This window comes from Kitasatospora sp. NPDC051914 (assembly GCF_040680995.1).
Taxonomy (GTDB): Bacteria; Actinomycetota; Actinomycetes; order Streptomycetales; family Streptomycetaceae; genus Kitasatospora.
The window spans coordinates 1-55029 of sequence record NZ_JBFAXX010000035.1; the positions used below are offsets into that span (position 1 = coordinate 1).

The 55029-nt window shown below is 73.8% G+C and carries 55 protein-coding genes (1 of these 55 only partly in view); 32 read left to right on the forward strand and 23 right to left on the reverse strand.

The genetic code is table 11. The features are described from left to right. Positions 1–132 precede the first annotated feature (132 nt). Positions 133–1410 carry an MFS transporter gene (locus AB0M03_RS22820; protein WP_363493680.1) on the forward strand — a complete coding sequence of 426 codons (1278 nt, stop codon included), beginning with the start codon at positions 133–135 and terminating at the stop codon, positions 1408–1410. A 66-nt stretch (positions 1411–1476) separates the two neighbouring features. On the opposite strand, the gene AB0M03_RS22825 is transcribed toward AB0M03_RS22820, so the two are convergent. Then, a complete protein-coding gene (locus tag AB0M03_RS22825) occupies positions 1477–1749 on the reverse strand; it encodes a DUF1876 domain-containing protein (protein WP_363493681.1) in 273 nt (90 codons plus the stop codon). Between the two features lie 162 nt (positions 1750–1911). Here AB0M03_RS22825 and AB0M03_RS22830 point away from each other — a divergent pair, with 162 nt between their 5' ends. Next, positions 1912–2430 carry a DUF1990 domain-containing protein gene (locus AB0M03_RS22830; protein ID WP_363493682.1) on the forward strand — a complete coding sequence of 173 codons (519 nt, stop codon included), beginning with the start codon at positions 1912–1914 and terminating at the stop codon, positions 2428–2430. Between the two features lie 121 nt (positions 2431–2551). Continuing rightward, a complete protein-coding gene (locus tag AB0M03_RS22835) occupies positions 2552–4177 on the forward strand; it encodes an FAD-dependent monooxygenase (protein WP_363493684.1) in 1626 nt (541 codons plus the stop codon). Positions 4178–4267: 90 nt separating this feature from the next. Here the strand turns inward: AB0M03_RS22835 and AB0M03_RS22840 are convergent, their stop codons facing one another. The 3 genes from AB0M03_RS22840 to AB0M03_RS22850 form a co-directional block, all read right to left on the reverse strand. Beyond that, positions 4268–4945: a zf-HC2 domain-containing protein gene (locus tag AB0M03_RS22840; RefSeq protein ID WP_363493686.1), complete on the reverse strand. Its 678-nt coding sequence runs from the start codon at positions 4943–4945 to the stop codon at positions 4268–4270. Then, entirely contained in the window at positions 4942–5538 is a 597-nt protein-coding gene (locus AB0M03_RS22845; protein WP_363493688.1) for a sigma-70 family RNA polymerase sigma factor, read from the reverse strand. Before AB0M03_RS22845 ends, AB0M03_RS22840 begins: the two co-directional genes overlap by 4 nt. 201 nt (positions 5539–5739) lie before the next feature. Next, positions 5740–6321: a hypothetical protein gene (locus AB0M03_RS22850; RefSeq protein ID WP_363493690.1), complete on the reverse strand. Its 582-nt coding sequence runs from the start codon at positions 6319–6321 to the stop codon at positions 5740–5742. A gap of 174 nt (positions 6322–6495) precedes the next feature. Here AB0M03_RS22850 and trxA point away from each other — a divergent pair, with 174 nt between their 5' ends. Next, positions 6496–6891 (forward strand): thioredoxin, encoded by a 396-nt coding sequence (gene trxA, locus AB0M03_RS22855; RefSeq protein ID WP_363493692.1) that lies wholly within the window; start codon positions 6496–6498, stop codon positions 6889–6891. Positions 6892–7045: 154 nt separating this feature from the next. Here trxA and AB0M03_RS22860 read toward each other — a convergent pair whose 3' ends face one another. After that, positions 7046–7660: a TetR/AcrR family transcriptional regulator C-terminal domain-containing protein gene (locus AB0M03_RS22860; RefSeq protein WP_363493694.1), complete on the reverse strand. Its 615-nt coding sequence runs from the start codon at positions 7658–7660 to the stop codon at positions 7046–7048. A gap of 142 nt (positions 7661–7802) precedes the next feature. Between AB0M03_RS22860 and AB0M03_RS22865 the strand changes: the two genes are divergently transcribed. The 4 genes from AB0M03_RS22865 to AB0M03_RS22880 all read left to right on the forward strand — a co-directional run bounded on the left by AB0M03_RS22865 (position 7803) and on the right by AB0M03_RS22880 (position 12602). Next, complete coding sequence (locus tag AB0M03_RS22865) at positions 7803–9365, forward strand: APC family permease (RefSeq protein ID WP_363493696.1); 1563 nt, start codon at positions 7803–7805, stop codon at positions 9363–9365. Between the two features lie 99 nt (positions 9366–9464). Further along, the gene (locus tag AB0M03_RS22870; RefSeq protein ID WP_363493698.1) at positions 9465–10871 is read left to right on the forward strand and encodes an NAD(P)/FAD-dependent oxidoreductase; all 1407 of its coding nucleotides are present in this window, start codon (positions 9465–9467) and stop codon (positions 10869–10871) included. 168 nt (positions 10872–11039) lie between these two features. Then, positions 11040–12128, forward strand: coding sequence for a sialidase family protein (locus AB0M03_RS22875; protein WP_363493700.1), 1089 nt, complete (start codon positions 11040–11042; stop codon positions 12126–12128). Between the two features lie 51 nt (positions 12129–12179). Beyond that, positions 12180–12602, forward strand: coding sequence for a TOBE domain-containing protein (locus tag AB0M03_RS22880; protein ID WP_363493702.1), 423 nt, complete (start codon positions 12180–12182; stop codon positions 12600–12602). A gap of 21 nt (positions 12603–12623) precedes the next feature. Here the strand turns inward: AB0M03_RS22880 and AB0M03_RS22885 are convergent, their stop codons facing one another. Then, the gene (locus AB0M03_RS22885; RefSeq protein WP_363493704.1) at positions 12624–13100 is read right to left on the reverse strand and encodes a MarR family transcriptional regulator; all 477 of its coding nucleotides are present in this window, start codon (positions 13098–13100) and stop codon (positions 12624–12626) included. 106 nt (positions 13101–13206) lie between these two features. Between AB0M03_RS22885 and AB0M03_RS22890 the strand changes: the two genes are divergently transcribed. Next, positions 13207–13989 (forward strand): class III extradiol ring-cleavage dioxygenase, encoded by a 783-nt coding sequence (locus AB0M03_RS22890; RefSeq protein WP_363493706.1) that lies wholly within the window; start codon positions 13207–13209, stop codon positions 13987–13989. Positions 13990–14010: 21 nt separating this feature from the next. Here the strand turns inward: AB0M03_RS22890 and AB0M03_RS22895 are convergent, their stop codons facing one another. After that, positions 14011–14655 carry an NAD(P)H-binding protein gene (locus tag AB0M03_RS22895; protein WP_363493708.1) on the reverse strand — a complete coding sequence of 215 codons (645 nt, stop codon included), beginning with the start codon at positions 14653–14655 and terminating at the stop codon, positions 14011–14013. Between the two features lie 225 nt (positions 14656–14880). On the opposite strand from AB0M03_RS22895, the gene AB0M03_RS22900 reads away from it, so the two are divergent. Then, a complete protein-coding gene (locus AB0M03_RS22900) occupies positions 14881–16413 on the forward strand; it encodes an AMP-binding protein (RefSeq protein WP_363493710.1) in 1533 nt (510 codons plus the stop codon). Between the two features lie 9 nt (positions 16414–16422). Here AB0M03_RS22900 and AB0M03_RS22905 read toward each other — a convergent pair whose 3' ends face one another. Continuing rightward, on the reverse strand, positions 16423–17157 hold the full coding sequence (locus AB0M03_RS22905; protein WP_363493711.1) for a LuxR C-terminal-related transcriptional regulator: 735 nt from the start codon (positions 17155–17157) through the stop codon (positions 16423–16425). Between the two features lie 116 nt (positions 17158–17273). Here AB0M03_RS22905 and AB0M03_RS22910 point away from each other — a divergent pair, with 116 nt between their 5' ends. After that, on the forward strand, positions 17274–18062 hold the full coding sequence (locus AB0M03_RS22910; RefSeq protein ID WP_363493713.1) for a TIGR03084 family metal-binding protein: 789 nt from the start codon (positions 17274–17276) through the stop codon (positions 18060–18062). A 178-nt stretch (positions 18063–18240) separates the two neighbouring features. Beyond that, on the forward strand, positions 18241–19938 hold the full coding sequence (locus AB0M03_RS22915) for a hypothetical protein (RefSeq protein ID WP_363493715.1): 1698 nt from the start codon (positions 18241–18243) through the stop codon (positions 19936–19938). 4 nt (positions 19939–19942) lie between these two features. Here the strand turns inward: AB0M03_RS22915 and AB0M03_RS22920 are convergent, their stop codons facing one another. Beyond that, positions 19943–20524 (reverse strand): GNAT family N-acetyltransferase, encoded by a 582-nt coding sequence (locus tag AB0M03_RS22920; protein WP_363493717.1) that lies wholly within the window; start codon positions 20522–20524, stop codon positions 19943–19945. A 70-nt stretch (positions 20525–20594) separates the two neighbouring features. Between AB0M03_RS22920 and AB0M03_RS22925 the strand changes: the two genes are divergently transcribed. The 3 genes from AB0M03_RS22925 (at position 20595) to AB0M03_RS22935 (ending at position 22718) form a co-directional block, all read left to right on the forward strand. Continuing rightward, on the forward strand, positions 20595–21392 hold the full coding sequence (locus tag AB0M03_RS22925; protein WP_363493719.1) for a DUF1963 domain-containing protein: 798 nt from the start codon (positions 20595–20597) through the stop codon (positions 21390–21392). 69 nt (positions 21393–21461) lie between these two features. After that, positions 21462–22151, forward strand: coding sequence for an aspartate/glutamate racemase family protein (locus tag AB0M03_RS22930; RefSeq protein ID WP_363493721.1), 690 nt, complete (start codon positions 21462–21464; stop codon positions 22149–22151). Between the two features lie 162 nt (positions 22152–22313). Further along, the gene (locus AB0M03_RS22935) at positions 22314–22718 is read left to right on the forward strand and encodes a VOC family protein (RefSeq protein ID WP_363493723.1); all 405 of its coding nucleotides are present in this window, start codon (positions 22314–22316) and stop codon (positions 22716–22718) included. A 49-nt stretch (positions 22719–22767) separates the two neighbouring features. Here AB0M03_RS22935 and AB0M03_RS22940 read toward each other — a convergent pair whose 3' ends face one another. Then, positions 22768–22947: a hypothetical protein gene (locus tag AB0M03_RS22940; protein WP_363493725.1), complete on the reverse strand. Its 180-nt coding sequence runs from the start codon at positions 22945–22947 to the stop codon at positions 22768–22770. A gap of 172 nt (positions 22948–23119) precedes the next feature. On the opposite strand from AB0M03_RS22940, the gene AB0M03_RS22945 reads away from it, so the two are divergent. Beyond that, positions 23120–24007, forward strand: a complete 888-nt coding sequence (locus AB0M03_RS22945) for an oxygenase MpaB family protein (protein WP_363493827.1) — start codon at positions 23120–23122, stop codon at positions 24005–24007. Positions 24008–24054: 47 nt separating this feature from the next. After that, complete coding sequence (locus AB0M03_RS22950; protein WP_363493727.1) at positions 24055–24618, forward strand: DinB family protein; 564 nt, start codon at positions 24055–24057, stop codon at positions 24616–24618. A 37-nt stretch (positions 24619–24655) separates the two neighbouring features. Here AB0M03_RS22950 and AB0M03_RS22955 read toward each other — a convergent pair whose 3' ends face one another. After that, positions 24656–26926, reverse strand: a complete 2271-nt coding sequence (locus tag AB0M03_RS22955; RefSeq protein WP_363493729.1) for a transglycosylase domain-containing protein — start codon at positions 26924–26926, stop codon at positions 24656–24658. A 206-nt stretch (positions 26927–27132) separates the two neighbouring features. Between AB0M03_RS22955 and AB0M03_RS22960 the strand changes: the two genes are divergently transcribed. The 4 genes from AB0M03_RS22960 (at position 27133) to AB0M03_RS22975 (ending at position 31600) form a co-directional block, all read left to right on the forward strand. Continuing rightward, positions 27133–28728: an AMP-binding protein gene (locus tag AB0M03_RS22960; protein ID WP_363493731.1), complete on the forward strand. Its 1596-nt coding sequence runs from the start codon at positions 27133–27135 to the stop codon at positions 28726–28728. A gap of 279 nt (positions 28729–29007) precedes the next feature. Then, the gene (locus AB0M03_RS22965; protein WP_363493733.1) at positions 29008–30075 is read left to right on the forward strand and encodes a 2-oxoglutarate and iron-dependent oxygenase domain-containing protein; all 1068 of its coding nucleotides are present in this window, start codon (positions 29008–29010) and stop codon (positions 30073–30075) included. Positions 30076–30230: 155 nt separating this feature from the next. Beyond that, on the forward strand, positions 30231–31187 hold the full coding sequence (locus AB0M03_RS22970) for a hypothetical protein (protein ID WP_363493734.1): 957 nt from the start codon (positions 30231–30233) through the stop codon (positions 31185–31187). Next, entirely contained in the window at positions 31172–31600 is a 429-nt protein-coding gene (locus AB0M03_RS22975) for a GntR family transcriptional regulator (RefSeq protein ID WP_363493736.1), read from the forward strand. Before AB0M03_RS22970 ends, AB0M03_RS22975 begins: the two co-directional genes overlap by 16 nt. Here AB0M03_RS22975 and AB0M03_RS22980 read toward each other — a convergent pair. Beyond that, positions 31530–32003, reverse strand: coding sequence for a PPOX class F420-dependent oxidoreductase (locus AB0M03_RS22980; RefSeq protein WP_363493738.1), 474 nt, complete (start codon positions 32001–32003; stop codon positions 31530–31532). The two genes, AB0M03_RS22975 and AB0M03_RS22980, sit on opposite strands and share 71 nt — an antisense overlap. Before the next feature lie 189 nt (positions 32004–32192). Here AB0M03_RS22980 and AB0M03_RS22985 point away from each other — a divergent pair, with 189 nt between their 5' ends. The 3 genes from AB0M03_RS22985 (at position 32193) to AB0M03_RS22995 (ending at position 34085) form a co-directional block, all read left to right on the forward strand. Beyond that, the gene (locus AB0M03_RS22985; protein WP_363493740.1) at positions 32193–32909 is read left to right on the forward strand and encodes a MerR family transcriptional regulator; all 717 of its coding nucleotides are present in this window, start codon (positions 32193–32195) and stop codon (positions 32907–32909) included. 66 nt (positions 32910–32975) lie between these two features. After that, positions 32976–33518 (forward strand): GNAT family N-acetyltransferase, encoded by a 543-nt coding sequence (locus AB0M03_RS22990; protein WP_363493742.1) that lies wholly within the window; start codon positions 32976–32978, stop codon positions 33516–33518. Positions 33519–33878: 360 nt separating this feature from the next. After that, positions 33879–34085, forward strand: a complete 207-nt coding sequence (locus AB0M03_RS22995) for a hypothetical protein (RefSeq protein ID WP_363493744.1) — start codon at positions 33879–33881, stop codon at positions 34083–34085. Here the strand turns inward: AB0M03_RS22995 and AB0M03_RS23000 are convergent. The 9 genes from AB0M03_RS23000 to AB0M03_RS23040 all read right to left on the reverse strand — a co-directional run bounded on the left by AB0M03_RS23000 (position 34072) and on the right by AB0M03_RS23040 (position 44189). Continuing rightward, positions 34072–34620: a TetR/AcrR family transcriptional regulator gene (locus AB0M03_RS23000; protein ID WP_363493746.1), complete on the reverse strand. Its 549-nt coding sequence runs from the start codon at positions 34618–34620 to the stop codon at positions 34072–34074. The two genes, AB0M03_RS22995 and AB0M03_RS23000, sit on opposite strands and share 14 nt — an antisense overlap. A 25-nt stretch (positions 34621–34645) precedes the next feature. Beyond that, positions 34646–35119 carry a nuclear transport factor 2 family protein gene (locus AB0M03_RS23005; RefSeq protein WP_363493747.1) on the reverse strand — a complete coding sequence of 158 codons (474 nt, stop codon included), beginning with the start codon at positions 35117–35119 and terminating at the stop codon, positions 34646–34648. Between the two features lie 191 nt (positions 35120–35310). Then, positions 35311–36150 carry a transposase family protein gene (locus AB0M03_RS23010; RefSeq protein ID WP_363493749.1) on the reverse strand — a complete coding sequence of 280 codons (840 nt, stop codon included), beginning with the start codon at positions 36148–36150 and terminating at the stop codon, positions 35311–35313. Between the two features lie 52 nt (positions 36151–36202). After that, complete coding sequence (locus AB0M03_RS23015) at positions 36203–36658, reverse strand: hypothetical protein (protein WP_363493750.1); 456 nt, start codon at positions 36656–36658, stop codon at positions 36203–36205. Positions 36659–37074: 416 nt separating this feature from the next. Then, complete coding sequence (locus AB0M03_RS23020) at positions 37075–38214, reverse strand: ADP-ribosylglycohydrolase family protein (protein WP_363493752.1); 1140 nt, start codon at positions 38212–38214, stop codon at positions 37075–37077. Between the two features lie 158 nt (positions 38215–38372). Then, positions 38373–40538 carry a 3-hydroxyacyl-CoA dehydrogenase NAD-binding domain-containing protein gene (locus tag AB0M03_RS23025; RefSeq protein ID WP_363493753.1) on the reverse strand — a complete coding sequence of 722 codons (2166 nt, stop codon included), beginning with the start codon at positions 40536–40538 and terminating at the stop codon, positions 38373–38375. Positions 40539–40567: 29 nt separating this feature from the next. After that, the gene (locus AB0M03_RS23030; protein WP_363493755.1) at positions 40568–41782 is read right to left on the reverse strand and encodes an acetyl-CoA C-acetyltransferase; all 1215 of its coding nucleotides are present in this window, start codon (positions 41780–41782) and stop codon (positions 40568–40570) included. 60 nt (positions 41783–41842) lie between these two features. Beyond that, positions 41843–42985 carry an acyl-CoA dehydrogenase family protein gene (locus AB0M03_RS23035; RefSeq protein ID WP_363493757.1) on the reverse strand — a complete coding sequence of 381 codons (1143 nt, stop codon included), beginning with the start codon at positions 42983–42985 and terminating at the stop codon, positions 41843–41845. A gap of 58 nt (positions 42986–43043) precedes the next feature. Continuing rightward, positions 43044–44189: a CaiB/BaiF CoA-transferase family protein gene (locus tag AB0M03_RS23040; RefSeq protein ID WP_363493759.1), complete on the reverse strand. Its 1146-nt coding sequence runs from the start codon at positions 44187–44189 to the stop codon at positions 43044–43046. Positions 44190–44359: 170 nt separating this feature from the next. Here AB0M03_RS23040 and AB0M03_RS23045 point away from each other — a divergent pair, with 170 nt between their 5' ends. From AB0M03_RS23045 to AB0M03_RS23065, 5 genes are all read left to right on the forward strand, one after another. Further along, on the forward strand, positions 44360–44623 hold the full coding sequence (locus AB0M03_RS23045) for a DUF1876 domain-containing protein (protein ID WP_363493760.1): 264 nt from the start codon (positions 44360–44362) through the stop codon (positions 44621–44623). A gap of 223 nt (positions 44624–44846) precedes the next feature. Then, entirely contained in the window at positions 44847–46304 is a 1458-nt protein-coding gene (locus AB0M03_RS23050) for an endo-1,4-beta-xylanase (protein ID WP_363493762.1), read from the forward strand. Positions 46305–46413: 109 nt separating this feature from the next. Further along, the gene (locus tag AB0M03_RS23055) at positions 46414–47727 is read left to right on the forward strand and encodes a histidine kinase (protein WP_363493763.1); all 1314 of its coding nucleotides are present in this window, start codon (positions 46414–46416) and stop codon (positions 47725–47727) included. Then, positions 47724–48371 carry a response regulator transcription factor gene (locus AB0M03_RS23060; protein ID WP_363493765.1) on the forward strand — a complete coding sequence of 216 codons (648 nt, stop codon included), beginning with the start codon at positions 47724–47726 and terminating at the stop codon, positions 48369–48371. The genes AB0M03_RS23055 and AB0M03_RS23060 overlap by 4 nt, the downstream gene beginning before the upstream one ends. Positions 48372–48502: 131 nt before the next feature. Further along, entirely contained in the window at positions 48503–49201 is a 699-nt protein-coding gene (locus tag AB0M03_RS23065; protein ID WP_363493766.1) for a Pr6Pr family membrane protein, read from the forward strand. A 167-nt stretch (positions 49202–49368) separates the two neighbouring features. On the opposite strand, the gene AB0M03_RS23070 is transcribed toward AB0M03_RS23065, so the two are convergent. After that, positions 49369–50991 (reverse strand): ABC-F family ATP-binding cassette domain-containing protein, encoded by a 1623-nt coding sequence (locus tag AB0M03_RS23070; protein WP_363493768.1) that lies wholly within the window; start codon positions 50989–50991, stop codon positions 49369–49371. A gap of 518 nt (positions 50992–51509) precedes the next feature. On the opposite strand from AB0M03_RS23070, the gene AB0M03_RS23075 reads away from it, so the two are divergent. The 3 genes from AB0M03_RS23075 to AB0M03_RS23085 all read left to right on the forward strand — a co-directional run bounded on the left by AB0M03_RS23075 (position 51510) and on the right by AB0M03_RS23085 (position 54487). After that, the gene (locus AB0M03_RS23075) at positions 51510–52007 is read left to right on the forward strand and encodes a DUF4232 domain-containing protein (protein WP_363493770.1); all 498 of its coding nucleotides are present in this window, start codon (positions 51510–51512) and stop codon (positions 52005–52007) included. Between the two features lie 50 nt (positions 52008–52057). Beyond that, entirely contained in the window at positions 52058–53695 is a 1638-nt protein-coding gene (locus AB0M03_RS23080; protein WP_363493772.1) for an ABC-F family ATP-binding cassette domain-containing protein, read from the forward strand. 192 nt (positions 53696–53887) lie between these two features. Next, positions 53888–54487: a GNAT family N-acetyltransferase gene (locus tag AB0M03_RS23085; protein WP_363493774.1), complete on the forward strand. Its 600-nt coding sequence runs from the start codon at positions 53888–53890 to the stop codon at positions 54485–54487. A gap of 67 nt (positions 54488–54554) precedes the next feature. Here AB0M03_RS23085 and AB0M03_RS23090 read toward each other — a convergent pair whose 3' ends face one another. Next, positions 54555–55029, reverse strand: partial view of an aldo/keto reductase gene (locus AB0M03_RS23090; RefSeq protein ID WP_363493776.1) — the end only. It continues 482 nt past the right edge of the window; only the last 475 of its 957 coding nucleotides appear in the window; its start codon lies beyond the right edge, outside the window; its stop codon occupies positions 54555–54557.

A 55029-nucleotide genomic window follows, 5' to 3' on the forward strand; every position in this document is an offset into this window, starting at 1 on the left:
GTGCAGTCGCGAGGGTGTCTGTCTCGGTCGTCACAAACTGAGGTTGGACACCCTCGCGCTGTCCGCGCAGCTATCCCTTGGAATCAGTCGTCTAGGGTTCGGCCCGGAGACCGTCGCCGGGGAGGGAGCGCCATGCCGCACCGAGGACTGCTGCCGCCCCCGGGCCCGGCCCGCGGGCTGGCGGGCGCCCAGCTGACCAATGCGCTCGGCGACGGTGCGTACCTGGTCTGCTCGGCGCTGTACTTCACCCGGGTCGTCGGGCTGTCGGCGACCCAGATCGGCCTCGGGCTGACGCTCGGCTGGGCGGCCGGCGCCGTCGTGGGCGTGCCGCTCGGGCACCTCGCCGACCGACGCGGGCCGCGCGGCGTGGCGGTGCTGCTGGCCGTCGCCACCTCCGCGGCGGTGGGCGTCCTGCTGGCGGCCGGCTCGTTCGGGGTGTTCCTGGCGGGTGCGCTGCTGTACGGCTGCGCGCAGAGCGGCCTGTCCGCCGCCCGCCAGGCGCTGCTGGCCGGGCTGGTGGAGCCGGACCGGCGGACGGAGGTCCGCGCCTACCTGCAGTCGACGGTCAACGCGGGCCTCGCGGTGGGCGCGGCGATGGGCGGCGCGGCCCTGCACCTGGACACCCCGGCCGCGTACCGGGCGGTGCTGGCGGTGGACGCGCTGAGCTTCCTCGCCGCGGCGGTGCTGCTGTCGCGGCTGCCGTCGGTGGCACCGGCGGCCGTGGTGGCGGGCGAGCCTCGGCTGGCCGTGCTGCGCGACCGGCCGTACGCCCTGCTGGCGCTGCTGAACACCGTGATGCTGCTCTACATGCCGCTGCTGTCGCTGATCGTGCCGCTGTGGATCGTCGGGCGGACGGCGGCACCGGACTGGCTGACGGCCGCACTGCTGGTGCTGAACACGCTGACCGTGGTGGTCTGCCAGGTACGGGTGGCGCGCGGGGTGGACGGGCTCGCCTCGGCCGCCCGGTACGTCCGGTGGGCCGGGGTGCTGCTGCTGGCGTGCTGTGCCGCGTTCGCGGCGTCCTCGTCGGGCACCTCCCCGTGGACGGCGGCGGCCGTGCTGCTGCTGGCGGCGGCGCTGCAGGTGGCCGGGGAGATGATGCTGGCCGCCGGCTCCTGGGAGATCGGCTTCGGGCTGGCCCCGGCCGACCGGCAGGGCCAGTACCAGGGCTTCTACGGCACCGGGACGGCGGTGGCGCGGATGGTCGGGCCGGTGCTGCTCACCTCGCTGGTGCTGGGCGGCGGCACGGCGGGCTGGCTGGTCCTGGGCGGGCTGTTCGCCCTGGCGGGCGCGGCGACCGGGCCCGCGGTGCGGCTGGCGGAGCGTTCCCGGCCGTCCGCGGGTGCGGCGGCCGGGAACGAGGGTGCACCCGCGGCAGGACCCGGACCGGCGGTCGGCGCCGCCGGGTAGCACCGGGCAGCGCCGCGGCGGCCCGGCCGGGGTGCGGCGCCCCGGCCGGGCCGCGGGTGCCGGGGGCTACATCAGCGGGCGGTCGGAGGCTGCGGCGCCCTCCTTCAGTTCGCCGTGGGCTTTGGTGAGCAACTGCATGGCCAGGTCGTTGAGCGCCCGCGCGCCGGCGACCTCCTCGCCCACCCTGGGCTGCGGACTGTCGGCGTGGTGCCGGGTGCTGAAGCCGTGCGAGCGCACCTCGGTGCCGTCGGAGAGCCGGACGAGCGCGACCGCCTTCGTCCGGTCGCCCTCCTCCTGGAACTCCAACTCGATGTGCCATCCGACGAGTGTGTGCATCATGGCGGACACCTCCTGGGGTTTCCCCTCCAGCGTGCGCCGCGGCCCGGAACCCCGCCAACACGACCCGGGCGGCGCGGCCTCCCTCCCCTCCGGTGTGCGCCCGGCCGGGCCGGGCACCGGCTATCTTGAACGCGTTCAGTTCGACTTCAGGAGGCCCCGCGCATGAGCTTCACCTACCCGGAGGTCGGGGCAACCGCAGGCACCGGCCAGCTCCCGGCCGGCTACCACTACCTGCACCACCGCACCACGGTCGGCCGCGGGCCGGAAGACTTCGCGGTGGCGGGGCAGGCGGTCACCACCTGGCTGATGCACCGGGCGGCCGGGGTCCGGATCACCGCCGATGCGCCGAAGGCTGCCGCCGGTGTCCGAGTGACCTGCACGATCGGGGTCGGCTCGGTGCGGGTCACCGCGCCCTGCGAGGTCGTCTGGGCCGTCGACGAGCCCCGCCGCGCGGGCTTCGCCTACGGCACCCTGGCCGGCCACCCGGAGTGCGGCGAGGAGTCGTTCGTCGTCGAGCTCGCCGCGGACGGCACCGTCCGGTTCACCGTCACCGCCTTCAGCCGGCCCGGCACCCTCCTCACCCGCCTCGCCGGCCCGCTGGTCCCGCTCCTCCAGCGGCTCTACGCCCGGCACTGCGGCCGCACCCTGCGCAGGATCACGGCCCGCAGCCCCGCACCCTGAACGAGCCGAGTGCCGTTCGAAGGCAGCTCCTGTGCACACCCGCCCGCCGCGAGTGGCAGCGGACGCCGCGGGATGCGCACGCTGGGAGGCGGAGCACGCCCGCGGCAGAGGGAGTCGGGCCATGGTGGACACGGACGTACTGGTGGTCGGGGCCGGGCCGGTCGGGCTCACGGCCGCCGCGGAGCTGCGGCGGCACGGCGCCGACTGCCGGATCGTCGACCGGCTGGCCTTACCGCACCGCTACGCCAAGGCCGTCGGCGTCCAGCCCCGCACCCTGGAGATCTGGGACACCATGGGCCTGGCCCGGCAGGCGCTCGCCGCCGCCGTACCGCTGCGCGGCCAGCTGAGCTGGATCGACGGCCTGGAGCAGCCGCGGATCGAGCTACGGCTGCCGCCCGACGTGCCGTACGGCTTCGCCGCGCTGCCGCAGTACACCACCGAGGACCTGCTCACCGGGCACCTGGAGGGGTACGGCACCCGGGTGGAGCGCGGCTGCGAGCTGCTCTCCTTCGAGCAGGACGCCGACGGGGTCGACGCCGTGCTGCAGACGCCGGCCGGGACGGAACGCGTCCGCTGCCGCTACCTGGTGGGCTGCGACGGCGCCCACAGCCGGGTGCGCAAGGGCCTCGGGCTGGGCTTCGGGGGCGGCGCCTTCACCGAGTCGTACATGCTCGGCGACGTGGAGCTCGACTGGGACGTGCCCGAGGGGTACGCGGTGCGGGCGGTGCGGCACCTCCCGGACGGCGCGCCCGACGACGCGCTGGTGGCGATCCCGCTGCCCGGACGGGGCCGCTACCGGGTGACGGCGGTCGCCGCCCCCGAGCTGGTGCGGGACGCGAGCGGCCCGGACGGGATCGCGCACGGCCTCGACGCCGGCGGGCTGCCCGGCGTGGAACACCTCCAGGCCGTCGTCGACCGGCTGTCGCCGCGGCCGGCGACCGTCTCGGCCCTGCGCTGGTCCTCGGTGTTCCGGATCAGCCACCGGCTGGCCGACCGCTACCGGGCGGGACGGGTGTTCGTCGCCGGGGACGCGGCGCACATCCACCCGCCGACCGGCGCCCAGGGCATGAACACCGGTATCCAGGACGCGTACAACCTGGCCTGGAAACTCGCCCTGGTGCTGCGCGGCGCCGCCGGGGACGCCCTCCTCGACAGCTACCACGCCGAACGGCACCCGATCGGCGAGGAGGTCGTCGGCCGCACCGTCCGGCACGCCAGGCAGGGCATCGGCTCGGACGGCCGCAGCACGGAGGGCGTGCTGCGCCGCGAGGCCCAACTACTGGTCGGCTACCCGGACAGCCCGCTGCTCGGCCCGGACGCGGCGGACGGCGCCGCGGGCCTCCCCGTCCGGCCCGGCGACCGGGCGCCGGACTGCCGCGGTCTCGTCCAGGCCCTCGTGGCCTTCCCCCAGCGGCTCTTCGACCTGCTCCGCAGCCCCGACCACACCCTGCTGCTGTACCTGGGCCCCGACGCGGCCGACGGCCTGCCGGCCGCCTGCGCCGAGGCCGCCCGCGAGGCGGCCCGCGGCGAACTCGACGTGTACGCCGTGCTGGCCCCCGGCAGCGCCGCGGACGGGCTCGCCGTCCCGGCCGTGCGCGACGGCCTGGACGAGTTCCGCACCGCGTACGGGGCCCGCGACTCCGAGGCCTTCCTGGTGCGCCCGGACGGCTACCTCGCCGGCCGCGTCCACCCGGCCGACCCGGCCGGGATCACCGCCCTGCTGCACCGCACCTTCGCCCCGGCCTGACCGCCCCGGCCCAGCGTGCTCACCCGCACGGCCGCCCCGGCCGGGGCGCGGTACCGGTCGGGGCGGAGCAGGGGGTCGGACGAGGAGGCGTCAGGCGCTCTTCGCGGGAACGGAGACCAGCAACTGGTTGCCGTCGAGGGTGCGGACCTCGAAGTGGTCGATGTCGCCCGGGGCGAGGGCCGCACCGCCGGTGGTCTGCAGTGCCTCGGTGCCGTAGCCGGTGGCAGGCACCGCCCAGGTGGTGACCGTCTGCCGCTCGCCGGTCCGGGAGACCGCGACCAGGTCGCAGTTCTTCGGCCCGGTCACGTTGGACAGCGACAGGCTGATGCTGCTGCCCCACTTCTTCGGCTCGACGCCGACGTGCGCGGAGACACCGGTGGCCGGATCGGTGGCGGCGAACTGCGCGACCGCGGCCGGCGGCGGCGTGTGGTCGTCACCGCCGGTCGCAGCCAGGGTGGCCAGCGGGCCGCCGACCACCAGCACCGCCGCGGCGGCGACCAGCGCCAGTCGGCGCACGCGGCTGCGCCTCCGGGTCGCGGAGACCTCGCCGACCAGCCGGTCCAGCAGTTGTGGGGACGGCGGCGCGGCCACCGGCCCGGCATCGGCGAGTTCCGCCAGCAGCGGTGCCACGCCGGAGAGTTCGTCGATCTCGGCGGCGCACACCGCGCAGCCGGCGAGGTGCACCTCGAAGCGCTCGAGGTCCTCCGGGTCGAGGACACCGAGGATGTACGCGCCGACGTCGACGTGCTGCCCGTGGTGCGACGTCACGATGTCACTCCTCGCTCCTCCAGCGCGATCTTCAGGGCGCGCAGCCCGTAGAAGATGCGCGACCTGACCGTACCCGCGGGAATACCGAGTTCCGCGGCGGCCTCGTTGACGGTACGTCCCTTGAGATACGTCTCGACGATGACCTCGCGGTGCGCGTCGGTCAGGTCGTCCAGCGCGTCGGAGATGGTCATCAGCCGCAGTGCCTTCTCGAGTTCGTCCTCGGCGGGCAGCAGCTCCAGCGGCGCGGGGTCGACCTCCCGCGGGCGGGCCATGCTGCTGCGGTGGCCGTCGATCACGATCCGTCTGGCCACCGTCACCAGCCACGGGCGCAGGGAGCCGGTGGCGGTGTCGTCCAGGCGGTGGATGTTGCGCCAGGCGCGGACCAGCGTCTCCTGCACCACGTCCTCGGCCCGCTGCCGGTCGCCGCCCACCAGGCGCAGCACGAAGCCGAACAGCGGGCCCGCGTGGTCCCGGTACAGGGCACGCATCAGTTCCTCGTCCGGCGCCGCGGCCGGGCCGCCGTCGGACGGCGGACCTCCGGCGCCCGCCCTCCGACGGTACGGATGCTCGGTCACGGCGCCATCCTTGCGCACGCGCACCTCCAGGTCGAGACGTTGCCCCGGGTCGGGACGGATCGGGACGGGTCGGAGGGGCGGCGCCCCGGAAGATCCGGGGACGCCGCGGCCCTCGAGGCCCTCAAGTCGGGGACGGTTCCTGTCGATAACGGTGGTGGGTGCGGCGCGGGCGCCCGCGCCGCACCCGCCCCCCGACCGGGCCCGCAGTGCCGTCGGGTGTCAGTAGCCGTAGCCGCCGGTGGCGGGCGAGGCGGCGGCCGCCGCCTTGGCACCGGTCGGGGTGACGGCCCACCAGATACCGCCGACGCCCTGGCCCTTGGTGTCGCCGGGCTTGGTGTCGGGGGTGTAGCGGTAGAGCGGCCAGCCGTTCAGGGTGACCTGCTTGCTCCCGTCGGCACGGGTGACGGTGGAGACCAGCTTGGCGTCGATGCCCTTGAGCTGCGGGTTGTCGCTCGCCATCACGGGCGGCCAGAGCTTGGCGCACTCTCCGTTGCAGTTGGAGACCGGCGGCTTGGCGGTGTCCTTGTCGAAGCGGTAGAGCGTGTAGCCGCTGCCGTCGGTGACGATGGTGCCGAGCGTCGAGGAGGTCGCGGTCTGCAGCCCCGTACCGCCGCCGGCGGGCGCCGGGGAGGTCGGGGACTGCTCCGACGGGCTGTTCGGCGCGGCGGGCGAGCTCGCGGCCGGGGCGGTGGTCCCGCCCGCGTTGTTGCTGCCGTAGCCGTCGGATTCGCAGGCGGTGACCAGGGCGATCACGGCGGCGGCGGAGGCGGCGAGCAGGGCGGTACGGCGGATGTCGGGCATGGCTGATTCCCCCACGGTGTGAGTCCGGTGTGTCCGGGCGCTCTCCCCGCGCCCGCACCGGTGAATACGGCTGCGGCGCCGGATCGACTCAACGCGGAGGAAAAATCTTCGGAATACCTCGGCGGCGGACCGGGTTGACGCCACCGGAACACTTCCGAAGGGCAGGTAGGGCAGATGAGCACGGTCGAGCTGACCACGGAGAACTTCGACGCGATCGTTCCCGGTCCGGAGGGCAAGGACTTCGTTCTGATCGACTTCTGGGCGGCCTGGTGCGGCCCGTGCCGGATGTTCGGCCCGATCTTCGAGAAGGCCGCCGAGCGGCACCCCGACCTCGTCTTCGCGAAGGTCGACACCGAGGCCCAGCAGGAGCTGGCGGCGGCGTTCGACGTGCAGTCGATCCCGACGCTGGCGATCATCCGCGAGGGCGTGCTGGTCTTCGCGCAGCCCGGCGCGCTGCCCGAGCCCGCGCTGGAGGACCTGATCGCCCAGGCCCGGAAGCTCGACATGGCCGAGGTGCACGAGAAGGTGGCGAAGGCCCGCGCCGAGGCGGAGGCCGCGGCGCGGTCCTGAGCACGCGATCACGTAGTGCAGCGGCGCCCCCGGGTCGGTGACCCGGGGGCGCCGCTGCACTACGGGGCGCAGACGCGCTTCACGACAGCACGGGCAAGCCGCGATCCCATAAGGCGGCACACATCCGAATTGCACAGTTCCCCGTGCCCGCCCCTCATGGGCGCCCGAGGCCGTTCAGGAGGAGCCGGAGGGCGAGGTCGAAGCCTCGGTCGTCGAGTCCGGGGCCGCGGGCGGCGGAGGCGGTGAGGGCGTCGGCGAGTGCGGGGTGGCGGGGGCGGTAGTCGGCGGCGTCGCGGGTGAAGCCGGCGGTGAACGTCTCCAGGGCCGAGCCGAGGACGAGGTAGTCCAGGGCGGCGGCGGCCTCGGCGGCGTCGGCGGGGTCGAGGCCCGCCCGGGCGAGGGCGGCGAGCAGGGCGTCGTAGGTGAGCAGCTGGCGGTCGGCCTCGACGCGGCGGCGGGCGAGCAGCGCGATGGTGTTGGGGTGGCGCAGGAAGACGGCCCGGTAGCCGTGGGCGTAGCGGGCGAGGCCGCGGCGCCAGTCGGGATCGTCGAGCGGGGCGAGGTCGATCTCGGCGTTGACCAGTTCGGCGAGGTCGTCGAGGAGGTCGTCCTTGCCGGAGACGTGGTTGTAGAGCGAGGCGGCCTTGACGCCGAGGCGGTCGGCGAGGGCGCGCATGGTGAGGCCGTCGGGGCCGGTGGCGTCGACGACGTCCAGGGCGGCCCGTGCGATGACCGCCCTGCTGAGCAGCGGCCTGGTCGGTCGCCCCACGTGTCCCGTCCTCTGTTCGCGCGTCCCGGTCGAGCGGCCACGTTACAGCCTGGTGTCGGTCCCTTCCGCTACCGGCCGGTTCGGGCTACGGTCCCTAACTAACTAAGTTAGTTTTCGGCTCGGCAACGGTAAGGCGGACCGCATGACGACCACTCCCCCACGACCGCACAGACCCGGCAGCCCCGGCAGCACGGACGGCCCCGGCGGACCCGGCACCCCCGGCCCCTCGGACGCCGAACGGCTCGAGGCCCTCGGCTACCGGCAGGAGCTGCGGCGCAGCCTCGGGGTCCTCGGCAACATCTCCATGGGCTTCGCCGTCGTCTCCCCCGTCGTCGGCCTGTACGCCGTCGCCCAGGTCGGCATCGGCGTGGCCGGCGGCGCCTGGGTGTGGGCGCTGCCGGTCTGCCTGCTCGGCCAGCTGCTGGTGGTCTGCGTGTACTCCGAGCTCGCCTCGCAGTGGCCGCTGGCGGGCGGCGCCTACCAGTGGAGCCGGCGCCTCGCCGGGCCGTCGTTCGCCTGGCTGACCGGCTGGCTGTGGCAGTTCGCGGTGATGTTCGCCAACACCACGGTCGCCTACCTGGCGGCGCCCTGGTTCTTCGCGCTGTTCGGCGCGACCCCGACCCCGGCGCAGCTGGTGCTGACCGCGTTCGGCTTCATGCTGTTCTGCACCCTGGTCAACGCGTACGGGATCAACCTGCTGCGCCGGTTCGTCTCGCTGGGGATCGCGGCGGAGGCCGTCGCCTCGGTGCTGGTGGGCCTGGCCCTGCTGCTGTTCTTCCGCAAGCACGGGCTCGGGCTGCTCACCGACACGCTGGGTGCCCCGGCGGCCACCGGCACGGGCCCGCTGCTCTCCTTCCTGGCGGTGGTCGCCGTCGGCGGCTGGGCGTTCATCGGCTTCGACGCCTGCGTCTCCACCGCGGAGGAGACCAAGGACGCGGCCCGCCAGGTGCCGCGGGCGATGCGCTGGTCGCTGCTCGGCGTCGGCCTGGTGGTGATCCTCAATGCCGTCGCCGTGCCGCTGGCCCACCCGGACCCTGCGGCGGTGGTCGCCGGCACCGACCTCGACCCGGTCACCACCGCGGTCACCGCCGGCTTCGGCGACTGGTCGGCGAAGCCCTTCGTGCTGGTGGTGCTGATCAGCTTCACCGCCTGTCTGATGGCCTCGCAGGGCGGCGCCGCCCGCGGTCTGTACTCGCTCGCCCGCGACGGGGTGTTCCCGTTCTCCGCGCAGGTGCGGAAGGTCAACCGGCACGGAGCGCCGATCGGCGGCCTGGTCGCCGCCACCCTGGTCAGCAGTGCGGCGCTGCCGCTGGGCCTGGAGTCCACCGCGATCGGCTCGCTGATCGCCTTCGGCACCGCGGCCACCTTCCTCCCCTTCTTCCTGCTCACCGCGGTCGCCCTGGCCGCCCGGCTGCGCGGCACCTGGCGCCCTGCGGGCGAGGTCTCGTACGGCCGCTGGGGCACGCCGCTGAATGTGCTCGCGGTGCTGTGGACGGGCCTGGAGGTGGTCAACATCTGCTGGCCGCGCGCCCTGCTGGCACCGCCCGGCGCCCCCTGGTACCAGGTGTGGGCGGCGCTGCTCGGCACCGGCGCGGTCACCCTGGCCGGGCTCGGCTACCTCCTGGTGCGGCGCCCGCAGCGGCTGATGCGGGGGCCGGGTCAGGACCGGCAGGAGCAGGACGGGCTCGCGAAGGCGGTGATCTGAGGACACGGCGGTCCGAGGGCGCGGCGAACCGGCGCCGTGCGCCGGCAGGGGGCAGGATGAGCCCGGGCCGGACGGCGGCGAGCGGAAGCGAGGGCACACGTGGCGCAGACGGACGAGTACGACGTGGTGGTGGTCGGCGGGGGCTCGACCGGCGAGAACCTGGCCGACCGGACGGCCGCGGCCGGCCTGCGCACCGTGCTGGTGGAGAGCCGGCTGGTCGGCGGCGAGTGCTCGTACTGGGCGTGCATGCCCAGCAAGGCGCTGCTGCGCCCGCACTCGGCGGCCGCCCACGCGCGGGCGATGGCCGGGGTGTCGGTCGGCGACGGCCTGGACGCGGCCGCGGTGCTGGCCCGCCGGGACGCCTTCGCCGACCACTGGAACGACGACGACCAGGTGGCGTGGCTGGACGGCGCCGGCATCGACCTGGTGCGCGGCCACGGCCGACTGGTCGGCGAGCGAGCCGTGCAGGTCGACGGCGGGCGCGTCCTGACGGCCCGCCATGCGGTGGCGCTGTGCACCGGCAGCTCGCCCGCCCTGCCCGAGGTGCCGGGGCTCGCCGAGGCCGACCCGTGGACGAGCCGGGAGGCCACCTCCGCGCAGGACGTCCCGCGGCGGCTGGCGGTGGTCGGCGGCGGCGTGGTCGCGGTGGAGATGGCGGCGGCCTGGCGGTCCCTCGGCAGCGAGGTGGTGCTGCTGGCCCGCGGCAGGCTGCTCGGCCGGATGGAGCCCTTCGCCGGCGAGCTGGTCGCGGACGGGCTGGAGGCCGCCGGCGTCCGGGTGCGGCACGCCGAGGTCGTCGCCGTGCGGCGGGACGGCGGGGTGGTGCTCACCCTCGCCGACGGGTCCGAGATCGAGACCGACCAGGTGCTGTACGCCACCGGGCGCCGCCCCAACACCGGCGACCTGGGGCTGGAGCGCATCGGTCTGGAGCCCGGCTCCTGGCCGGCCGTCGACGACAGCTGCACGGTCGACGGGGTGCCCGGCGACTGGCTGTACGCGGCGGGCGACCTGAACCGGCGGGCGCTGCTGACCCACCAGGGCAAGTACCAGGCGCGGATCGCCGGGGCCGCGATCGCCGCGCGGGCCCGCGGCGAGCGGCTCGACACCGCCCGCTGGGGCACGCACAGCGCGAGTGCGGACACCGCGGGGGCGCCGCAGGCCGTCTTCACCGAGCCGGAGGCCGCCTCCGTCGGCCTCACCCTGGCCGCCGCCGAGGAGGCCGGGCTGCGGGTCCGCGCCGTCGACCACGACCTCGGCGCGGTCGCCGGGGCGAGGCTGTACGCGGACGGGTACCGCGGGCGTGCCCGGCTGGTCGTCGACCTCGACCGGGAGGTGGTGGTCGGGGCGACCTTCGTCGGCCCGGCCGTCGCCGAACTGCTGCACTCGGCGACCGTCGCCGTGGTCGGCGAGGTGCCGGTCTCCCGGCTCTGGCACGCGGTGCCCGCCTACCCGACGGTGAGCGAGGTGTGGCTGCGGCTGCTGGAGGCCTGGCGCGACGGGAAGTGACCGGGAGCGCCCCTCCCGGGGACCGCCGTGCACCTGTCGCGCACTCGGGGCGGGGTCCGCCCGTCCCGGCGACGGCGCCGGCCGGCCGCCCGGCGCGGTGACGTGCACCCGCACCGGGCCCGGAGGAGACTGGCGCGGGGGCCGCGATCGTTCACCGGATGGTGCTGCATGACCGAGGTGCTGTTGGCCGTCGGGACTCGGAAGGGCCTGTTCCTGGGCCGGAGTTCCGACCGCGAGAAGTGGGAGTTCACCGGCCCGCACTTCGCGATGAACGCCGTCTACTCGCTGGCGGTCGACCGCCGCGACGGCGCCGTACGGCTGCTGGTGGGCGCGGACTCCAGCCACTGGGGGCCCTCCGTGTGGTGGTCCGACGACCTCGGTGCGAGCTGGCAGGAGCCGGTTCGGCCCGCGGTGCGCTTCCCCGAGGACACCGGCACCTCGCTGGAGCGGGTCTGGCAGCTGCAGCCGGCCGGCGACGAGGCGCCGGGCGTGGTGTACGCCGGGACGCAGCCGGCCGCGCTGTTCCGCTCCACCGACCGGGGCGAGACCTTCGAACTCGTCCGGGCGCTCTGGGACCACCCGCAGCGCCCCGAGTGGAACGCCGGCTTCGGCGGCCAGGGCATGCACACCGTGCTCCCCGACCCGCGCGACGCGCAGGCCGTGACGGTCGCCGTCTCCACCGGCGGCGTCTACCGCACCGAGGACGGCGGGGAGAGCTGGTCGCCCGCCAACCACGGCATCCGGGCCGAGTTCCTGCCCGACCAGTACCCGGAGTTCGGGCAGTGCGTGCACAAGGTCGCCCGGGACGCCGGCGACCCGGACCGCCTCTACCTGCAGAACCACGGCGGCGTGTACCGCAGCGACGACGGCGGCGCCGGCTGGACGGACATCGGCGGCGACCTCCCCGCGGTCTTCGGCTTCGGCCTGGCCACCCACCCCCGCACCGGCGGCACCGCCTACCTCTTCCCGCTCGACGCGGACTACGCCCGCCTCCCGGTCGGCCACCGCTGCCGGATCTTCCGCACCCGGGACGCCGGCGGGACCTGGCAGCCGCTCTCGGACGGCCTGCCGGGCGAACCCCACTACGGGGTGGTGCTGCGGGACGCCCTGTGCACCGACGACGCCGACCCGGCCGGCGTGTACTTCGGCAACCGCAACGGCGAGGTCTACGGCAGCGCGGACGAGGGCGACCACTGGTCGCTGATCACCTCTCACCTGCCGGACGTGCTCTGCGTCCGCGCCGCAGCCGTCGGTTGACGTCCCGTCCGTTTCGCACAGCCCGCCCCTGTCTGCGCAAGGAAGAAGTCCGTGAGCCTCAGCATCCGCAACCGCATCCCCGGCACCGTCGTCGGTGTCACCACCGGCGCCGTGATGGCCACCGTGCGCGTGGCCGTGTCGGAGGGCGTGGAGCTCACCGCCGCCGTCACCACCGAGGCCGTCCGCGACCTCGGCCTGGAGACCGGCAGTGCGGTGCACGCCCTGGTCAAGGCCACCGAGGTCGCCCTGGCCACCGGTCCGATCAGCGGGCTGAGCATCCGCAACCGGCTGCCCGGCACGGTCACCGAGGTCACCGTCGGCCCCGCCATGGCGGGCGTGCGGATCAGCGCCGAGGGCGGGGTGGAGCTGACCGCGGCCATCACCGCGGACGCCGCCGACGAACTGCGCCTGACCGCCGGCACGCCCGTCATCGCGCTGATCAAGGCCACCGAGGTCGCGCTCGACGCCGTCTGATCCGCCGGTCCGGCCGAAAGGTCAGTCGCCGGGCCGGTCGCCGCGGCAGCGGAGGCGGTTCGCCACGGTGCCGAGGCTGTCGGCGAGCGCGGTCAGCTGGGCGGGGGTGAGGACGTCGATCAGGGCCTCGCGGACGGCGGCGACATGGCCGGGCGCCGCGGCGCGCAGCGCCTCCCAGCCCTGGTCGGTGATCTCGGCGAAGACGCCGCGCACGTCGCTGGGGCAGGAGCGCCGGGAGACCAGGCCGCTGCGCTCCAGCTGGCCGACCTGGTAGGTGAGGCCGCTCTTGGAGGTGAGCAGCCGGTCGGCCAGGTCGGTCATCCGCAGGGAGCCGTCGGGGGCGGCGGAGAGCTGGACGAGGATCTCGTACTGGGTGTGCGAGAGGCCGGCGTCCTCCTTGAGCTGGCGCTCCAGGTGGCGGGCGACCAGGTTGGTGGCGGCGACGAAGCCGCGCCAGGCGGCCATCTCGTTCTCGTTCAGCCAACGGGGTTCGTCCATGGGTCGATCCTACCGCGGTTGTTCAAATTTGAATGAGGGTGTACCGTCGACACCAGGTGGTTAAAATTTGAACCACCGGTGAGACCCGCCACGGAGGACGACCACCATGAGCACCGCAGCCCCCGAGCGCATGCCCGCCCTCTACCTCTCGCACGGCGCCCCGCCGCTGGCCGACGACCCGGTCTGGCCCGGCCAGCTCGCCGCCTGGTCCGCCGACCTGCCCCGGCCCACCGCGATCCTCATGGTCTCCGCCCACTGGGAGGAGGCCCCGCTCGCGCTGGGCGCCACCACCACCGTGCCGCTGGTCCACGACTTCTGGGGCTTCCCCGAGCACTACTACCGGGTGCAGTACGCGGCGCCGGGCGCGCCCGCCCTCGCCGACGGCGTCCGCAAGCTGCTGCGCACCGCAGGCATGCCCGTGCAGGACATCCCGGACCGCGGGCTGGACCACGGCGCGTACGTGCCGCTGGTCGAGATGTACCCCGACGCCGACATCCCCGTCCTGCAGGTCTCGCTGCCCACCCTGGACCCGCAGCGGCTGATGGAGATCGGCCGCAGGCTCGCCCCGCTCCGCGACGAGGGCGTGCTGATCGTCGGCAGCGGCTTCTTCACCCACAACCTGCGGGCGCTGAGCACCGACGGCCGGGTGTCCTCGGTGATGGCCGAGTTCGACGACTGGGGCCGCCGCGCCCTGGAGGCGAAGGACGTCGACGCGCTGCTCGACTTCGAGCACAAGGCCCCGGCCGGCCGCTTCGCCCACCCCCGCACCGAGCACTTCGCCCCGCTGTTCGTCACCCTCGGCGCCGGTGAGGCCGACCTGGGCGCCCAGCGCAGCGTGATCGACGGCTTCTGGATGGGGCTCGCCAAGCGCTCCGTCCAACTCGGCTGACCGGAGCCGCACCGCGGGTCCTCAGTGGGCGCAGGTGAAGCGCTCGCCGATGTGCGCGGGCTGCTCGATCTCGTCCACCACGGCCACCGCGAAGTCCGGGATGCTGATGGCGCTGCGGCCCTCGGCGTCGACCAGCAGCCGGTCGGTGTCCGTCCGGTAGCTGCCGGTGCGCTCGCCGGGGAGGAGGTCCGCGGCGGGGCTGAGCACCGTCCAGTACAGATCGGCGACGGTGCGCAGGTAGGCGAGCGCCTCGCCGTGCGCGTGCATCATCTGCTGCACGTCGGCGGGCAGGCCCGGGGTGTCCCAGACGCAGACGCCGGGCGCGGTCTCCAGGCTGCCCGCGCCGCCGACGACGATCAGCCGCGGGGCGGCCGAGCCCAGCGCCCGCAGGCCTGCGACCAGGGCCCGGGCGGCCGGTTCGATCAGCCGGCGGGCGCCCGGACCGTCCCCGCCGCCGACCGCGCTCACCAGCACGTCGTGCCCCTCGGCGATCCGGGCGACGTCCTCGGCGTGCAGCACGTCGCCGCGGGCGACCTCCGGGCTGAGCCCCTGGTAGCGGGCGGGATCGCGGACCGCCGCGGTCACCCGGTGGCCGCGTGACAGCGCCTCGGTGGCGATGCACCGGCCGATCGACCCGTTGGCACCGAAGACCGCGATCCTCGCCATGGTGTGCCCGCCTCTCCGTACGCCGCCGCTCCCACCCCCAGCATCGGTCCACGTCCGCCGCCAGGACGTGCGACGCGCGGCGCCGCAGCGGCTCCTGGAGATCGTCTCCCAGAGGCACTCGGGTGGTCGCCCCTGGTGGGGGACCCGTGGCCGGGGTACTCCGTTCCGGTCAACACCCCCGATCGGGGGTGTCCGGACGGCGGCGGGGGCGGGCACAGTGACCCCATGCAGACACCACTCTCCGTCATGGACTTCCTCGACCGCGCCGAGCTGGTCTACGGCGACCGGGTCGGGATCGTCGACGAGCCGTCCCAGCCGGCCGCCTCCTGGGGCGAGGTGAGCTACCGCAGGATGGCCGAACTGGCCCGTGCCCAGGCGGCCGGCCTCGACCGGCTGGGCGTCGGCCCCGGCGAGCGGGTGGCCGTCGTCTCGCAGAACTCGGCCCGCCTGCTGACCTCCTTCTACGGGGTGAGCGGCTTCGGCCGGGTGCTGGTCCCGGTCAACTTCCGGCTGAAGGCCGAGGAGGTCGCGTACATCGTCGAGCAGAGCGGCGCCTCGGTGCTGCTGACCGACCCCGAGGTGGCGGACGCGCTGGCCGGGGTGCCCGCCCGGCACAGGTTCGTGCTCGGTGAGGAGAGCGACCGCGAGCTGTACGCCTTCGACCGCGAGCCGGTGCGGCACCCGCTCGCCGAGTCGGACACCGCCACCATCAACTACACCAGCGGAACGACCGCCCGTCCCAAGGGAGTCCGGCTCACCCACCGCAACCTGTGGCTGAACGCCGCGCTGATGGGCCTGCACTTCGGCGTCTGTGACCGGGACGTCTACCTGCACACGCTGCCGATGTTCCACGCCAACGGCTGGGGCATGCCGTACGTGCTCACCGGGCTCGGCGGGCAGCACGTCGTGCTGCGCAAGGTGGACGGCGCCGAGATCCTGCGCCGGGTCGAGCAGCACGGGGTGACCCTGCTGTGCGGCGCACCGGCCGTGGTCGCCGCCGTGCTCTCCGCCGCGGAGACCTGGGACGGGCCCGTCCCCGGCCGGGACCGGGTGCGGATGGTGGTGGCCGGCGCACCGCCGCCCACCTCCGTGGTGCAGCGCGTCGAGGCCGAGCTCGGCTGGGAGTTCATGCAGCTCTACGGGCTGACCGAGACCTCCCCGGTGCTCACCGTCAACCGCACCCGCGCCGAGTGGGACGTCCTGTCGCCCGCCGAGCGGGCGGAGAAGCTGGTGCAGGCCGGAGCGCCCGCGCTCGGCTCCACCGTGCGGGTGGACGAGGAGGGCGAGGTGCTGGTCCGCTCCAACACCGTGCTGGACGGCTACTGGGAGCGCCCGGACGAGACCGCGGCCGCCCTGCAGGACGGCTGGTTCCACACCGGTGACGGCGGCACCCTCACCGACGGCTACCTCACCGTCTCCGACCGCAAGAAGGACGTCATCATCACCGGCGGCGAGAACGTCTCCTCGATCGAGGTCGAGGACTGCCTGTACGGCCACCCCGCGGTCGCCGAGGTCGCGGTGATCGGCGTTCCCGACGAGAAGTGGGGCGAGACCATCAAGGCGCTGGTGGTGCTCCGGGACGGCTCGAAGGCCGAGGAGGCCGAGCTGATCGCGCACTGCAAGCAGCGGCTGGCCGGCTACAAGGCGCCGACCTCGGTGGAGTTCCGCACCGAGCTCACCCGGACGGCCACCGGCAAGCTGCAGAAGTTCCGGCTGCGCGAGCCGTACTGGGCGGGGCGGGAGCGCAAGGTCAACTGACCGCCGGGCTCACCGGACGATGCCGGACTCGCGGGCGGCGATGGCCAGTTCGGTCCGGTTGCGGGCGCCGAGCTTGTGCATCGCGCTCTTCAGGTAGCCGGTCACGGTGTGGCAGCTGAGGCCGAGGCGGTCGGCGATCTCCGGATTCGTCCGGCCGGTCGCCGCCCAGCGCAGCACCTCGTGCTCGCGCGGGGTCAGCCCCGCCCCGGCCGCCCGGTCCGCGGGCGCCCCGCCCGCCCGGGCGGCGGCCCCGGCCGGTGCCCAGGCGGCCGCCCCCGCCAGCGCCCGGGTGGCGGTGCCGGCCAGGTCGGCCACCGAGCCGATCCGGACGTCACCGAAGGGCACCACCGTGCGCAGCGCGGCGTACACCACACCGTGCACCGCGCCGCCGTGGACGAGCGGTACGCCGAGCATCGCGTACAGGTCGTCGGCGCCGACCGCGGCGTCGTAGTGGTGCGAGATGGTGGTGGCGGCCCGGTAGTCCGGGACCCAGGCGGGCGTCCGCTCGGCGAGGGCCCGGCCGCCGAGGCCGGTGCCGGCCGGCACCCGGAGGTTGTGCAGCAGGTCGGCGCGGGTGCCGGCCCAGTGCTGCAGCACCATGGCGTCCGGGCCGTCGGGCACGCCGACCAGGCCGACGTCCGCGCCGCAGTCGGCGACCACCCGCCGGGCCAGGTCGGCCAGCACCGCGGACCTGACCAGCTCGGCGGCGCGCGTGTCCGGGGGCTCGGGGGCTGCGCTCCTCACCGGGCGATTCTCACACGCACCCCCTGGCTTGGGGAGGAGTCCGGCAGCAGGATGGGCTCCGGATCGGAGAAGGATCGGGAAAGACCGGGGAAAGACCGGAGAAGAGGGGGAACGGGATGGCCGACATCACCGCACTGCTCGCGGACCTGGACGCCGAGAGCGCCGAACTGGACGACCTGGTGGCCGGGTTGGACGCCGACGGGCTGGCCGCGGCCACGCCCGCCGAGGGGTGGACCGTCGCCCACCAGCTGGCCCACCTCGCCTGGACCGACCGCTGGTCGCTGCTGGCGGCCGACGACCCGGAGCGGTTCGCCGCGGAGGCGCAGCGCCTGTTCGCGGAGGACGGCCTCGACGCCGTGGACCGGGGTGCCGCGGAAGGGGTCGGCGAGGCGCCGGAGGCGCTGCTCGGCCGCTGGCGGGAGGGGCGGGCACAGCTCGCGGCGGCGCTCGCCGCGGTGCCGCAGGACACCCGGCTGCCCTGGTTCGGCCCGCCGATGAAGGCGCCCTCGATGGTGACCGCCCGGCTGATGGAGACCTGGGCGCACGGCCAGGACGTCGCCGACGCCCTCGGGGCCGTACGCGTTCCGACCGCCCGGCTGCGGCACATCGCCCACCTCGGCGTGCGCACCATGGGGTTCGCCTTCTCGGCGCACGGCCTGCCCGCCCCCGAGGCGCCGGTGCGGGTCGAACTCACCGGCCCGGCGGGCGAGTCGTGGGCGTGGGGGCCGGAGGAGGCGACCGACCGGGTCACCGGCCCGGCGCTGGACTTCTGCCTGCTCGCCACCCGGCGGCGGCACCCCGACGACCTCGCCCTCACCGCGGTCGGCGACACCGCGGCCGCCTGGCTGCCGATCGTCCAGGCCTTCGCCGGGCCGCCCGGGAAGGGCCGCGACCCGCAGGGCTGACCGCTGTGGCGGGGCCGGTCGGCGGGTCGGGGCCTGCCGGCCGACCCGTCGGCGCGTCCGATTGACGGTGCGTCACCGCCCGGATGCGGTTACGGCGGTGAAACCGTGGCGAGCCGATGCGCTTAACCCCCTGTCCCTACCCTCGCCGCACAACCCGAGGACAGACGGGAGCGGTGACATGACCGACACGACCAGCCCGCACGCCCCGACCCGGCCCGACGACGGCGGACGGCAACGCACCGGGCCGCGCCGCTCGTACCGGGGCACCGCCGCGGACGAGTCCCTGGAGGACTACTCGCTGCGGTACGCGCCGCACTCCTTCCGCCGCTGGTCGCCGACGGCGGTGGCGTCGACCGCGCTCGGCGGCATCGCCTACCTCGCGGACTACGCGATCGGCGCGGGCATCGTGATGTCGTACGGCTTCACCAACGCGCTGGCGGCGATCCTGACGGCCGCCGTGGTGATCTTCCTGACCGGCATCCCGATCGCCCGGGCGTGCGCGGCCAACGGCGTCGACATGGATCTGCTGACCCGCGGTTCGGGCTTCGGCTACCTCGGCTCGACGCTGACCTCGCTGGTGTACGCGAGCTTCACGTTCATCTTCTTCGCCCTCGAGGGCTCGATCATGGCGCAGGCCTTCCACGAGGTGCTGCACATCCCGCTGCCGGTCGGCTACCTGCTGACCACGCTGATCGTGATCCCGATCGTGTTCAAGGGAATGAGCTGGATCGCCCGGATGCAGGCGTGGACGCAGCCGGTGTGGATCGTCGGGCTGATCGCGCCGTTCGTCGTGCTCGCGTTCCACTCCCCCGGCGTCTTCGGCGGGTTCACGCACTTCGGCGGCACCGACGGGGTCGGCTCCGGGTTCACCCTGCTCGGCTTCGGGCTGGGCACGGGCGTGGCGCTGTCGCTGATCGCACAGATCGGCGAGCAGGCGGACTACCTGCGGTTCATGCCGAAGCGGACGCCGGAGAACGCGCGCCGCTGGGACCTCGCGGTGCTGGCCGCAGGTCCCGGCTGGGTGGTGATCGGCGCGCTGAAGCAACTCGGCGGCGCACTGCTCGCGTTCGCCGCTCTGGACGCGGTCGGCGAGACCAGGGCGCTGGAGCCGATCGCACCGTACGTGGAGTCGCTGCGGCCCTGGCTGGGCGCGGCGGCGCTGCCGCTGGCCGGTGTGTTCGTGATCGTCTCCCAGATCAAGATCAACTCGACCAACGCCTACTCCGGCTCGCTGTCCTGGTCGAACTTCTTCTCCCGGCTGACGCACCGCCACCCCGGCCGGGTCTGGTACATCTTCCTCAACTGCGGCATCGCGCTGCTGCTGATGGAGATGAACATGTTCAGCGCGCTGGGCAGCCTGCTCGGCTTCTACTCCAACGTCGCGATCGCCTGGATCGGTGCCGTCACCGCCGACCTGGTGATCAACAAGCCGCTCGGGCTGAGCCCGAAGCACATCGAGTTCAAGCGGGCCCACCTGTACGCCGTCAACCCGTCGGGGTTCGGGGCGATGTGCGTGGCCGCCGCGGTCTCCATCGCCGCCTTCTTCGGCTGGTTCGGCACATATGCACAGGCGTTCAGCCCGTTCATCGCGCTGCTGCTGGCCATGGTGCTGAGCCCGCTGATCGCCCGGGCCACCAGGGGCCGCTACTACCTGGCCCGGCCCAACCCGGACGCCGGCAACGCCGATGCCACCGACACCCGGGTGTGCACGGTCTGCGAGATCGCCTACGAAGTGCCGGACACCGCGCACTGCCCGTTCCACGAGGGCACCGTCTGCTCGCTCTGCTGCAGCCTGGACGCCGACTGCCACGACGCCTGCACCCGCGCCCCGGACGGCGGGCCCGTCCTGATCGGCATGCCGACCGCCCGGGAGTGAACCCTCATCGGGCGGCGCCGAGCGGCGGCGGCTCCGGGTCGCCGGCCAGGCGGGCGTGCAGGTGTTCGTCGTGGTGGCGGCCGTCGCCGTAGCGGTGCGAGGCGCGCAGGGTGCCCTCCAGGGGGAAGCCGCAGCGTTCGGCGACCCGGCAGGAGGCGGTGTTGCCGACCGCGTGGCAGAGCTCGATCCGGCGGGCGCCCGCGGTGGTGAACGCCCAGCGGGTGGCGGCCGCGGTGGCCAGGGTGGCCGCGCCCCGGCCGCGGGCCTCCGGCAGCAGCCGGTAGCCGATGGCGGCCTGGCCGTCGGCGCGGTGCGGCCAGTACAGGCCGACGGTGCCGAGCAGGGCCTCGGTGGCCGTGTCCAGCACGGCGAAGCCCGCCACGTCGCCGCTGCCGCCGTCGGCGTGGCCGAGGATCCACGCCTCGGGGTCGGTCTCGCGGATCGGGTTCCACAGGGCGACCTCCTCGTCCGCGGTGATCCGGGCGACGCCCGGGGCGTACCGCAGCAACCCGGCGCCCCACGGAACGAGGCGGATCTGCCCGAGGTCGAGCGGGACGGGGGCGAATCCGGGTTCGGTGAGGGTCATGGCCACCAGTCGTACCCGGCGCGGCGGCCCGGTGCCAACCGGTTTCCCGGGCGCTGGAATGATCACCGGCATGGAGTTCGACGACGACGCCGCCCTGCACCGGATCTGCGCCGAACGGCTCGGCGAGGAGGCCGGCGGGCAGTTCGCCGCGATGGCCCGGCGGGGATTCCGGCTGGACCGCACGACGGACGGCGCCCCGGCCACCGGCCGCTGCCGGCTCGGCGGCCCCGCCCTGCTGGAGCCCGGCACCCCCTGGCCCGTCCACGACGGCGTGCCGCTCTCCCTGCTCGCCGTCCTCGACACGGACGCGCTCGCCCCCTGGCTGGGCGACCAACTGCCGGTCCGGCCGGGCCTGCTGAACTTCTTCCGGCTCGACCCGGACATCCCGTACGAGGAGTACGCGAAGCTGGACACCTCCTCCCCCGCGATGCACCGGGTACTCCCCGCCGACCCGGCGCGGGCGGTGGAGACGGACGCGCCCGCACCGGCGACCCGGTGGCCGGCCGTCCCGCTGCACGCCACCGGGGTGGTGATGCTCCCGGACTGCTGGGACCTCGAGGACGAGGACGTCGCCTTCGACCGGGACGCGCACTGGGGCGCCCCCTCGCTGATCCTCGACGCGATGGACGGCCTGAACGGGAACACCGCCGACCGCCACCGCGCCTTCGGCTGGCCCGACACCTCCTACGCCTCCGCGGTGACCGCCCGCGACGCCGACGGGCCCGCCGTCCACCTGCTCCAGCTCGCCGGCGACGCCGGACTCGGCTGGGGCTGGGGCGACGCCGGGTCGCTCTACTTCACCGTCCCCGCCGGGGCCTTCGCGGCGGGCGACTTCACCCGGGCCGGCGCCGAGGGGCGCTGCTGCTGAGGAGCGCTGCCAGACAGGCCCTGGGGAAACCCCGAGGGGCCCGGCCGGGTGGTGTGCGAGAGTGGCGCGATGAGGACGATCGGACTGATCGGCGGGATGAGCTGGGAATCGACCGCCGAGTACTACCGGCTGCTGAACGAGCTCACCAAGGAGCGGCTCGGCGGGCTGCACTCGGCGAAGTGCGTGCTGTACTCGGTGGACTTCGCCGAGATCGAGCGGCTGCAGACCGCCGGCCGCTGGGACGAGGCGGGCGAGGTGCTGGCGGGTGCCGCGCAGGCGCTCGCCGCGGCCGGCGCCGACCTGCTGCTGATCTGCACCAACACCATGCACAAGGTGGCCGACCGGGTCGCGGCGGCGGTGGACGTACCGCTGCTGCACCTCGCCGACACCACGGCCGGGGCCGTCCGGGCCGCCGGACTGCGCCGGATCGGCCTGCTGGGCACCGCCTTCACCATGGAGCAGGACTTCTACCGCGGCCGCCTCACCGGGCACGGGCTGGAGGTGCTGGTGCCGGACGGGCCCGGTCGGGCCGAGGTGCACCGGGTGATCTACGAGGAACTGTGCCTGGGCGTGGTCCGCGAGGAGTCCCGGGCCGCGTACCGGGAGGTGATCGCCGACCTGGTGGCCCGCGGCGCCGAGGGCGTGGTGCTGGGCTGCACCGAAATCGAGCTGCTGGTCGGGCCGGAGGACAGCCCGGTGCCGGTCTTCCCGACGACCCGGCTGCACGCGGAGGCGGCGGTGACGGCGGCCCTGGCCTGACAACCCCCGGAGGCGGTTCAAGCCCGAATCGCCTGACCGAGCTGCAGGAACACACGGCCGGTCACCCTGCGTGTCGGCCGGGACGGCGGGTGGCCCGTCGAGCACAGTGGGTGGGGCACGTGTCCAGGCGGAACGGGCCCGGAGAACAGGAGGCGAGGAACCGTGGACTGGAAGCTCGAGGTGGTGGTCGTCCCCGTCTCCGACGTGGACCGCGCCAAGCACTTCTACGCCGAGCGGGTCGGCTTCGCCGTCGACACCGACTCCCGGATCGGCGAGGAGGCCCGGATCGTCCAGCTGACCCCGCGCGGCTCCGGCTGCTCGATCATCATCGGCACCGGGATCAGCGAGTCCCGGCCCGGTTCCATGCAGGGGCTCCAACTGGTGGTGGACGACATCGACGCCGCCCGCGCGCACCTGGTCGCCGGAGGTGTGGACGTCAGCCCGGTGCAGCACTTCGAGGAGGGCGTCAAGGCCGAGGGCAGGGGCGGCGACTGGAACTCCTTCGTGTTCTTCACCGACCCGGACGGCAACGGCTGGGCCGTGCAGGAACGCCCGGCCCGCGACTGACGCGCCCGTCCGCCGCCTCCCGGTCCACGGCCTCGCCGGCCCCGGCGGCTCAGGCCCGTTCGATCGCGGGGGCGACCACCAGCAGCGGGCCGAGGTGCACGTCGGCCGGGGAGGCCAGGTCGACCACCGAGATCAGCACGATGAATCCCAGCGGGATCATCACCAGCGCATGGGCTCGCTGCCACGCCCCGCGCAGGGCGGCATGGCGCCGCCGTCCGTGCACCGTCACCCCTCCACCCTGCACCCGGGACGGGCCCCGCACCTCCGCGACACGGGCGGGCCGGGCCGCACCTCCGGCCGCCTGCGGGTGCCGCCGGACGCGGCCGGCGCCGTTGACCGTGATCTTGGACAGCCCCTACAGTCGGGGGCGATCCCGCCCCCAGCCCGCCGGAAGGCCCATGATGAAGCGTCACCAGTGGCTGGAACGCATCCAGCAGCTCGACCCGGAGACCGACTACGCGGAGATCTACCGGATCAGCAGCTGGTACGAGTTCCCCTGGGACACCAACCAGTCGCTGGGCTTCGCGCTCTACCGCACCTACGCGGTGCCCTCCGTCGGCCGGCTGCTGGCCAGGACGGGCGAGTTCACCAACCGCGCGCAGAAGCGGTACGACGACACCGTGCTGATCCTGGAGGCCGTGCTGGAGCACGGCTTCGACTCCGAGCCGGGCCGCGAGGCGATCCGCCGGATGAACCAGATGCACCGCCGGTACGAGATCTCCAACGAGGACTTCGTCTACGTCCTCGCCACCTTCGTGGTGGTGCCCAAGCGCTGGCTGGACGACTACGGCTGGCGCCCGTACTCCGCGCACGAGATCCGGGCCGCGGTCAACTACTACCGCGAACTCGGCCGGCACATGGGCCTGCGGGACGTCCCGGAGACGTACGAGGAGTTCGAGCGGCTGCTGGACGACTACGAGCGCGCCAACTTCGCCTTCGACGAGGGCGGCCGGGCGGTCTCCGACGCCACCCTGGACCTCACCGCGAGCTGGTACCCCCGCCCGCTCGGCGGCCAGATGCGCCGCTCCTCGATCTGCCTGCTGGACGACCCGCTGCGGGAGGCCTTCGGCTACCCCGCGCCGCCGGCGCTGCTGACCGCACTGGTCCGCGGCGGCATGCGGCTGCGCGGACGGCTGGTGCGGCTGCTGCCGCCGCGCCGCAGGCCGCACCTGGCCAGGGACGGGCGGCAGGTCCGCGGCTACCCCGACGGGTACCGGATCTCCGAGCTCGGCACCTTCGGCCCCCGCGAGTCGGGCGGCTGCCCGTTCCCGCACGGCGGGGCCTCCTGAACGCGCCCCCCGGGTGACCTGTCACTCCGGCGTGCCAGGGTGGTGGTATGAGCGAGAACCCCGTACCCGAGATTCCGCCGCAGAACTACGCCCAGGGCTGGGCCGACGCCGATTCCCGGCCCGGTCCGCCGCTGGTCGGCGACGAACGCGAGATCCTCACCTCGTACCTGGAGTTCCACCGCGAGACGCTGGCCCTCAAGTGCGCCGGTCTGACGGCGGCCCAGCTCTCCGAGCACACCGTGCCACCCTCCGGGCTGACCCTGCACGGGCTGCTGCGGCACCTCGCCGGGGTCGAACGGTGGTGGCTGCACCTGCAGTTCGCCGGGCTGGACGTGGAGATGCTCTACTACTCCGACGACGACCCCGAGCAGGACTTCGAACGGCTCGACGGCGACCCGACCGAGGCGCTGGCCGTCTGGCGGGCGCAGTGCGAGCGCTCCCGGGAGATCGTCGCCGCCGCCCCCTCGCTGGACGTCACCGGCGTGCACCGGGCCACCGGGCAGCCGGTGTCGCTGCGCCGCATCCTGGTCCACATGCTCGCCGAGTACGCCCGCCACAACGGCCACGCCGACCTGCTGCGCGAACGCATCGACGGCGCCACCGGCTACTGACCTGCCACCGACCGACTGCCGGCCGACTGCCGGCCGGCTACTGGCCGGTGCCCGGGCCCGGCTCCCCCGGACCTTCGCTGGGCCGACCGGCGGCGGGAGTCGGCTCGCCGGCGCCGCGGGTCGGCCGCCCGGTGCCGGGGCTGGGCTGTCCCGTGCCCGGGGTCGGCTGGCCGCCCCGGGTGGGCCGCCCGCCGCCCGGGGTCGGCTGCCCGGCGTCCGGGGTCGGCCGCGTGGACTCGGAGGGCTCCGGGGCGGCGGACGGCAGCCGTACGAAGGTGAACTCCCCGGCGGGGACGCCGTCCAGGGCCTCCTCGACGGCCTGCCGCCAGATCGGGCCGGCGACCGTACCGCCGAAGGCCGCATCGATCCGCCGGCCGCCCATCCGCTGGCCCTCCAGCGGGGCCGGGTTCATGGTGTCGCTGACGACCGTCGCGGCGGCCAGCTCCGGCGTGTAGCCGACGAACCAGACCTGCCGTCCCTCGTTGGTGGTACCGGTCTTGCCGGCCGTCGGCCGGTCGGACAGGCCGGCGGTGTCGCCGGTGCCGCCGTCCTCGACCACGCCCCGGAGCATCGCGGTGACCGTGTCCGCGGTGGTCCTGGACATCGCCTCGCTGCACGCCGCCTTCGGCACGCCGAGGGGCTTGCCGTCCGGCCCGGTCACCGAGGTGATCGCGGTCGGCGCGCAGTACGTGCCGTGGGCGGCGAACGCCGCGTAGGCGGCGGCCATCTCCAGCGGCGACAGGTCGTTGCTGCCGAGCGTCATCGAGGGCACCACGCTGAGCTTCTCGCCGCCGGCCTGCTGGGTGATGCCCAGCTTGGCCGCCGTCTTCGCCACCTCGCACAGGCCGGTCTCGGCCTCCAGGTTGGCGAAGTAGGTGTTGACCGAGTGCTTCATCGCGGCCGGCATGGCGAAGCTGCCGGTCAGGCTGCGGGCGTCGTTGTGCACCTCGCCGCCCTCCGGGAAGCGGCCGCCCGAGCAGTCCCGCATCGCCGGCCAGGGCATGCTGTAGCCCGAGGTGTAGCTGCGGCTCACCGGGATGCCGTTCTCCAGCGCCGCCGCGGCCACGATCGGCTTGAAGGTGGAGCCGGTCGGGAAGCCGATGCCGCCGCCCATCCGCTTGGGCACGCTCAGGTTGATCGTCGTCTGGTCCTTGCCCAGCCCGTACGGGCGGCTCTGCGCCATCGCCAGGACCTTGCCGGTGCCCGGCTGGACGACCGCCGTCACCGCGGCCGGCCGGTCGGACGGCGCGGCGTGCTCGGTGACGGCCTGCTGCACCGCCTTCTGGGACTTCGGGTCGAGGGTGGTGCGGATCTGCAGCCCGCCGCGCTGCCACAGCGCCCGCCGCTCCTCCGGGGTCTTCCCGAACGCCGGGTCGGCCAGCACGGTCTTCTGGACGTAGTCGCAGAAGAAGCCCTCGCCCAGGCCGGCCGTGATGCAGCCCTGGTGGGGCCGGGTGACCTTCAGCGCGATCGGCGAGGCGATCGCCTCCCGGGCCTGCTCGGCGGTGATGTGCCCGTACTCGGCCATCTTGTGCAGCACCGTGTCGCGGCGCTGCTTGGCCGTGTTCGGGTTGACGATCGGGTCGTAGGCGGACGGTGACTGCACCAGGCCCGCCAGCAGCGCGGCCTGAGGAAGCGTCAGGTCCTTGGCGTGGACGCTGAAGTAGCGCTGGGCGGCCGCCTCCACGCCGTACGCCTTCTCGCCGAAGAAGGTGATGTTGAGGTAGTTGGTGAGGATCTGGTCCTTCGTCAGGGTCTCCTCGACCTTGATGGCGTACTTGAGCTCCCGGATCTTGCGCTCCAGGGTCTGCCGCTGCGCCTCCTGGACCTTCTGCAGGTCGTCGCCTGCCTGGTCGACGAAGACGTTCTTGACGTACTGCTGGGTGAGGGTGGAGGCGCCCTGCGCGGTGGTGCCCGATGCCGCGTTGGAGTTGAGGGCGCGCAGCACGCCCTTCAGGTCGACGGCGCCGTGCTGGTAGTAGCGACTGTCCTCGATGTCGACGAGCGCGGCCTTGACCAGGGGCGATATGCCGTCGGCGGGGACGACCGTGCGGTCCCGGCTGTAGACGGTGGCGATCGTCCCGCCGTCGGCGTCGAGGATCGTGGACGCCTGCGACAGCGGCGGCGTGACGAAGTCGTCCGGCAGGCTGTCGAAGTCCTCCACCGCGGACTGCGCGCCGAGCCCGGCCGCCCCGACCGCGGGGAGCGCCAGCCCTGCGACGAGTACGCCGCCCAGTACGCTCGCACCCGTGAAACGGGCCGCCAGGAGGAGCTTCTTGCTTAGACCGATGGAGTTCTGACGCGCCATGGGATCGACCCTAGGCGAACCATCGTCCACCGAGTACCGGATTTCTTCCCGCTTTCGTCACAACTCCGTGACAGCGCCGCCGGGTCGGGGCGGCCGCCCGCCGAATGCCACGGACGCGCCGCGCCGTGCGCGGGACGCCCTTGACTCGGCGCCGCCCGGTGGCGAGCCTTGGTCCCGGCAGATCCGCCCAGCCCAGGAGGTCAATGGTGACCGCACAGGCTTCCCACACGCACGGCCGCACCGACGTGCCGCTGCTGGACGAGACGATCGGGCAGTGCCTGGAACGCACCGTCGCCGCACACCCCGGCCGGGAGGCCCTGGTGGACGTGCCGAGCGGCCGCCGCTGGACGTACGCCGAACTCGGCCGGGACGTCGACCGGGTGGCCCGCGGCCTGCAGGCCCGCGGGGTGCGCCGCGGCGACCGGGTCGGCATCTGGGCGCTCAACTGCCCCGAGTGGGTGCTGGTGCAGTACGCCACCGCCCGGCTCGGCGCGATCCTGGTGAACATCAATCCGGCCTACCGCACGCACGAGTTGGCGTACGCGCTGAACCAGTCCGGGGTGAGCCTGCTGGTCGCCCAGCCCGCGTACCGCACCAGCGACTACCGGGCGATGGTGGCCGAGATCCGCGAGGAGTGCCCGGGCCTGCGCGAGACGCTGTGGATCGGCGAGGCCGAATTCCGGGAGCTGGACGGCGACGGCGGCCTCCCCGCCGACCTGGCGCCGGACGACCCGATCAACATCCAGTACACCTCCGGCACCACCGGCTTCCCCAAGGGCGCCACCCTCTCGCACCGCAACATCCTCAACAACGGCTTCTGGGTGGGCGAGCTGGTCGGCTACACCGAGCAGGACCGGATCTGCCTGCCGGTGCCCTTCTACCACTGCTTCGGCATGGTGATGGGCAACCTCGCGGCGCTCAGCCACGGCGCCTGCGTGGTGATCCCCGGCCAGGGCTTCGACCCGGCCGCCGCCCTGCACGCGGTGCAGGCCGAACGGGCCACCTCGCTGTACGGCGTGCCGACCATGTTCATCGCCGAACTCGGCCTGCCCGACTTCGCCGGCTACGACCTCACCTCGCTGCGCACCGGCATCATGGCCGGCTCGCCCTGCCCGGTCGAGGTGATGAAGCGCGTCCAGACCGAGATGCACATGGCCGAGGTCGCCATCGCGTACGGCATGACCGAGACCTCGCCGGTCTCCACCCAGACCCGCCGCGACGACGACCTGGAGCACCGCACCGGCACGGTCGGCCGGGTGCTGCCGCACCTGGAGGTCAAGGTGGTCGAGCCGGAGACCGGGCGGACGGTCGGCCGCGGCGAGCCCGGCGAGCTCTGCACCCGCGGCTACTCGGTGATGATCGGCTACTGGAACGACCCGGAGCGCACCGCCGAGGCGGTCGACGCCGAGGGCTGGATGCACACCGGCGACCTCGCGGTGATGCACGAGGACGGCTACCTGGCGATCGTCGGCCGGATCAAGGACATGATCATCCGCGGCGGCGAGAACGTGTACCCGCGCGAGATCGAGGAGTTCCTGCACACCCACCCGAAGATCGCCGACGTCCAGGTCGTCGGCGTGCCCGACGAGCGCTACGGCGAGGAGGTCTGCGCCTTCGTGGTGCTCCACGACCCGGCCGCCGGGCTCGGGCAGGAGGAAGTCGCCGAGTACTGCCGCGGCCGCCTCGCCCACTACAAGACCCCCCGTTACGTGCACGTCGTCGAGGGCTTCCCGATGACGGTCAGCGGCAAGGTCAGAAAGAACGAGCTGAGGGAGAAGGCGGCCCGCGCACTCGCCGGATGAGCCGCCCGGCCCCGGCGGGGGCCTTACGGGCCCGGCCACCGCCGATGGCGGTCCGTTACGCTGGTGACGTGCTCCTTCTCGTCAGCCGTCGCCACGTGGACCTGCTCCGCGTCACGAGCATGTCCTGTCGACGCTCCGGCTGATCCCGCTCGTCCTCCGCCCTCAGGGCACACACCCTCCCCCGGCCCCGCTGCACCGGCCACACCCGGCGCGGCAGCGGCAGCGTCCCCGGCGACCGCCGGGCCCGCCGGGGCACACGACACCCAGGTGATGTCACCCATGACCCAGCAGTCCCCTTCCAACGGTCCTGCAGCCCCCACCGGTCCCGCCGCCGGCACCTCGGCCGGCCTCCCGGTGATCGACCTCTCCCTCGCCGACGGCAGTGCGGAGGACCGCGCCCGGCTGCACGAGGAGCTCCGCTCCGCCGCCACCGGCGTCGGCTTCTTCCAACTCGTCGGGCACGGCGTGACCGAGGCCGAGACCGCCGCGCTCACCACCGCCATGCGCGCCTTCTTCGCCCTTCCCGAGGCCGACCGGCTGGCCGTGAGCAACCTCAACTCCCCGCACTTCCGCGGCTACACCCGCACCGGCGACGAACGCACCGGCGGCAGCCGCGACTGGCGCGACCAGCTCGACATCGGCGCCGAACTGCCCCCGCACGTGCCGACCGCCGGCGAGCCCCCGTACTGGTGGCTGGAGGGCCCGAACCAGTGGCCGGAGGCGCTGCCCGAACTGCGGGACGCCTCGCTGCACTGGATCGACCGGCTCGGCGGCGTCGGGCAGCGGCTGCTGCACGAACTGCTCACCGCGATCGGCGCCGAGTCGGACTACTACGACTACGCCTTCGAGGGCCACCCCCACCTGCGGCTCAAGCTGGTGCGGTACCCCGGCACGGCCCCCGACGGTGCCGCCCAGGGCGTCGGCTCGCACAAGGACTACGGCTTCATCACCCTGCTGCTCCAGGACACCGTGGGCGGCCTCCAGGTGGAGCGCCCGGACGGCTCCTTCCTGGAGGTGCCGCCGCTGCCCGGGGCCTTCGTGGTCAACCTCGGCGAACTGCTGGAGGTCGCCACCGACGGTTACCTGAAGGCCACCAGCCACCGGGTGGTCAGCCCGCCCGGCGCCCGCGAGCGGTTCTCCGTGCCGTTCTTCTACAACCCCCGGCTGGACGCCCACATCGAACCGCTGGAGTTCCCCCAGGCCCACCACGCCCCGGGTGCCACCCAGGACCCGGCCAACCCGCTGTTCGCCGAGTTCGGCCGCAACGAACTCAAGGGCTACCTCCGGGCCCACCCCGAGGTCACCCGTCGCCACCACGCCGACCTGCTGCCGCTGACCGCAGCCTGACGGCGGGGGTCCGCACCGACGATCGCAGATCGTTCCGCCACCATCCCGGCATTGTTCTAGTATGGTGCGAACAATCTGCGATCGTTCGCGTCCCTGGAGGGATCTCCGTGCCCGCCCTGCCGTTACCCCGACCGTCCCGGCCCTCCCGCACCGCAGTGGCCGTCGCCGTCCTGCCGCCCGCGGTCGCCGCCGCAGCGGTCCTGCTGGTGTACGCCCGGCTGCGGCCGCAGCTGCCCGAGCCGCTCGCGGTGCACTTCCCGGCCGACGGCGCCGACGGCACCCTGCCGGCCTGGCGCTTCCTCGCCGCCGCCCTCGGGCTGATCGCGCTCACCGGCGGCACCCTCGCCCGCCTGACGCTCGCCGACGGCCTGCCGGCCCGCGCACGGCGTGCCCTGACCGCCGGCGGCTGGGCGGCGGCCGCCCTGCTCGGCTCGCTGTGCTGCCTGGTGCCCGCCGCCAATGCGCACGCCGCCCGCGCCGCCGACGCCCGCTCGTCGGGCACCGCCGTGGCGGCCTGCATCGGCGGCGCGGCCCTCGCTGCGGTACTCGGCCTGCTGCTGAGCGGTGCGGTCCTCCGCCCGGCTCCGGCCGGGCAGGCCACTCCCCCGGTGCCCGCCCCGATCCGGCTCGCCCCCGGGGAGGCCGTCTCCTGGTCCCGCACGGTCGGCTCGCCGCTGCTGCGGACCCTCGGCCCCGCCCTGCTCGGGCTCGCCGCCGTCCTGCTGGTTTCCGGGGCCGGCGCCGGCGCGCTGCCGGCCGCCCTGATCGGCGCGATCGCCACGGCCACCGGCCGCATCCGGGTCACCGTCGACCGGCACGGCCTGACCGTGTGCCTGCCACTGCTCCGCCGGCCCTGGATGCAGCTGCCGCTGGAGCGGATCGCCGCCGCCGACTGCCGCGAGGTCCGGTGGACCGGGATCTTCGGCGACGAGGGGTACCGCTCCGGGCCCGGGCGCAGCGGCCTGGTGCTGCGGCCCGGCGAGGCCGTCGCCGTCCTGCTCACCGACGGACGGGAGTTCATCGTCTCCGCCCCTGACGCCGCCACCGCCGCCGGGCTGCTCACCGCGCTCGTCCGGCGCCCGCGGGAGGACCGCCCGTGCTCTTCCGCGTGAACCCCGCCTCCCCGCAGCCGCTGGCCGAGCAGATCGCCGCCTGCGTCCGCCGCGCCGTCGCCGACGGCACTGCGCGGCCCGGCGACCGGCTGCCGCCCGCCCGGGGCCTCGCCGAATCGCTCGACGTCAACATGCACACCGTGCTGCGCGGTTACCAGATCCTCCGCGAGGAGGGGCTGCTCGACCTGCGCCGCGGCCGCGGGGCGCAGATCACCGACGCCGCGTCACCCGGCCGGGCCCGCCTCGACGCGGCCGCCGGGGCGCTGGTCGCCGAGGCCCGCGCCCTGGGCCTGGCGGACGAGGAGGTCCTGGTCCTCGTCCGCACCGCGCTCGCCGGCTCCGCTACGCCTGGTCCTCCACCAGACGGGCCGGGAAGCCGCCGGTCGCGATCGGGCCCCAGCGGCGCGGGGTGATCCGGATCAGCGACTTGCCCTGCCGGCGCATCGCCTCGCGGTACTCGTCCCAGTCCGGGTGCTCGCCGGCGATGTTCCGGTAGTACTCCACCAGCGGCTCCAGCGCCTCCGGCATGTCCAGCACCTCGGCCTCGCCGTCCACCTGCACCCAGGGGCCGTTCCACTCGTCCGAGAGCACCACCACGCTCACCGCGGAGTCGCGCCGGGCATTGCGGGTCTTCGCCCGCTCGGGGTACGTGGAGACGACGATGCGGCCGGCGTCGTCCACCCCGCAGGTCAGCGGGGAGGCCTGCGGGGTGCCGTCGGCGCGGCGGGTGAGCAGCAGCGCCCGATGGCGCGGACGGACGAAGTCCAGCAACCCGGCCAGCTCCACCCGGGTGTTGGTGGCGATCGAAGGGCTCATGGCCGCAAGCCTAGAGCTTGCCGTCGAAGGTGCACGGGCGCCGCGTCAGAAGCACTCCCAGAAGAAGCGGCCCTCCCGGTGGTCGGCGCGGACACGTGGACCGGCAGGTCGCGGCACTGTCACACTGGTGGTGTCACAGCAGGACTGCAGCACCCGGTGGGGGCGTGCGGGCGGAAGAGGTTGCACCGGATGACAGCAGGCACACCGCAGCTCACCGTCGACGAACTGGCGGCCCGGGCCGGGGTGACCGTCCGCACGCTGCGCTTCTACGCCGCCAAGGGTCTGCTGCCTCCGCCCGAGCTGGGTCCGCGCCGGGTGGGCCTGTACGGGCCGGAGCACCTGGGGAGGCTGGAGCTGATCGAGGAGTTGCAGCGGCAGGGCCTGACGCTCGCCGCGATCGAGCGCTACCTCGCCCAACTGCCCGAGGACATCGGCTCGCTGGACCTCGCGATCCACCGGGCGCTGGTCGCCTCGTGGACTCCGGAGGCCGCCGAGGAGGCCGACCGGGCGCAGCTCGCCCGGCGGATCGGCCGCGACCTCTCCGACGCCGACCTGGACCGGCTCGCCGCCATGGGCGCCCTGCACCGCACCGAGGACCCGGACGTCTTCAAGATCGACCCCGGTCTGCTGCCGCTCGGTGTGCGCATCCTGGACGTGCCGATACCGCTGGAGACCCTGCTGGCGGCGCGGGCGGTCGTCCGGCTGCACAGCCGGGCCACCGCGCACGACCTGCACCGACTGTTCCGCGACACGGTGTGGAAGCCGTACCGGGAGAGCGACCCGGCCCCGGCCGACCTGGACCGGATGAAGAGCCTCACCGACCGCATCCAGCCGCTGGTGGTGCAGGCGATCGTCACCGCCTTCCAGCGTTCCCTGGCGGAGGAGCTGACCGGCAGCGCCGAGTAGCGGCGGGCAGCACCGGCCGCGGGAAATCCGCTCGACAGGGCGGTCGGCCCGGGGTTGGCTCGGGCCATGACCGAACTGCGCACCGAACGGCTCCTGCTGCGCCCCTGGCGGGAGTCCGACCTGGCCCCCTGGGCTGCGATGAACGCCGATCCCGAGGTGCGCGAGCACCTCGGGGAGCTGCTGACCCGGGAGCAGTGCGAGGCCGGGGTGGCCGCCTTCCGCGCCGACACGGAGCGGCGCGGCTACGGCTGGTGGGCGGTCGAGGCCGCCGCCACCGGGGAGTTCGTCGGCTTCGCCGGGCTGGACGACGTCGACGAGGACATGCCCTTCACCGGTGTGGAGGTCGGCTGGCGGCTGGCCCGCAGCGCCTGGGGTCACGGCTACGCCACCGAGGCCGGCCGGGCCTGCCTGGACTTCGCCTTCGACACCCTCCGCCTGCCGGAGGTCCTCGCCGTCACCACCGCCGCCAACCACCGCTCGCAGGCCGTGATGCAGCGTCTCGGCATGGTCCGCGACCCCGCCGAGGACTTCGAGGACCCGTACGCCCCGGAGGGCAGCCGGCTGCGCCCGAGCGTGCTGTACCGGCTGCGCCGGGACGCGTCCCTGTGACGGGCCGAGCACGTCGGTGGACCATGGGATCGTGGGCGGGCCCGGCAGACCGTGCCGGTCCCGTTCGCGATCGGGGGGAGTTCGGGCGAGGGTACGGAACGGCCTGTCGGCGGCCGCGCTGTTGACGGCGCCGCTGACCGCGTGCGGCAGTGGGTGGTGTGCATCGTGAAGTTGCTGGTCACGGGTCTGGTGTGAGGGCCGGAAGAGCTACTCGCGCTGGTCGTCGGCCAGTGTCCACGGCGAAGACCGTCTGACATGTCGTTCGGGGGCGTCCTCAAGTTCTGCTGCGCTTGCCGCGGTACCGCTTCTACGATCCGTCACCGGGCAGGTACCGCCGGGAGAGCGGGGGAGGACGTGGGGATGCGCGAGCTGGAGCGGATCACGGCTCGCCGGAGTGAACTGGACACGCTCGCTGCGGAGTTGGCCAAGCAGCTGCAGGAGGCCCAGGCCGGGCGAGGGACGCCCGTGATCGCCGGGCGGGTCCTGAACCGGCTGGCCGAGCTGGCCTACGAGGAAGGCTCGGGGCCGTCGTCGCCGAATTGCCGGTGGCGGGTCATCGAGCGGTGAGGACGTGCGCCCACGGCTCATCGATGTCGGCCAGGCCCAGCACGGCGGCGACGTTGTCGAGCATTCCGGCGCCGAACCAGCGCCGCACGGCGTCGTCGTCGCCCAGCAGCTGCCGGACGGTGTCGACCTGCTTGGCGTAGCACCGGCGCACGGCCTGTGCCACCAGCGGCTCGCCGGCGGCACAGTTCGCGTGCATGAGGAAACGCAGGATGTTCCGGTCCGCGACGAGCGCGGCGTAGGCGCCGCGTGCGGCATCCAACGCCGCCTCGGGCGCAAGCCCGGTCCCACCCGACGCCGGCGAGTGAGCGACCAGCGTGTCGGTCATCACGACGGACACGTGGTCGACCACCGCCGCGAACAGTGCTTCCTTGTTCGGGTACAGGCGATACAGATACGGCTGAGAGACGCCGACCCAGTCGGCGATCTCGTGCGTCGTCGTACCGTAGAAACCTTTTTGCGCGAAGCATTCGACCGCGGCGGCCACGATGGCTCGGCGTCGTTCGTCGCTCTTCGTGCTGGTACCGGCGGCAGGCATGGGCGTCAGTCAAACACGGCTCCCCTCAGCCTCCAAACTTCACGCTGAGGTCAGAGTCGGACGGCACGTCGTCGGGCGTGAGCGCCTCGATCGCCACCAGCGGGTTCCAGTAGTCCAGGTAGTGGGTGATGCGCGCGTCGCCATCGGTCCGCACGACGGAGATGCACGTCTGCTCGTACGGCTTGCCGGTCGGCAGCGCAGTGCCCTTCGAGCGGAATTCGGCGATCACCAGACTCGGATCGATCGTGTCATGGAACACCAGGTCGACGAACTCCACGTCGAAGGTCTCGGGAAAGTTGCTCATGTGCGCGAGCAGTGCGTCTCGTCCCGTCACCCGCTGGGGCACGCCGGTCGGCGCGTAGGGGAACTCGAGCACTGCGTCCGGGGCGAACAGCTTCACCCATTCGTCGGTGCGTCCGGCGGCGGTGAGGCGCAGGTGCTCGGCCAGGGTGTGCTGGGCGGCGGCGCGGCGGGTGGCGTCGTCTTCCTTGGCTGTCATCTTCACTCCTACGTTAGTGGTCGACCTATAACCTACCACGCCGCGAGCCGTTGCGGGTAGACGAGCAGGAGGTGACGCCAGGGGATCGCGGTCCGGTTCACGTCCAGGGTGGCGTCAGGGAAACGCCCCTGCGGTGGCGGGCGGCGCCACGGTGCTATCGGCGCCCGTCACGCTTCGGTGAAGGTCGTCGGTCACCGGGAGGCTTCGCGGTTCGTCAGGACCAGCAGGGCCCTGACCAGGGCGGTCGCCCATTTGGGGTCGGTGCGGAGCCTGCCGAGCACGCGCCAGTTCTTGAGGTGGGCGAATCCGTGCTCGACCGGAGCCCGGACGGCCGCCAGTGCCTTGTTGGACAGCTTCTGCCCCCGGGCCAGGGGCCGGTTCCGAGCATCCTTGTAGCCGGTGATCACTGCCGGGTCGGTGTCCGGGCCGCTGTCGTCAAGTCCGACGAATCCCAGGTCGGCGATGGCGCCGAGGCCGGCCGCCCGGAGTTGGGCGGTGAGTTTGTCGTGGCGGCAGGCGGTGATCTCCGAGGTGTGTCCGGGCCGGGTCGCCGAGACCCAGAGCAGCCGGCCCTTGTCGTCGGTGAGCGCGATCACGAGCAGGCCGTGGCACTTGTGCTTGCCGGAGTAGTTCTTCCGGTTTGCGGTGCCGGTGCGCCGCCGGGTGCGGATCAGCGTGCCGTCCAACAGTACGACCCCGCCGCCCGTTCGGGCGATCTTCTTCAGAGCCCGCTGAAGGCGCGGGGCGCGGGCGGCCAGCAAGCCGACGATTTCGCGGACCCACCGGGTGACGGTGGTGCGGTGTATCCCGTTGCCGCCCGCCAGATCGCCCGGCCGCTGGTCACAGCGCAGTACCGCGAGCGCGATGGCGGCGATCCTTCCCGCGGGCAGGGCCCGCCACCGTGAGCCGATCTTCTTCAGGTGGCTGCGCATCAGGGCCGCGAGATAGTTCAAAGTGGCGCTCGAGAGGGGCAGGCGGGCGGTGCAGACAAGACCGTCGGGGCCCTCGGCGAGACCGTTGTTTTTCTTCACACCAAACCCAACTGCCGTCGGGGGACTGCCAGTTACGCCCAGCCCTGCGCGGTCACGGACGCGCAGTGAACCGCCCATCGGGCCGCTTGTGCAGCCAGCCGCGGTCCGCGAGCCTGACCAGCTTCGGCCGCAGCGGCTCGAGCTTGCCGCGGACCGCAGCGTCCAGGCCCAGCCGCTCGCCAACCGCCCTGACCTGCACCGGGCCGTCGGTCTCCCGCACGATCGCCAGGATCCGGCGGTAGTCACCGGGAAGCGCGGCCTCGTTCACGCCGTCGCTCCGGTGCGGGACCAGCAGCGCCGCACGCCCGCCGACCTGAGCCGACGTCGGCGCGTCGGCAGCCCGCTCCTCGGCGATCTGCTCGCTCATCCTCGCCAGGACCCGCTCGGTGACCGAGAGTTCGTCCCGCTCGGCCCGCACCTGGTCCAGCCGCTTGATCAGCTGTTCTTCCAGTCCATCCAGTTCCGCGCGGCGCGCGGCAATCCGTTCCAGTACCTCTGGGTCCACCATGCCCGGGAGCGTACGAGCATCCCGCCACGGAATCACACCAGGCCCGTGACCTGCACCTTCACGATGCACAGCACTCAGTACGGCCGGGCCGCCACCAGCCGCTGCGCCGACCGAGCTCGAAGTCCGCACCGGACCACGGAGCTGACCGTGCGTCTGCCGAAGCCGGGACGGATCGCCGAGGCGCACTGGCAGTTCGACTCTCACGACAACTCGGGCGGAAGGGTGCCCGGGCCGTCCGACCACTCCATCGTTGCGGTGGTGCGGCTCCAGCCGGGCGCAGTGGCCGACCTGCTCAAGGGCGGGAGACCCAGGGCACGGCGACTCCCAAGATCTCCCGGAACTCGCCGCCTTCGTGCCGAACGGCACCGTCCGGGTGCACAACGCGGATCTCGGCCGTGAGCTGGAGGGAGCAGGTGTCAGGCCGAGTACACCCAGGGGCGCTTCTCGCCCGGGTGGACGACCGCGGCGAAGTCGTCGGCGACGACGGCGATCGCCGCGCGGCCCTCGATCCGGGCGAGCCACTCCGGCGGCAGCATGGCGTCGCCGTGGTGGGCGCCGAGCAGGTTGCCGCAGATCGAGCCGGTGGAGTCGCTGTCGCCGGAGTGGTTGACCGCCAGCAGCAGGGCCGACTCGATCGGGGTGCGGTGCTCCCAGAACTCGGTGCGGGCGAGGGCGGCGTACACGCCGATGGCGAGCGCCTCCTCGGCCGTCCAGCCGCCGCCGAGGCTCTCCACCGTCCGCGGGGCGGCCGGGCCGGCCGCGGCGAGGGCGACGGCCCGCTGCAGTGCGGCGTGGGTCTCCTGGTGGTTGGGGTAGCGGGTGAGCAGCTCCATGGCGTTGCGGACGGCGTCCGGCAGCGACTCGCCGTCGACCAGGCGGCTGATCATGGCGGCGAAGGCGCCGGAGGCGAGCTGGGCGGTCGGGTGGCCGTGCGTGATCCGGGCGCAGCGGGCGGCGAGTTCGAAGGCGTGCCGGTCACCCTGGCCGGTGATGCCGCGGCCGGTGAAGCCGAAGGGGGCGGAGCGCATCACGGAGCCGCAGCCCTTGGCGTCGGGGTTGACCGGGCCCGGGCTGCCGTCGACCGGGGCGTGCGCGTCGGGGGTGTGGTCCTCCTGGAGGCCGAACTCGCAGGCGCGGCCGGGGGCACGGCGGGCGTACAGCCACTGCTGCTCGCGCAGGTCGCCCCAGCGGTGCCGGAGGCCTTCGTGGGGCAGCGGGGCGGAGTGCCGCTGGGTCTCCAGCCATCGCAGGTAGGCGTCCTTGACCATGGCGGTCTCGGCGCCGCCGATGCCCTTGGTCCGGATGCGGCGGTAGCCCTGCATCCAGCCCTCGGCGGAGAACAGGGTCATCTGGGTGTCGTCGGTGATCCGGCCGATCACGCCCTCGCGGTCCGGGACGAGTCCGGTGATGCCGGTCGGCCCGTACTCCGCCTCGACGGTGACCATGGACTTCATCTCGATCGGGTTGCCGAGCGCGTCGCCGATCGCGCCGCCGAGCAGACAGCCGCGGAGCCTCGCCCGGTACGCCGCCGTCTCCTGCCAGGTCAGCCGGCCCATTCCGTCCCCTCCTCCGGATGATCACTACCGGCCAGGCTAGCCGTCTTCTCCGACACCGAGGGCGTCGGCCTCCGGTCGGGTACGGAGTCGTTCACGGAGGAACAGCCTAGGGCGGACACCGCCCCCGCCCGGGCAGGCGGGGGCGGCGCCGGCGGGGGTCAGTCCCGGAAGGTGCGGCCGTCGGCGGCCATCTCGTCCAGGAGTGCGGGCGGGGTGAAGCGCTCGCCGTAGGTGGCGGCCAACTCGCGGGCGCGGGCGGTGAATCCGGCGAGGCCGCCGGGGTAGCCGTTGATGTACTGGAGGACGCCGCCCGTCCAGGCGGGGAAGCCGATGCCGAGGATGGAGCCCACGTTGGCGTCGGCGACCGAGGTGAGGACGGACTCCTCGAGGCAGCGGACGGAGTCCAGGGCCTCGGCGAAGAGCATCCGCTCCTTCATGTCCTCGAACGGGATCTGCTTGCCGGGCTGCGTGAAGTGCTCGCGCAGCCCGGGCCACAGCCGGGTGCGCTGCCCGTTCTCGTACTCGTAGAAGCCGGCGCCGCCGCTGCGGCCCTGGCGGCCGAACTCGTCGACCATGCGGTCGATGACGGTGTCGGCGGGGTGCGGCTCCCAGCTGCCGCCGGCCTCCTCGACGGCCCGCCGGGACTCGCCCCGGATCTTGCGGGGCAGGGTGAGGGTGAGCTCGTCCATCAGCGAGAGCACCTTGGCCGGGTAGCCGGCCTGGGCGGCGGCCTGCTCGACGGAGACCGGGTCGAGGCCCTCGCCGACCATTGCCACGCCCTCGTTGATGAACTGCCCGATCACGCGCGAGGTGAAGAAGCCGCGGGAGTCGTTGACCACGATCGGTGTCTTGCGGATCTGCCGGACGAGGTCGAAGGCGCGGGCGAGCGCCTCGTCGCCGGTCTGCGGGCTGCGGATGATCTCGACCAGCGGCATCTTGTCGACCGGCGAGAAGAAGTGCAGGCCGATGAAGTCGGCGGTGCGGTCGACGCCTTCGGCGAGCAGGCCGATCGGCAGGGTGGAGGTGTTGGAGCAGAGCAGGGCGTCGGGGGCGACGACGTCCTGGACCTCCTGGAAGACCTTGTGCTTGAGCTCGGGGTTCTCGAAGACGGCCTCGATGACGGCGTCGCAGCCGGCCAGGTCGGCGGCCTCGGCGGTGGGGGTGATCCGGGCGAGGAACTCGGCTCGCCCGGCCTCGGTGGTGCGGCCGCGGGCGACCGCCTTGTCGAGCAGCGCGGCGGAGTAGGCCTTGCCGCGCTCGGCGGCCTCAAGGGTGACGTCCTTCAGCAGGACCTCGATGCCGGCCCTGGCGCAGGAGTACGCGATGCCGGCGCCCATCATGCCGGCGCCGAGCACGGCGACCTTCTCGACCTTCCGCGCGGGGACGCCCTTGGGGCGGCCGGCACCGGAGTTGACGGCCTGCATGTCGAAGAAGAAGGCCTGGATCATGTTCTTGGCGGTCTGGCCGCAGACCAGCTCGGTGAAGTACCGGGCCTCGATCGCCATCGCGGTGTCGACGTCGACCTGGGCGCCCTCCACGGCCGCGGCCAGGATGTTGCGCGGCGCCGGGTAGGGGGCGCCGGCCAGCTGCTTGCGCAGGTTGGCCGGGAAGGCGGGCAGGCTGGCGGCCAGCGCCGGGGTGGCCGGGGTGCCGCCGGGGATCCGGTAGCCCTTGACGTCGAAGCGCTGCACGGACTCCGGGCGGGCGTCGACGAAGGCGCGCGCCTTGGCGAGCAACTCCTCCGGGGTGGTGGCGAGTTCGTCGACGAGGCCGTGCTGCAGGGCCTGCGCGGGACGGTACTGCTGCCCCTGCAGGAGGACCTTGAGCAGGGCGTCGGTGATGCCGAGCAGCCGCACGGTGCGGACGACTCCGCCGCCGCCGGGCAGCAGGCCGAGGGTGACCTCGGGCAGGCCGATCTTGGCGGCCGGGGTGTCCAGCGCGATCCGGTGGTGACAGGCGAGGGCGATCTCCAGGCCGCCGCCGAGGGCGGCGCCGTTGATCGCGGCGACGACGGGCTTGCCGAGGGTCTCCAGGGCGCGCAGGGCGCGCTTGATCCGCATGCCGCGCTCGAAGGTCTCGGCGGCCTGGTCGGGGCGCACGGAGGAGAGCATGCGGAGGTCGCCGCCGGCGAAGAAGGTCTTCTTCGCGGAGGTGACGATCACGCCGCGCACGTCGTCGGCGGCCTTCAGCCGGGCGACGGTGGCGTCGAGGGCCTCGATGAAGGCCTCGTTCATGGTGTTGACGGACTGGGCGGGGTCGTCGAGGACGAGGGTGACCACGCCGTCCCGGTCCTGCTCCCAGCGGATGGCGGTTGCTTCAGTCATGGGGGAAGTCTCTCCAGGGAGTGGGGTGGTCAGATGCGCTCGATCACGGTGGCGACGCCCATGCCGCCGCCCACGCAGAGGGTGGCCAGGCCGTAGCGGAGGTCGCGGCGCTCCAGTTCGTCCACGAGGGTGCCGATGAGCATGGCGCCGGTGGCGCCGAGCGGGTGGCCGAGGGCGATGGCGCCGCCGTTGACGTTGACCTTCTCGTGGCCGAAGCCGAGTTCGCGCATGAAGCGCAGGGCGACGGCGGCGAAGGCCTCGTTGATCTCGACGAGGTCGATGTCGTCCGCGGTGAGCCCGGCCTTGGCGAGGGCCTTGCGGGTGGCGGGGGCGGGGCCGGTGAGCATGATGGTGGGCTCGGAGCCGGAGACCGCGGCGGAGACGATCCGGGCGCGCGGGGTGAGGCCGTACCGCTCGCCGACCTCGCGGGAGCCGATGGCGACCAGCGCGGCGCCGTCGACGATGCCGGAGGAGTTGCCTGCGTGGTGGACGTGGTCGATCCTCTCCACCCAGTGGTACTTCTGCAGGGCGACGGCGTCGAAGCCGCCGGCCTCGCCGATGCCGGCGAAGGAGGGCTTGAGGCCGGCCAGCGTCTCGACGGTGGTGCCGGGACGGATGAACTCGTCGCGGTCCAGCACGACCAGGCCGTTGCGGTCGCGGACCGGCACCACCGAGCGGTCGAAGTGGCCGTCGGCCTGGGCCTTGGCGGCGCGCGCCTGGGACTCGGCGGCGAAGGCGTCCACGTCGGTGCGGCTGAAGCCCTCGACGGTGGCGATCAGGTCGGCGCCGATGCCCTGCGGGACGAAGCCCGTCTCGTACGCGGTCATCGGGTCCATCGCCCAGGCGCCGCCGTCGGAGCCCATCTTGACCCGGGACATCGACTCGACGCCGCCGGCCAGGATGAGGTCCTCCCAGCCCGAACGGACCTTGGCGGCGGCCAGGTTGACCGCCTCCAGGCCGGAGGCGCAGAAGCGGTTCTCCTGAACGCCGGCCACCGTGTCGGGCAGGCCGGCCGCGATGGCGGCGATCCGGGCGATGTCGGAGCCCTGGTCGCCGACCGGGCTGACCACGCCGAGCACGATGTCGTCGATCGCGGCCGGGTCCAGGGTCGGGAAGCGGGCCTGGAGCTCGTGGATCAGGCCGACCACCAGGTCGATCGGCTTGGTGCCGTGCAGGGAGCCGTTGGCCTTGCCGCGCCCGCGCGGGGTGCGGATCGCGTCGTAGACGAACGCTTCAGTGGTCACGGTGGGTGCCTTTCGGTGCATGGGGGTCGGCTGGGTCTGGAGTCTTGGCGCGGGCCGGGGTCAACCGAGCAGGGAGCGGCCGATGATCTCCTTCATGATCTCCGTGGTGCCGCCGTAGATGGTCTGGATGCGGCCGTCGGTGAACGCCTTCGCCACCGGGTACTCCGTCATGTACCCGTAGCCGCCGTGGAGCTGGAGGCAGCGGTCGGCGGTGCGCTTCTGCAGTTCGGTGGCCCACCACTTGGCCATCGAGGCGTCCACCGGGGTGAGCGCGTGGCGGTTGTGCTCGGTGATGCAGCGGTCGACGAACGTCCGGGTGACCGCGCACTCGGTGGCGAGTTCGGCGATCTCGAAGCGGACGTGCTGCAGCTTGGCGAGCGGCTTGCCGAAGGCGGTGCGCTGCTGGACGTACCGGGTGGTGAGCTCCAGCAGGTGCTCGGCGCCGGCGATCGCGGAGACCGCGATGGTCAGGCGCTCCTGCGCGAGGTTCTGCATCAGGTGGACGAAGCCCTGGTTCTCCTCGCCGAGCAGGTTGGCCTTCGGCACCCGCACGTCGTCGAAGAACAGCTCGGCGGTGTCCTGGGACTTCTGGCCGATCTTGTCGAGGTTGCGGCCGCGCTGGAAGCCCGGCATGCCGCGCTCGACGACCAGCAGGCTCAGCCCGTGCGCACCGCCCTCCGGGGTGGTGCGGGCCACCACGACCACCAGGTCGGAGATGATCCCGTTGGAGATGAAGGTCTTGCTGCCGTTGAGGACGTAGTGGTCGCCCCCGTCGACGGCGGTGGTGCGGATGCCCTGCAGGTCGGAGCCGGCCCCGGGCTCGGTCATCGCGATCGCGGTGACGATCTCGCCGCTGCAGAAGCCGGGCAGCCAGCGCTCCTTCTGCTCCTCGGTGGCGAGCGAGGTCAGGTACGGGCCGATGATGTCGTTGTGCAGGCCGAGCGCCAGCCCGCTCACCCCGGCGCGGGTGAACTCCTCGGCGAGCACCGCCGGGAAGCGGAAGTCCGGGGTGCCGCCGCCGCCGTACTCCTCCGGCACGGCGAGGCCGAGCAGCCCGTGCCGGCCGGCCGCCAGCCAGGCCCCGCGGTCCACGATGCCGGCCTGCTCCCAGCGCTCCTGGTGCGGCAGCACCTCCTTGGCGAGGAAGGCCCGGACGGTCTCCCGGAACGCCTCGTGCTCCTCGGTGTAGATCTCGCGCTGCACCTGCTGCTCCTCGGTGGTCTGGACGGTCGGTGCGGGTCTGGGGTGGTGCGGGCCGGGCTCAGGCCTTCGGGTCGGAATCCGGCGGGTCGAGGGCGGGGACGTCCCAGTCGCGGGCCACCTCCGCGGTGTGCGCGCCGGGCGGGGCCGGCGGGCGACGCAGCTGCGCCGGGGTGGCGGAGAACCGGGGTGCGGGGGCGGGCTGGGCCAGCCCGTGGTGCTCGGTGTAGCTCCCGCGGGCCTTCAACTGGGGGTGGTCGGGGGCCTCGGCGAGGGCGAGGACGGGGGCGGTGCAGGCGTCGGTGCCCTCGAAGACCGCCGTCCAGTCGGCCTGGCTGCGGGTGGCGAAGCGGGCCGCGATCAGCGTACGGAGCTCGGGCCAGCGGGCGATGTCGTGCTGGGCGGGGGCGTCCTCGGCGAGGCCGAGCAGGCGGGCGAACTCCGCGTAGAACTGCGGCTCCAGTGCGCCGACGGCCATGTGCCGGCCGTCGGCGGTGCGGTAGAGGGCGTAGTACGGGGCGCCGCCGTCGAGCAGGTTGGCGCCGCGGGTGTCGTGCCAGTGGCCGGCCGCCTTCAGGCCCCACAGCATGGTGGTCAGGTGCGCGGCGCCGTCCACGATGGCGGCGTCGACGACCTGGCCGGTACCGGTGGTGCGGGCGTGGTGCAGGGCGGCGAGCAGGCCGACGGCGAGGTAGAGCGAGCCGCCGGCGTAGTCGCCGAGCAGGTTGGCGGGGATGCCGGGCGGGCCGCCGGGTTCGCCGGCGACCAGGCCGAGCACGCCGACGGTGGCGATGTAGCCGATGTCGTGGCCGGCCCGGTCGGCGAGCGGCCCGTCCTGGCCCCAGCCGGTCATCCGGCCGTAGACCAGGGCGGGGTTGCGGGCCAGGCAGGCGGCGGGGCCGACGCCGAGCCGTTCGGCGACGCCGGGCCGGTAACCCTCGACCAGCAGGTCGGCGCGCGCCACCAGGTCGAGCACGGCGGCGGGGCCGCCGGGTGCCTTGAGGTCGACCAGGACGGAGCGCTTGTTGCGGTTGGTGAGGTCGAGCGCCGGCTCGGGGCCGAGCGGGGGCGGTCCGGGCCGGTCGACGCGTACGACGTCGGCGCCGAGGTCGGCGAGCAGCATCGCGGCGAACGGGCCGGGTCCGATTCCGGCCAGCTCCACCACGCGCACGCCGGCCAGCGGGCCGTGTGCGACCGAGTCCGTCACCGCCGCCCTCCCTTGTTTGACAGTTCAGCTGTCACAGTGGCGATGATAGGCATGTGACCCGCCGGTAACAAGGGTCCGGAAGGTTGCGTCCGGCCAGGTCCCACGGTTGCCAACCGCGCCCGACGGGCGGATTCTGGGGCTGACGACCGCCGCCAGAGAAGGTGATCCGTATGCACAACCACTGGATCGTCGACCTGAACTTCGAGGAGGACGAGAGCCGGACGAGCTGCACGGCCTCGCTCAGCGGCTTCAGCGCCCCCGGTGTGCGCGGTGTCGGCATCGCCCGCCGCAACCCCGACGACTCCCCCGACTCCACGATCGGCGAGGAGCTCGCCGCCGCCCGCGCCTGCTCCAACCTCGCCCACCAGCTCATCGACAAGGCCGCTGCGGGCATCGAGACCCGCACCCACGAGACCGCCCGGCTGACCTTCTGACCGCTTCCGCCCGGGCGTTTCCCCCGCCGGTGCCGCTGCCGCTGCGGCCCGGCGGTCGGCCGCCGCCTTCGACGGGTCCGGCGCTCGTGCGCCGGACCCGTTGACGTGCCCGCGCCCCACCCGTACCGTCTGCACCAACCCTCGGAGGCACCACCATCCCCTCCGGGCCTCTGCGTGTCGCAGTACCCCGGGTACACATCCCACGCAGGGAAGGGACGCCCCCGTGGCCTCCACTTCGCGCCGCAGCCTGGTCGCGCTCGTAGCCGCCCTGCTGGCCGCCGTCCTGATCCCGTTGTCCTCGATGTCCGCGCACGGCGCAGACACCCCGCTGCGGACCCTCGCCGCGGCCGACGGCCGCCAGATCGGCGTCGCGGTGGCGGACAACCGGCTCACCGGCTCCACCGCCTACGCCTCGCTCGTGGCAACCCAGTTCAACTCGGTCACCGCCGAGAACGCGATGAAGTGGGACGCCGTCGAACCCGGTCAGGGCAACTTCGACTGGGCCGCCGCCGACCGCCTCGTCGCCGCCGCCCGGGCAGGAGGGCAGGTCGTCCGCGGCCACACCCTCGCCTGGCACAGCCAGGTGCCCGGCTGGATCACCAACGGCGCCTTCGGCGCAGCCCAGTTGCGCACCATGCTGCAGCAGCACATCGCCACCGAGGCCGGCCGCTACGCCGGGAAGATCTACGCCTGGGACGTCGTCAACGAGGCGTTCAACGACAACGGCACCCGCCGCAGCAGCATCTGGCAGGACAACCTCGGCGACAGCTGGATCGCGGACTCGCTGACCTGGGCGCATCAGGCCGACCCCGCCGCCAAGCTGTACATCAACGACTACAGCATCGAGGGCGTCAACGCGAAGAGCACCGCCCTCTACAACCTGGTCAAGTCGCTGAAGCAGCAGGGCGTTCCGATCGACGGCGTCGGCTTCCAGGCGCACCTGGTCCTCGGCCAGGTGCCGTCCGACCTCAAGGCCAACCTGCAGCGCTTCGCCGACCTCGGCGTCGACGTGGCGATCACCGAGCTGGACGTCCGGATGCAGACGCCGTCCAACGCCACCACCCTGGCCGCCCAGGCCGAGGACTACCGCAAGGTCGTCGCCGCCTGCCGCGCCGTCACCCGGTGCGTGGGCGTGACCGTCTGGGGCCTGGACGACGCCGACTCCTGGGTGCCGGACGTCTTCCCCGGCCACGGCGCCGCCACCCTGTACGACGAGAACCTGCAGCCCAAGCCGGCACACTCTGCGGTGGCGGCCGCGTTCGGCGGGTCGACGGCCAGCCCGAGCACCTCCGCCTCGCCGTCCTCCTCGCCCTCCGGCTCCGCCTCGCCGAGCACGTCGCCCAGCTCCTCCCCCGTTCCGGGCGGCTGCACCGTGGCCTACCGCGTCGCCAACCAGTGGACGGGCGGCTTCACCGCGAACGTCACGGTGACCAACAAGGGCACCTCGGCGATCGGCCCTTGGCAGGTCGGCTGGCAGTTCACGGCGGGCCAGCAGGTGACCCAGGGCTGGAGCGCGGTCTTCACCCGGTCCGGCGCCACCGTGGCCGCGGCCAACCCCTCCTGGGCGACCACCCTCGCCCCTGGCGCCTCCTACGCCTTCGGCTTCAACGGAAGCCACGGCAGCAGCAACCCCGCGCCGACCGCCTTCACCCTGAACGGCACCGTCTGCAGCGCGGTCTGACCGGCCGTCCGATCCTCCGGCAGGACAGGACCTGCTCCCCCGCCCGGGGGAGCAGGTTCCCTTCTTCCTGCCGATGCGGCGGGCGCCACGGGAGTGGCAGGGTCGGGGCATGGACTCCGCCGGCCTTCCGACACCCGTGCGCCGCCGCAGTGTGCTGCACGGCCTTCGTGCAGCACGCCGCGCGTCCCGTGCGGCGCAGTACGGGCGGCGGGTCGCGCTGCGCTGGGTCCATCTGGTGCTCGGCGGCGCCCTGCTGATGCCGTACTGGCTGCTCACCATGGTCGTGGTCGGGGTTCTGCTGCCCCGCACGGCGTCGCAGCACTCCATCGCCGGACAACTGCTGGCACTGGCCGCGGCACTGCCGATGGCCGCGGTGACCGGGCTCGTCCCGGTGGTGCGGGCACTGGAGAGCACCGCCGCCCGGGCGCTCTGCGCGGGCACGGCCGCGGCCCGGCTGTCGGTGCTGCCCTCCCGGTCGTGGGCGGCCCGGCGGCGCACGGCCGCCTGGTTCACCCTGCACCTGTTCCTCGGCGGGGTGGTGGCCGGAATGTCCCTCGCGATCCCGCCGGCCGTGGTCGCCCTGCTGGTGCTGCCGACGGACGGCGACTGGCAGCAGTACTGGTTCGGCGACCACCCGCCGCCCGCACCGCTGATCGCCCTCGGCCTCGCCCTGCTGCTCGCTGGCGCGATCGTGGCGGCGGGCGCCCTGCTGGCCCGCGCGGCCGGGCCGCTGCTCGGCCCCACCCCGGCCGAACGCATCGCCGCCGCCGAGCGGCGGGCCCTGGAGCTGGCCCGGCGGAACCGGCTGGCCCGCGAACTGCACGACTCCGTCGGCCACGCGCTCGGCGCGGTGGCGATCCAGGCGGCCGCCGCGGGCCGGGTGCTGCGCAGCGACCCGGAGTTCGCCGCGGAGGCGCTCGCCGCGATCGAGGCGGTGGCCCGCGACGCGGTGGGCGAGCTGGACGCCGTCCTCGGACTGCTGCGCGAGGAGGAGCCGGCCGGCGGCGGGCCCGCGCTCGACGGGCTGGACACCCTGCTCCGGCGGACGGCGTCCGCCGGGGTGGCGGTGGAGGCACGGCTCGACCCCGGCCTGGGCGACCTGCCGCCGGCGATCTCCCGGGAGGTGTACCGGATCGTCCAGGAGGGGCTGACCAATGTGCTGCGCCACGCCGGGCCGGTGCCCGCCCGGCTGCACATCCGGATCGACGACGGGAAGCTGACCGTGGACCTGACCAACCCGCCGGGGGCCGGCCGGAGAACGAGGGAAGGCGGCGGGCGCGGCCTGCCCGGGATCACCGAGCGGGTGGCCGCACTGGGCGGCACCGGCAGTGCCGGGCCCGACGCCGCCGGCGGCTGGCGGCTCGCCGTCCGCATCCCCCTGGCCACCGGCCGCGCCGGGGCCGGGCAGGAGGCGGGCGCATGATCCGCGTGCTGATCGCCGACGACGAGCGGCTGGTCCGCACCGGGCTGCGGGTGGTGCTGGACGCCGAACCCGACCTCACCGTGGTCGGCGAGGCCGAGGACGGCGCCGCCGTGCTGCCGCTGGTCCGCGAGCTCCGCCCGGACGTGGTGCTGATGGACGTCCGGATGCCCGGCACCGACGGCATCCGCGCCACCGAGCTGCTCACCGCCGAACCGGACGCGCCCCGGGTCCTGGTGGTCACCACCTTCGAGCACGACGATCACGTGTACGGGGCGCTGCGGGCGGGCGCCGCCGGGTTCCTGCTGAAGCGGGCCCGCGCGGAGGAGATGGTGCAGGCCGTCCGGACGGTCGCCGGCGGCGACTCCCTGCTGTTCCCGGAGGCGGTGCGCCGGATCGTCCCGGGCCCGGCGGAGTCGTCGGCGGCGGGGGCCCGCCGGCTGCTGCACCGGCTCACCGCGCGGGAGCGCGAGGTACTGCGGCTGATGGCCGACGGGCTGAGCAACGGGGAGATCGCCGAGCGGCTGGTGGTCAGCCCGGAGACGGTGAAGACGCACGTCGGGAACGTGCTCGCCAAGATCGGCGCGCGCGACCGCACCCAGGCCGTGGTGCTCGCCTACCGCTCCGGATTCATGGCCGCGGGGTGATCCACCGGCGCCGCGCACGCAGCTTCCACAGCTCACCTACCGGCGGGTAGAGTGCGGCGACCGGCCTGCCTGCCGACCCATCGGTCACCACGGCGGGCCGCGTCCGCACGCCGACGAGAACTGGTGAACCCATGACAGTCCGGACCAAGCCCGCCCTCTGGTGGCGGCTGGCCATCGTGCTCTCGGCCGGCCTGGGGCTGGTCCTCAGCAACAGCTCGCTGGTGTACTTCACCCTCGAGAGCAACGTCATCGTGCTCGGCTACTTCATCGGCGCCGTGTACTGGATGGTCAAGCGCAACACGGTGGACGCGCCCGCCCCGCGGCTGCGCGGCGCCGCCACGCTGTACATCGTGATCACCGGCCTGGTCTCGCACATCCTGCTCCAGCACGGCGAGAACCCGCTGCCCGGCCTGATGTCCGGCCCGGAGCGGCTGCAGCACTGGTCGAGCTTCTTCCTGCACTACGTCACCCCGGTGCTCGTCGTGGGCGACTGGCTCTTCCTCAAGCCGCGCAACGCCTCCCGCTGGAAGGACCTGCCGCTGTGGCTGTCCTTCCCGCTCGGGTACGCCCTGGTCACCGAGGCGCGGGCCATCCTCTTCCCGTCCTTCCCGCTGAAGTACCCGTACTTCTTCCTCGACCCGAACCCGGAGGGCTACGGCTGGGTGGCCGGCCAGATCGCCCAGCTGACGGTCGAGTTCGTCGTCCTGGGCGCCGTGGTGATCGGCCTCGACCGGCTCGGCACCAAGCTGGTCGGCGGGCGCCGCCGGGCCGCCGGAGCGGAGACGGCCGCAGCGGACGCGTCCGCGGCGGGGACGGCCGCCGGGGGCTGACCGCCGCAGGCCGGCGCCGCACGGCGCCGGCCCCCGAGAACCCGCCGGGGAGGGAAGATCGCAGGGGGTCGGCCCTCCCCGGCGCCTCCGCTTCGTGCGCCCGCACCCACGGTGCGGGCGCACGGGCATTTTCGCGGCGGGTGCCGCCGGACCCGTACGGCCTGCGGCTACAGCGGGTCGACGGTGTGCAGGCCGTCGCCGTCGAGCTCCAGCCAGCGGGTGACGCCGATCGACCGCAGGAACGGCAGGTCGTGGCTGACCACCACCAGCGCGCCCCGGTAGCCGGCCAGCGCCTGGGTGAGCTGGCGGACGCTCGCCAGGTCCAGGTTGTTGGTCGGCTCGTCCAGCAGCAGCAGCTGCGGCGGCGGCTCGGAGAGCAGCAGCGCGGCCAGCGTGGCCCGGAACCGCTCGCCGCCCGACAGCGTGGCGGCGGGCCGGTCGGCCCGCTCACCGCGGAACAGGAACCGGGCCAGCCGCGCCCGGATCGCGTTGTTCCCCGCCGAGGGGGCGAACTGCCGCACGTTGCCGACCACGCTCAGCTCGTCGTCCAGCAGGTCGAGCCGCTGCGGGAGGTACCTCATCGGCACCGGCGTGCCCACCTCCCCGGCCGCCGGGGCGAGTTCGCCCGCGACGGTGCGCAGCAGGGTGGTCTTGCCGGAGCCGTTGCGGCCGACCAGGGCCACCCGCTCCGGGCCGCGCAGCTCCAGGTCGATCGGTGCTGCGCCGACCGGCCCGTGGGCCGGGCGCACCCGGTCGAGGAGGAGTACCGTCCGTCCGGCCGGGACGGCGGTGTGCGGCAGGTCGATCCGGATCTCGGCGTCGTCGCGGACGGCCTCCTCCGCCGCGGTCAGCCGCTCCTTCGCATCGGCGAGCCGCTCGGCGTGCATGCCGCGCACCCGCCCGGAGGTCGCCTCGGCCTTGTTCTTGAACGCCCCGGCGAGGATCTTGGGGTCGTTGCGCTGGGCGGACTTCGCCTTCCCGTACGCGGCGCTGCGCTCCAGCCGGGCGCGGGCCTCGATCAGGTCGCGCTTCTGCCGCTGCACGTCGGCCGCGGCATTGCGCACCAGCCGCTCGGCGGTCTCCTGCTCGGCGGCCAGCGTCCGCTCGTAGTCCGCGAAGTTGCCGCCGTACCAGGTCACCGCGCCGTCCCTGAGGTCGGCGATCTGGTCGACGTGCTGCAGCAGTTCGCGGTCGTGGCTGACGATCACCATGACACCGCGCCAGGCGGCCACCGCCTCGTACAGCCGCGCGCGGGCGGACCGGTCGAGGTTGTTGGTGGGCTCGTCCAGCAGCAGGACGTCCGGGCGGCGCAGCAGCAGGGCCGCGAGGTGCAGCAGCACGCCCTCGCCGCCGGAGAGTTCGCCGGTGGTGCGGTCCAGGTCGAGTCGGCCGAGGCCGAGCCGGCCGAGGGTCTCCCGGGCGCGCTCCTCGACGTCCCAGTCGTCGCCGACCGCGGTGAAGTGCCGCTCGTCGGTGTCGCCGGACTCGATGGCGTGCAGGGCCTCGCGGGCCGCCCGGATGCCGAGCGCCTCGTCGACCTGCTCGTCCTGCCGCAGGGTGAGGCCCTGCGGCAGGTAGCCGAGCTCGCCGCCGACCCGGACGGTGCCCGAGGTCGGCGTCAGCTCCCCGGCGATCAGCCGGAGCAGCGTCGACTTGCCGGCCCCGTTGAGGCCGATCAGACCGGTGCGGCCCGGCCCCACCGCGAGGTGGAAGCCGTCGAGGACGGGGACGCCGTCCGGCCACTCGAAGGACAGGTCGGTGCACAGGACGGAAGTGGTGGGTTGCGCCATGGATGGCCTCCTGCGGGTTGCTTTTGGTGTGGGAGGGAGCAACACGGGAGACACCGCGGGAGCGGCAGGACGGCACAAGGCGGGCACGGGCACCGTGGAAGGTCCGGCTCTCGTCCGAGGTCGCACGCTCACGCACGCTCGACCGCCGACGGGTGATCGGGCGGGAGCACAGAGCGGTGTCTCGTGACCTCAGAAGAGCAAGGGCCTTCTCCAGACGTACGGGCTTGTCGTGCGAACGCCCACCACCGTACGGACCGCCCCGCGGAGCGGCAACGGATTTACGAGGGGCGAACAAAACAGAGGGGGCATCCCCAGGGGCGCGGGGAACTGCGCAATCCGGATGCGGGCAACCGGCGCGATCGAGCACTTGGCTCAACCCCACAATCCAGGCACACCGATCCTGGGCTGCGCAGTTCCCCGCGCCCCTACGGCGGAACCGCTGCAGTTCGGTCCGGCGTCTCCAGGGGTGCGGGCAGGCCGGTCGGTGGTGCCTGCCCGGTCCCGGACGGGGGACGATCATGATCGGCATCGGCAAGCGCACCCTGGCCCTCGGCTCCGCAGCCGCCCTCCTCGCCGCCGGCGGGGCGGTGGCCGCCGCGGAGAGCGTCCAGGCCGCGTCCACGACCCCCACCTGCCGGGCGGGCGACCTGTATCCGGCCGTCGGCAGCCCGCAGGAGGCCGCGGGTTCCTTCCTGTACCCGGTGGTGTTCACCAACACCGCCACCCGCTCCTGTGCGCTGCGCGGCTACCCCGGTGTCAGCGTGCTCACGGCCGGCCACGCCATGATCGGTGCACCGGCCGCCCGCAACGGGGTCCCGGTGAGCACGGTGGTGCTCACCCCCGCCGGGACCGCGACGGCGACGATCCGCACCAACGATCCGGGTGTGGTGCCGTCCTGCCGGACGACCTCGACCTACCTCGGGGTGTACCCGCCGGCGAGCACGCAGCAGAAGCTCGTCCCGTTCCACCTGCGGGTGTGCGGGGTGTTCGAGGTCAGCCCGGTGCAGAGCACCTGACCCCACGGCCGAACGGGCCGACGGCCCGCACGCCCTAGAATCGGCGCATCATGAGCGCCACTCTCGTAGTCAAGGACCTTGCCGCCGGCCACGGCGAGCGCACCCTCTTCTCCGGCCTGGACCTGGTGGTCGCGCCCGGTGACGTGATCGGCCTGGTCGGCGTGAACGGCGCCGGCAAGTCGACGCTGCTGCGGCTGCTGGCCGGCCTGGACACGCCGGAGGGCGGTGCGCTGCGCCTCAGCCCGCCGACCGCGAACGTCGGCCACCTGCCGCAGGAGCCGGAGCGCCGCGAGGGCGAGTCGGTGCGGGACTTCCTGGCCCGCCGGACGGGCGTGGCCGCGGCGCAGGCGGCACTGGACGAGGCCACCGAGGGCCTGGTGGAGGGCCGTCCCGGTGCGGACGACGCGTACGCGGCGAGCCTGGACCGCTGGCTGGACCTGGGCGGCGCCGACCTGGAGGAGCGGGCCGAGGAGGTCGCCGACCAGCTCGGGCTGAAGGTGTCGCTGGACCTGCCGATGACCGCGCTGTCCGGCGGCCAGGCGGCGCGGGCGGGCCTCGCCTCGCTGCTGCTGTCGCGCTACGACGTGTTCCTGCTGGACGAGCCGACCAACGACCTGGACCTGGACGGCCTGGAGCGGCTGGAGTCCTTCGTGAAGGGCCTGCGCGCGGGCACGGTGCTGATCAGCCACGACCGCGAGTTCCTGGCCCGCACGGTGACCCGGGTGCTGGAGCTGGACCTGCACCAGCAGCAGGTCAACCTGTACGGCGGCGGCTACGAGGCGTACCTGGAGGAGCGGGCGGTGGCCCGCCGGCACGCCCGCGAGCAGTACGAGGACTACGCGGACACCAAGGCCTCCCTGGAGGCCCGCGCGCAGATGCAGCGCAACTGGATGGAGCACGGCGTCCGCAACGCCCGCCGCAAGGGCGGGGACAACGACAAGAAGGCGCGGGCGACCCGCGCCGAGTCGACGGAGAAGCAGGCCTCGAAGGCCCGGCAGACGCAGCGCATGATCGAGCGGCTGGACGTGGTGGAGGAGCCGCGCAAGGAGTGGGAGCTGCGGATGGAGATCGCCACCGCGCCGCGCTCCGGCGCCGTGGTGGCCACCCTGCGGGGTGCGACGGCGCAGCGCGGGGACTTCTCCTTCGGGCCGGTCGACCTGCAGATCGACTGGGCGGACCGGGTGGCGATCACCGGGGCGAACGGCGCGGGCAAGTCCACGCTGTTGGCCGCCCTGCTGGGCCGGCTCGAACTGGACGGCGGCAGTGCCTCGTTGGGCTCCGGCGTGGTGGTCGGCGAGGTGGACCAGGCGCGCGGGCTGTTCCTCGGCGAGGAGCCGCTGTCGGCGGCGTTCGCCGCGGCGGTGCCGGAGTTCAGCGACGAGGAGGTGCGCACGCTGCTCGCCAAGTTCGGGCTGAAGGCGGTGCACGTGCTGCGTCCGGCGGGCACGCTGTCGCCCGGTGAGCGGACCAGGGCGGCGCTGGCGCTGCTGCAGGCCCGCGGGGTGAACCTGCTGGTGCTGGACGAGCCGACCAACCACCTGGACCTGCCGGCGATCGAGCAGCTGGAGTCGGCGCTGGCCTCGTACACGGGGACGCTGCTGCTGGTGACGCACGACCGGCGGATGCTGGAGGCGGTCACGGTGAACCGGCGACTGGTGGTCGAGGACGGCCGCGTCCGCGAGCTCTGACAACGGTCGCAGGTCGGCTGTCCGGCGGAGGGTGCCCGGGTGCCGGATCTGCAACGCAAGGGGCTGGAGGAGGTCCTGGTGCGGCTGTGACGGTCAGGGCGGGCGCCGGCCCCCGGAGAGGGGCGGGCGCCCGTCCCGGCGCGCCGGGAAAGGCGTTGAAGGCGCCGTTGGCCTGCACCGATAATCCTTGTCATGAACCACACTGCCGACGTTCCTGACACCGGCCCGCGCCCGGTGTCCGACGCCCGCCCGCCGGAGCTGCTGCCGCTGCCGCTCGGCGCCTCGCTCCGGCGCCGCCGGGTGGCGGACGCGGCCGCGCTCAACGAGGCCGTCCGCACCAACCTGGACCACCTGCGCCCGTGGATGCCGTGGGCGAAGGCCGCGCCGAGCATGGAGCACAGCATCGAGATGTCCCGGGCCGGCGAGGAGGTCTGGGACGCCGGCACCGACTTCATGTACGTGCTCGCGCCGGACGCCGAACCGGGCGAGGTGATCGGCGCGTTCGGCCTGCACGGGCGGATCGGGCCGGGCGCCCTGGAGATCGGCTACTGGGTCTCCGAGCGGCACGTCGGCCGCGGCCTGGCCACGGCGGGCGCGCGGGCGCTCACCGAGGCCGCGCTGGCCCTGCCGGGCGTCGGGCGGGTGGAGATCCACTGCGACGAGGCCAACACGGCGAGCGCGGCCGTTCCGCGGAAGCTCGGCTACCGGCTGGACCGGATCGACGAGGCACTGATCACCGCGCCCTCCGAGACCGGCCGCAAGCTGATCTGGGTCATGGAGCACACGGCCTGAAAGGGTGCACCACAAGGGGCGGGGGGACTGCGCAGTTCCCCCCGCCCCTGTTGCAGCCGCCCCGGTCTCAGTAGCGGTCGCCGACCGGGGCCGGCAGGGCGTCCAGTTCGGCGAGGTCCTCGGCGGAGAGCCGGACCCCGGCCGAGGCGGCGTTGTCCGCCAGGTACTTCGGCGTCTTGGTGCCCGGGATCGGGATCACCAGCCCGCCCTGCGCCAGCACCCAGGCGAGCGCCACCTGGGCGGTCGTGGCGCCCGTCCGCCCGGCGATCTCCTCGACCTTCGCCACCAGCGCCAGGTTGGCCTCCAGCGCCTCGGCCTGGAAGCGCGGCAGGGTGGCCCGCCAGTCGTCGGCCGGCAGGTCGCCGGTCGAGGAGAACCGGCCGGCCAGGAAGCCACGGCCGAGCGGGGAGAACGGCAGGAAGGCGATGCCGTTGGCCTCGGTGAAGGGCAGCACCTCGGCGAGCGCGTCCCGCGTCCACAGCGAGAGTTCGGACTGCACGGAGGCCACCGGGTGGACGGCCTGCGCCCGCTCGATCTGCTCC

Coding starts and splice junctions, on each gene's coding strand:
- AB0M03_RS23000 (WP_363493746.1), bottom strand. CDS start 34,620: ATGCCTGCCGCCGGTACCAGCACGAAGAGCGACGAACGACGCCGAGCC.
- AB0M03_RS22820 (WP_363493680.1), top strand. CDS start 133: ATGCCGCACCGAGGACTGCTGCCGCCCCCGGGCCCGGCCCGCGGGCTG.
- AB0M03_RS23005 (WP_363493747.1), bottom strand. CDS start 35,119: ATGACAGCCAAGGAAGACGACGCCACCCGCCGCGCCGCCGCCCAGCAC.
- AB0M03_RS23085 (WP_363493774.1), top strand. CDS start 53,888: ATGAACCACACTGCCGACGTTCCTGACACCGGCCCGCGCCCGGTGTCC.
- AB0M03_RS22895 (WP_363493708.1), bottom strand. CDS start 14,655: ATGGCGAGGATCGCGGTCTTCGGTGCCAACGGGTCGATCGGCCGGTGC.
- AB0M03_RS22955 (WP_363493729.1), bottom strand. CDS start 26,926: ATGGCGCGTCAGAACTCCATCGGTCTAAGCAAGAAGCTCCTCCTGGCG.
- AB0M03_RS22985 (WP_363493740.1), top strand. CDS start 32,193: ATGACAGCAGGCACACCGCAGCTCACCGTCGACGAACTGGCGGCCCGG.
- AB0M03_RS22900 (WP_363493710.1), top strand. CDS start 14,881: ATGCAGACACCACTCTCCGTCATGGACTTCCTCGACCGCGCCGAGCTG.
- AB0M03_RS22980 (WP_363493738.1), bottom strand. CDS start 32,003: ATGAGCCCTTCGATCGCCACCAACACCCGGGTGGAGCTGGCCGGGTTG.
- AB0M03_RS22885 (WP_363493704.1), bottom strand. CDS start 13,100: ATGGACGAACCCCGTTGGCTGAACGAGAACGAGATGGCCGCCTGGCGC.
- AB0M03_RS22920 (WP_363493717.1), bottom strand. CDS start 20,524: ATGACCCTCACCGAACCCGGATTCGCCCCCGTCCCGCTCGACCTCGGG.
- AB0M03_RS23020 (WP_363493752.1), bottom strand. CDS start 38,214: ATGGGCCGGCTGACCTGGCAGGAGACGGCGGCGTACCGGGCGAGGCTC.
- AB0M03_RS22865 (WP_363493696.1), top strand. CDS start 7,803: ATGACGACCACTCCCCCACGACCGCACAGACCCGGCAGCCCCGGCAGC.
- AB0M03_RS22995 (WP_363493744.1), top strand. CDS start 33,879: ATGCGCGAGCTGGAGCGGATCACGGCTCGCCGGAGTGAACTGGACACG.
- AB0M03_RS23015 (WP_363493750.1), bottom strand. CDS start 36,658: ATGGTGGACCCAGAGGTACTGGAACGGATTGCCGCGCGCCGCGCGGAA.
- AB0M03_RS23060 (WP_363493765.1), top strand. CDS start 47,724: ATGATCCGCGTGCTGATCGCCGACGACGAGCGGCTGGTCCGCACCGGG.
- AB0M03_RS22965 (WP_363493733.1), top strand. CDS start 29,008: ATGACCCAGCAGTCCCCTTCCAACGGTCCTGCAGCCCCCACCGGTCCC.
- AB0M03_RS22835 (WP_363493684.1), top strand. CDS start 2,552: ATGGTGGACACGGACGTACTGGTGGTCGGGGCCGGGCCGGTCGGGCTC.
- AB0M03_RS22830 (WP_363493682.1), top strand. CDS start 1,912: ATGAGCTTCACCTACCCGGAGGTCGGGGCAACCGCAGGCACCGGCCAG.
- AB0M03_RS22950 (WP_363493727.1), top strand. CDS start 24,055: ATGAGCGAGAACCCCGTACCCGAGATTCCGCCGCAGAACTACGCCCAG.
- AB0M03_RS23055 (WP_363493763.1), top strand. CDS start 46,414: ATGGACTCCGCCGGCCTTCCGACACCCGTGCGCCGCCGCAGTGTGCTG.
- AB0M03_RS22910 (WP_363493713.1), top strand. CDS start 17,274: ATGGCCGACATCACCGCACTGCTCGCGGACCTGGACGCCGAGAGCGCC.
- AB0M03_RS23075 (WP_363493770.1), top strand. CDS start 51,510: ATGATCGGCATCGGCAAGCGCACCCTGGCCCTCGGCTCCGCAGCCGCC.
- AB0M03_RS22850 (WP_363493690.1), bottom strand. CDS start 6,321: ATGCCCGACATCCGCCGTACCGCCCTGCTCGCCGCCTCCGCCGCCGCC.
- AB0M03_RS22825 (WP_363493681.1), bottom strand. CDS start 1,749: ATGATGCACACACTCGTCGGATGGCACATCGAGTTGGAGTTCCAGGAG.
- AB0M03_RS23045 (WP_363493760.1), top strand. CDS start 44,360: ATGCACAACCACTGGATCGTCGACCTGAACTTCGAGGAGGACGAGAGC.
- AB0M03_RS22945 (WP_363493827.1), top strand. CDS start 23,120: ATGAAGCGTCACCAGTGGCTGGAACGCATCCAGCAGCTCGACCCGGAG.
- AB0M03_RS22890 (WP_363493706.1), top strand. CDS start 13,207: ATGAGCACCGCAGCCCCCGAGCGCATGCCCGCCCTCTACCTCTCGCAC.
- AB0M03_RS23070 (WP_363493768.1), bottom strand. CDS start 50,991: ATGGCGCAACCCACCACTTCCGTCCTGTGCACCGACCTGTCCTTCGAG.
- trxA (WP_363493692.1), top strand. CDS start 6,496: ATGAGCACGGTCGAGCTGACCACGGAGAACTTCGACGCGATCGTTCCC.
- AB0M03_RS22875 (WP_363493700.1), top strand. CDS start 11,040: ATGACCGAGGTGCTGTTGGCCGTCGGGACTCGGAAGGGCCTGTTCCTG.
- AB0M03_RS23025 (WP_363493753.1), bottom strand. CDS start 40,538: ATGACTGAAGCAACCGCCATCCGCTGGGAGCAGGACCGGGACGGCGTG.
- AB0M03_RS22925 (WP_363493719.1), top strand. CDS start 20,595: ATGGAGTTCGACGACGACGCCGCCCTGCACCGGATCTGCGCCGAACGG.
- AB0M03_RS22915 (WP_363493715.1), top strand. CDS start 18,241: ATGACCGACACGACCAGCCCGCACGCCCCGACCCGGCCCGACGACGGC.
- AB0M03_RS22990 (WP_363493742.1), top strand. CDS start 32,976: ATGACCGAACTGCGCACCGAACGGCTCCTGCTGCGCCCCTGGCGGGAG.
- AB0M03_RS23080 (WP_363493772.1), top strand. CDS start 52,058: ATGAGCGCCACTCTCGTAGTCAAGGACCTTGCCGCCGGCCACGGCGAG.
- AB0M03_RS22930 (WP_363493721.1), top strand. CDS start 21,462: ATGAGGACGATCGGACTGATCGGCGGGATGAGCTGGGAATCGACCGCC.
- AB0M03_RS23065 (WP_363493766.1), top strand. CDS start 48,503: ATGACAGTCCGGACCAAGCCCGCCCTCTGGTGGCGGCTGGCCATCGTG.